We start from the raw sequence: 57,671 nt of genomic DNA, 5'->3' as shown, positions 1-57,671 counted from the left end.
AATCATCCAGTGAAGATGCTACTGCGGAATCGATTGGGAATGTGATCGTTGTTACGGCCCGGAAAAGAGCCGAATCAATTCAAGATACACCAATAGCTGTGACGGCATTCGACAACGCAGAAATTGAAAGTGCGGGTTACGAGAGTGTTCTTGACATAGCACAGGCGACCCCAGGTCTTAATATTGAATCGTTCAACTCTGCGCCGGGGCGGCTTGATACGCAACCAAGGTTTAGAGGTGTCGTTTTTGATGCTGCCGGAGAGCCTTTATCTCGAACTGGCCTCACCTTGATAGATGGTATTGTGGTCACAGGCGGCATTCAAGGCATTGGTGTCGGCGAATTGGAACGCGTTGAGGTCATCAAGGGGCCGCAATCAGCGCAGTTTGGGCGTAACTCTTTCTCCGGCGCGATAAACTATATCACAAAAGACCCTGCCGATGAGTTTGGGGTAAATGCTACTTTCTTAGCAGCAACACGAGATGAATATCGTGCGTCCGTTAGCGTGGAGGGGCCAATCATTCCAGAAATTTTGAATTTCAGACTTAACGGAAGCTATAACTATAATGGAGGCCACTTCACCAACACAGCCGTACCGGGTCAAGAATTGGGAACCGAGGAGACGTGGGCCATTAGCGGTGCGTTGCTTTTCCAACCCACCGACAAATTGAAATTTAAGATCAGAAGCCGCTATTATCAGGATAATGACGGCCCAGCTGCTATTCAAGCAACGGCCGGTGTAATTCAACATAATTTTGGTGGATTTCCAGTTGCCAATGGCGTGACTGATCGAACGGCGCCATTTGCCGGAGTCCCAACTTCTGGGGAGCTTGCAGCGAATACTAGGACCGAAACCGCTTTTCGTGGACGGGTTTCACAGCCCGCGTTGGCGAGCATCGGCTTAAACACCAGTCAGGCCGTATTTGATACCATTGTAAGCAATACCGGCAATATGGGGCAAACCGATTTCTTGAGTGACCTTGGCATTTCATTGAACGAATTGGGCGGCTTCGGGATCCGACGTGAAGCATTCCGCATTGGTGGTGCAATGGAGTATGAGTTCGGTGATAACTTGCGGTTTGATGCGCTATTTGGCTACAATGATGAAGCGGTACTTGGTGTTTTCGATTTCGACGGTACGACGGATGCTTCCTTTGTTTCAGCTTCTGGAACGAGCATAGAAGATATCAGTGCAGAGATTCGCGTGTCGGGCTCCTTGTGGGATGAACGTGTGAATTGGTCTTTGGGAGGCAACTACTATAAAGCAGATGTCATCTCCGATGGCGGCTTTGGCTTTGGATCAGGTGGCTTGTTCGGTGGCTTTCTGGATTCGCCAAGTGAAAACAGCGCTCGTACTCTAGGTGTTTTTGGCACATTAGATGTTGAAATCATAGACGGTCTAACCGTATCCTTGGAAGGCCGGTATCAAGGAGATAGAATTAGTGAACCGGGCGCGAACTCGACTGTCGCAGGTGCCGCACCGATTTCCCCGTCTACCTTTAACAAGTTTTTGCCTCGTGTGGTGGTCAGTTATGAGCCTACCGATAATACGCTCCTATACGCCAACTACAGCATCGGAAATTTACCTGGTGGATTTAATGATACCATTGCGGAATTGGATGCAACAGAGCTTGCCGCAGTTCGAGCCTTAGCACCTGGTGCAGATGTGGTTTTCGATGAGGAAGAACTTGAGAATTACGAGATAGGTTGGAAACAGACGACAAGTGACGGTAACTTTTCATTCAATGTTGCTGCTTTCTATATGAAACGCTCGGACGAGATTTTTACCAATGTCGTCCAGATTCTGGATAATTCAACCATGCCGCCTGGTGTTCAGACGATTACCTTCACCGACAATGGGGCATCTACACGCATTTACGGCTTCGAATTGGATTGGACAGCCAGACCGATTGAAAATCTAACGTTCCAAGGCTCGTTCGCCTATGTAAACTCTGAGATTGAATCTTTTCCAGCGACAAGTGACGCCGGTGATTTTAATGATATCTTTGGTGACGAGGCAAATGTTGCAGGACAAGAAGCACCACGCTTCCCACCTATAACTGCGTCATTAAGTGCTATTTATACACAGCCAGTGGATATGGGCTTCTTCGACGAGATCTTCGTCCGTGCGGACGGCTTCTTCACCAGCAGCTATTTTGATAGCAATGCAAACTTGACGGAAATCGATGATCGCCTTGACGTCAACCTTCGGGCTGGATTGGGCGGTGAAAACTATCGCATCGAGTTTTTTGTCACGAATTTGCTCGGCGAAGATACACCTACTAGCATCAACAATATTGCTGACACGTCTAGTAATACCGGGTTGTTTGATTTCCGCCGCGAAGGTTCGCAGATTGCTTTGCATCCGCGCCGGCAATTTGGTGTCAGAACCTCGTTTAACTTTTGAGTTTGATAATATAATAGATGGCAAAGGGGCGGGAAACCCACATCACTTCCCGCCCCCTTTTTGTAGATGTAACTGGCAGGAGTCATGAAATGGCTGCTTATATGCTTATTACGGCTCATGTGTCAGACTGGCCGAAGTTTCGAGAAGGTTATAGTCTCGCAACTGCAGAGCTTGTGCGTAAATATGGTGGAAAATACATTCTTATTGCTCGTGACGCCAAACTACTCGAAGGCGCGTTTGGCGAGAATGCAGCTTTTGTCATTTCACAATGGCCTGATCTTGAAGCCGCGAAAAAATTTTGGGATAGTCCGGAATATCAGATGCTGAAGAAAAAGCGCGAGCAGATTTCAGATTGTCAAGTTCTGCTGGTTGAAGGTGAATTGTCGGGCGCGAGATAACGATGTTCGAAAAGAGAATCGCTTAAAACTGTTTTTTTACTCCATATTGCTTGGCAAGCTTTTTCAATGATTTGACATGATCCTTGGCGCTGACACGTATCCGTTCTGTCGGACCAACGATACTCACAACAAGTCTTTTACGTGAAACTTCGGATAAAATCGGCATACAAACAGCGCTGATTCCTCCGATCTGTACATCATAGTCTATAATGTAGCCGTCCGTTTTCAGAGATTCGACCCGTTCTTTCATTGAGGGAGAGTTAAGTATTTCGTATTGATCGGGGTCCTTTTTTTCGAGTTTAGCTTTGAGGCCGTGCATTTCATCGTCGGATAATCCAGCCAAAAGACACGTTCCGGCGACGGTATGTGTGATGGGAAGCATTAACCCTTCTTGCATGCGCACGCCAATGGGATAGATTGATTCATGACCGTAAATGATCTTAGCATGAATATCTAAGCGGCGAACGAGACTGATTGTCTCTTGTGTTTCTTCATTGAGCCGTTTCAAAAATTCTATAAGCCGTCCTTCATCTTCCACTCTATCCAACAACCAGCCAAACAATTCTGTCAAGTTTCGAGATGGCAAGAAAGACCTATTGGCTCCATCATATTCCATATAATTCAAGGCTCGCATGCTGTTTAAGAGCGCGTGGGTACTGGTAGGTGGCAAGTCCAACTCACGGGCCACTTCAACGGCCTGTAGGGGTTTGGCTTCTCTACGGAATAACTCGAAAATTTCGAATACTCGTTTTACAGATTTTACGACTGCTTCTGCCATGCAAATTCCTATTTTTCATGCGGGATCAATTCATATAAAACAATCTGATGCCCATCATAGTCAGAAAAACCCTGTTCTTTTACACTATAGCCGTCATAATCTGCCGCGTAAAACTCTGATGTTTTGAGGCCAAGTTTTTTGATGTTGGTAATGCTCTCATTTATGTCAAGTACTTCTATTACATGAACGGCGGAATATGGGGAGGGGGGTGTCCGGGTCGGTGTCAGCTCAACCCCTTTGACTTCACTCAATGCAAGAGTGCGCATTTCCTGTTTGGAATTGAGCGACACAAAGCGCATCTCTGCATTGTCGGGTGCACCGAAAATATGATGACCGAAAGATGCCAGCGGGGAGCTACTAATTGTGTTTGGTTCAAAGCCGAGGGCATCGCGATAGATTTTGAGTGACCGGTCAATGTCTGAAACTACAAGAGCGACGCGTTTGAAATGAACTCCTTCTTTTTTTGTAACCATGGCTTCCTCTATCGTTAGACCTGCAATTGTGGGGGTTTTTTTTTCAGGTTGGCTGGTCTCGCTACAAGCTGTTACAATGGCCAACATCCATAGGGTCATGATTTTTTTGCTCATACTAAGTCCTCTCCAATTCAATCCGTAAGTCGATGGCATAGCTGTCACTTAATCCAGAAATTTTTTTGTTACTTCAGCCAGTTTTTCAGGTGAGATTATAAATCCACTATCTTTCACTTCCGATAAGTAGACATGCTGGGCATCAGAAAACAGATCTTTGGCTGCTCTGGTTTCTTCATTGAGACTGCCGTCTATCGAAATCAGCAGAACCTTTTGCTTAACCATGGGAAAGCGTTCTTCAGCCTTATAGGTAAAAACGCCATGATAAGCGTGCCAGCATTGCGGATAACATTGCATTAAGTCGGCTAAATTTGTCTGAGCTTCTTCTAGCGTCAAGCCGTGCTTCATGGCCCGGGTTGTGAATTCCCATTGATCGTCCAGGTGAGAGCCGTCTGTGGAGATATGGCTCTCTTTAACACTTTCTACGTAAAAATTTTCTCGTGTGGTTGCAGCGAAATAGGCGAGGCCGGGAAGTACCAGTCGCCGGGCTAGATCTGGTCTTTGGATTGCAACTTCTGCGGCAATAAGAGTACCGGTGTGATAGCCCAACATATCGACCGCCCCATTGCCGGATTCACCATAACCGAGTTCATCTAGGGCTTTGATCGCAGCGCTAGCCAAACCGGTTATCGATTGCGGCTTTCTCGGCGCTGTTGAATCCCCATAACCGGGGGTATCAAATGCAATGACCACACGATCTTTTGCAAGCAGGGGTATGAAATCACGATAATAAACACTCGAATATGGTGTTGGGTGGAATAAGAATATCGGAGTTTTTGCGACCCCATTTACCGGCTTTGCTATGCGGATATGAATTTGGCCAAAAGGTCCGTCGACAAAGCTCCTTTTGATGCTGATCCCCGAAGAGGTCGCTAGAGCTTGCTCAGAGTTTAGCAGCAACCCAATTGATATGAAAACACATATACCAACGGTTCGGTTTATGACGATATTAAGCATGTTTCGTCTTCCGAAAAAACGCGACACCAGAACAGAAAATCTTTGTAAAGTTGTTTCTGCACGATTTCTGCGAAGCTTTAGAAGGGCATAGAGAATATGTCGTATCAATAGCATCGCAACGATCCAGATTGCGGACTGACCGCATTGCTCAAATTATTTTGTTTCATTATCTTGCTGATTTAAAGGTAGCGCGGCAGCGCTTCCATCTTGGGGTTGTTCATAATACGAACCAAGCGGCTTAGTGTATGAACACGCTCTCGAATCGATCGAATTGCAAGCGCGGTTGCCAATGCGTTCTCATGCCGGCCGTAGCGGAACAGCCCCCAAGCCAGATCGCGCTGGGTTGCACTCTTCAGTGATGTGGCTGATCCAAAGGGGGTGTTGGGAATATCGTCAATTAGCTGTCTCGATATTTCAAAATTGCCGCTCATGGCAGCGGCTCCGGCTATTTCGTAGAGAGAGTAATGTCGCATAGCCTCATTCTCTTCCTGCCGCGCCAGTGATATCGATTCATTGATTATGGACAGAGAAGTTCTTTCTCTCCCTACGTCGCCAAGACGTGTAGCGATCCGGCTCATAGAACGCGCGCGCTCATGAAAGCTTCTCGCTTTACGAGCGCTTTCACGCGCTTCCTTGAAATATTGATCCGCCTTATCAACATGACCTGCACGAACATAAGCCTGGCCAATATCGCGAAGCGCTGCAGCGATGAAATAGCCGTTGTCTTGCTCTCGCGCCATTTGCGCGGCTTCTGCCAGCATTTTTTCAAATACTGTTTTGTCCCCCTTTTTATCAGCCATAACGGCGATATCAGAGCGCACCATGGACCTGTAGTAAGCAATGCTCATCGTCAGATCTTGAGCAACTGAATAGGCTGCATCAAATTCTCCCGACTTGGCTAACCTTGCTGACAGTTTTCGAAAGGTAATTGCTTTGTTGCCCGCTTGCGATCCGGTTTGTTCTGGCATTGCTTTGGCAAGCTCTATTGCAATTACAATTTCACCGTGTGTACCCACACCCACTATCCGTTTTCCGTTAATATCGGCACGCTTATCCTCGTTCGTGACAGAAGATGATAATGATCTGACGTTTTCGAGCAACATCAATGCCTTACCATTTCTGCGTATAGAATATATGGAAATTGCGACGTCGCCTAATGCACTATCTCGCGCAGTGCCTTTGGGCAGGGTGGATATTTTCTCCAGCGACCTCGTCAACAGAGCAATTGATTTTTCAGGATTGCTGTTACTGTCATAAGCAACAGCAAGCTCCGCCGCACTCGTTGCCCAGGCTGAGCCATCCTCTATTTCGGTCAAAGATTTTTCAGCGGTTTGGAGAATACAATAAGCTGAAACAGTTGTGGGGGCGCAAGTTATTTTTTTTCCTTCGGCTTTTGCATCGATGGCAATACCGCAACCTGCAAGAAAAAACGCTAAGACAGTGCTAGCCACCTGAATCCCAATTTTCATTACTGAATCATCCTATGTTATTGAGGCTTTGATCAACTGTTCGCATTCTGGGTGAACCAAACATTGATCAAGCTCCTTTTCTGTGCCCTGCTTTGGTTGCGTTAAATTTCAAAATATTCGATTTACACAATCAAGTTCAATACATATATGTGCATAATCTACCCCATTTATGGTAGAACGCAAGGAAAATCTAGGTGACTTTTCAGACGCACATCAGCGGGAAAGAGGTATTTTTTGCAACCAGATAAACCCAATCTAAAAAATCGACTTCAGCAACAGGATATCTTATTGCTTCCGGGTATTTATGACGCTTTGTCTGCTGTTTTGGCTGAGACAGAAGGATTGGAAGCTGCTTTCTTGTCAGGATCTGCTGTAGCTTTCACCCAATTGGGCCGGCCTGACGTAGGCCTTTTGACGCTAACGGAGATGAGTGCAATATGCGCGCGGATAACAGACCGTGTTAATCTTCCAATTGTTGTTGATGTTGATAGCGGTTTTGGAAATGCCTTACATACCAGTCGTACGGTCAGAGAATTTGAAAGAGCAGGCGCGGCCGCTATTCAAATAGAAGATCAGATTCCCATAAAGCCAGCAAATGCGCTAACCACTAGAACATTGATCAGCATTGATGCGATGAGAGACAAGATCAAGACTGCTGTTGATGCTCGTAAAAAAGAAAATATGTTGGTAAGCGCCCGATCAGACAGTCCTTTCGTCGAAGATTTGAGCCAAACACTTGAACGGGCTGCCGCATATCGTGATTCAGGTGCAGATATTATATTCATTGAGGGGTTAAAAACGATAGAAGCCGTTGAAAAAGTTGTGGCAGTAGCAGAAGGCTTGCCAGTTTTTTATAACCTCATTCAAAAAGATAGTGAAATTCAAACAATTCAACAGCTATCCAACATCGCTGTTTCTGGGGTCATTTTGCCAACAGCGGTGAGCTTGCCCGTGGCGAATACATTGCGGAATTGTTTCAAAGCATTAGTGGCTGAACCAAATTCTAACGATAGCTCCCGGCCAATGACATTATCGGACCTTAATTCCGTTTTAGGACTTCCCGAGATGTTGGAATATTACAATGACATTTCTGCATAATCCATCATATCGACTTTGAAACCAAAATTTTGATCGATCGATAATTTGTATAACAGATGGCCCACTGCCAAATCTTGGGCGGCTAAACCGAGAGATTTATAGACAGTAATTTCACCATCATTCTGCCGACCACAATTCGGATTTTGAACCACCTCTCCAATTTCTGCAGAAATATGATCTTTGTCGATCGCACCACCTTCAATCGCACGCAATAACTCTCCTGCAGCGGCCATTGCTGCTGGTCGGTAATCGACGAAGAAGCGCGAACGTTTGACAACTTCTTGATCGGCTTCGGCTGATGAGGCAGTAGCGGCGCCTACAAGATTAATGTGAGTGCCAGGCTTGAGCCAAGCACCCAGTAAGATCGGTTCGCTGGATGAAGTTGTAGTGCAAATCAAATCAGCCCTGCTAACGGCTTCTTCAGCATGCCTAAGTGCATGAACTGAACAGTTGGTTTCTCGCGCCATGGATGATGCAAAAAATTTTGTTTTGTCCTGATCTCTACCCCAAATAAGAATAGTGCTTGGATTGCGTACTGCGAGCATAGCACGAATATGACGTTTTGCTTGTTCACCGTTGCCCATGATCGTCAATGTAGAGCAATTTCGATTTGCTAGGAGGTCAGTCGCCAACGCACTAGCTGCAGCTGTGCGAATAGCTGTAAGTGACGCGCCTTCAATCATCGCCAAGGGAATGCCTAGTTTCGAATCGAACACCAGCACCATACCAACATGTGTTCCATATTTGCTGCCCTCGGCCCGCGGATATTTGCAGACTAGTTTTATTCCAAAGCAATCAGGATCGTTCATAGCGCCGGGCATGAGAGCCATTTTTCCTTCGCGGCCCATTATTGGTATGAACTGCCGGATTGGGAGATGTGTTTTTTCTCGCGAAACAGCCGTCATGGCATTTCTTACTGCTTCCAAACAAATCTTTGTGGTCAAATACTTTTCTACCATAGATGAGGTTATTATCTTCATTATTCTTCCCGCTTTATGACCGGCGGTTCGAGTATCCGAAAAAGTGATTGTTCATATCCCAAAATGAACAACCGCCCATTTGTAGCACCGACCCGTCAGGTAACTGCGCATCCCATTGAACATATTCAGATTGGATCTGCGAGCCCGTTTTCCTGACCCGTTCTAGTATAAGTGCAGCATCATCTGCTTGAACGAGATGAACAACCGGACTAGGTTTTCCTTGTGTGTCGCTTCCCTGTTTCATCCATTGTAAGAGCGCGAGCGGTTCGTGCCCCCGTTGATTATTTGCTAGAGTTACAAGACGCAATACATCTCCTTCTTTGCCGTTAGGCAGTAGGGAGCTTGGCAACACCATGGTGGTATCAAGTTGAGAGGTCATATCGAATATATCACCATACCATTTGATGGCGTAATCGATATCATCGACAAATATCGATGTTCTTAAATATTGGCACGCCATGGCTTATCATCCGGTTTTCAGATGTTGTGATTAGGAATCAAATCCTGCTATATGAATTAGCGCTACATGTATATGTGTTTCACTTCGTGCGATCAACAATTTGATAACAGGTATATGTCCTGTTGGACGAAATGCACAACGGAACACAAGCAGTCAGGATTGGATACCATTGTGACGGTCAGAGATAGTCTAAAAGCAGCCCAAGATTTTGCTGCAAGAAATAACAAACTGTTCGTGAACGGTGAATTTGTGGACAGCACATCTGAAGATATTATCTCGTCCATTAATCCCTCAACGGGAGAAAAATGGGGCGATGTGCAGGCAGCAAGTTCGGTCGATGTGAATAATGTAGCCCAAGCTGCAGAACAATGCTTTCATAAAATATGGTCCAAAGTTTCTCCGCGAGAGCGGGAGACAATGTTGCACCGTTTTGCAGATATACTGGAGAAAAATGGCGACGTGATTTGTGCCATTGATGCCTGCGATAGTGGGCGGCTCTTCGGAGCCGCTGCGCAAAACTCGGATTTGGTGAAGGTAGGTGCCGCACGAATTGAAACATTGATTGATACGATACGGTATTTTGCGGGCTGGCCGACAAAAATTGCTGGTCAGTCTTTCCCCTTGATTCCACAGCCTGGCACGACATCTGTGTGTTCTATGCAAACGATTTTGGAACCGATTGGTGTAGTAGCGTGCGTTTTACCGTGGAATGCGCCAGCCCTATTTATGATAAACAAAGTTATACCTGCCCTAGCGGCAGGATGTACAACCATAGTCAAGCCCGCGGAACAAACCCCGATGAGCGCGTTGTTTATTGCATCGCTGTTTCGAGAAGCCGGATTTCCTGCTGGTGCGGTCAACGTGATTAATGGAAATGGCCCTATTGGTGCAGATTTGTGCCAAAATCCATTGGTAAAGAAAATTACTTTCACAGGCTCTACAGAGGTTGGACGAAAAATATCTCAGGCAGCGAGCTCCACGTTTAAGAGATTGACGCTCGAATTGGGCGGGAAGTCTGCTTTCATAGTAATGCATGATGCCGATATTGATGCGGCGGCAATTCACGCACGGGTTTCCGGTTATGGAAACGCTGGCCAGTTTTGTATGTGCCCGTCGCGACTATTTGTTGAAAAGTCGGTCCTATCTTCCTTTGTCGAAAAACTGGCGGCATTGGCAAATAACATAGTGGTTGGTGACGCACTGGCGCCTGAAACCACTATGGGACCAGTCATTACAAGACAAGACCGTGATCGTATTGACGAGACGGTTTCAGACGCGCGCGCAGAGGGAGCAGAACTTATATTTGGAGGCGAGATATTGGACCAACCGGGACATTTCTTTCAACCAACTCTCCTCAGTGTGGCCAATCCTGAAAGTCTCATTGCCCAAAAAGAAGTATTCGGACCAGTGTTGACATTGATTCCGTTTGACAGGCAGAACTTGGATTGGTTGGTGACTATGGCCAATGATACCGAATTTGGTCTTGCCGCAAGTCTTTGGACCAAAGATCTGTCAGTAGCGCATCGTTTGGCAAGCCAACTAGAAGCAGGCATCATAACGGTCAACACACATCCGGGAATTGATCCGATGATACCCTTTGGCGGTGTTAAGAATTCAGGAACGGGCCGCGAATTTGGACACGAAGGGTTTGCAAGTTTTCTGGAAACGAAAAGCTTACACATTATGGTTTGACTGATGTCGACCGCTGGGCAGCGACATATACCGGAGAATTAGCCACCCAGCAATTTCTATCCCAGCTGCTCCGCAACCGCAAAGGCGGCGCGCTCACCCGATTCCATTGCACTTTCCATACCACGATTATTGAATTCCGTGTGCTCTCCGGCGAAGTGAATTCGGCCGGCTGGTGTTGCTACATGTTGCCCAAATTTAGTGATCTGACCGGGACGCCAAGCAGCATAGGCGCCGCCTGCGAACGGATCTAGTTGCCATGACCAATATTTAGCAAATTTTAGGGCTCCTTTGGTGCTTGGTCTAATTTGCTCCAAATAGTTCAGCATAAATTGCGCCGAAGCTTCGGGCCCCAAGCGGTCATGATGATTAGCTAAAGCGTCGTTGGTAAAAGCGATAAAACTGGTGATCTCCTCAGGGTTGCTTGGATCATTCCGAAGGGCCATGAAACGCCCGATCGGTCCATCACACCACATGGATGGCGCAAGGCCATCGTCTTCCCAAAACTTGCGCGTAGGGATAAAGTGCAAATGCGTGACATTTGTATATCCCATGGTTGCAATCGCTTGCCGTTTTAAAGGATGCATAGGCGCATCCAAACCAATTAGCCGCAATGCTGAAAATGGAGCCGTTACGATAACTTGTTTTGCCTTCAGAATCTGACCATTTTCCAAATGAATCTCGGCATGGCTGTTTTCATGCCGAATACCAATGACTTTTGTATCTAAATGAATATCGGTTTTGACATTATTGGCCATGCCTTCTGGAATTCGTTGATTACCGCCTGCTCCGGCCTGGGTTTCGCCGCCTCCAGAGGCCATGCGGCCGAAAGCGATGACATGATACATCAACAGTGCGGAGAGACCGAATTTGCCATTGACGTCGCTGTAGCTCATATTTGTGCCAGCAGCCAGCTGGGTGGCTTTCTCACTAAAACCTTTCTTTTTGAAATGTTCGTAAACGGAAATGTCAAACGATTCCAGATTCAGATTGGAATCCAGAATATCACCTGGTGCAGAAAGTGGATTGTCATCTCCATAAAGCCCATATTGCATGGAACCTGGCAGTTTCTCTTTATATTCTTTCGGAAAGGGATTGAGGGGGTGATCAGCCCATTTATCAAAGGGGATATGCGTACCGTTGATAGTCAGCATGGAAATTTCTGGAACTGGAATGGTCCGAGCCCGCTCGAGCCCCATCGGAATATCGTATCGGCGGATTGTCCCGAGCAGCCTTCCATAAATGCTACCAATGCCGGCACCGCCTGCTTCGGGTGCTCCAGGAACATCATCTAACGTGTATAGTCTCCCGCCAACCCGGTCGCGCCCCTCGACCAAAGTTACGTTATAGCCCATTTCTTCAAGTAGAAGTGTTGCATTCAATCCTGAAAGTCCGGCACCGATGACCACAACGTCTGGATCTTTGGCAAAGGGCTTTTTTACCTTTCCCTTGGCTGTTTCTTGTTTGTCACCTTTACAACTGCTCAAACCGATTGCCGCGGCAGACCCGGCCAATGCAACCGAGCCAGCTTTTAGTAAGGTTCGCCTTCTTATCTCCACCTTATTCCTCTTTCCCTTAGCAGCAGATTTATCTGAACGAGCAGAGTATATGCTGAAGTTAGCTTTGATCTATTTACATCATTGGGTAATTGTTTTACACATATGTGGATATCGGTCAAGCGAGCGTAAGGAGATTTATGAGTGTTCAGTCTTAACATTATTACCAGATCAATGGTGTTGGTTGCGGCGTTTTCTATTGGTGTTGTCCCATATGCAACCGACTCTTTCGCTATTGCAGGAAAATCGCAATTATCAGGAAATGATGCAAATGCGATTGCCATGAAAATAATGAACTGGTGGAGTGGTGATTATGACAATGATGCTCAAATAGATGCTCTGCGCGCAGATGGAGCGCCAATCTGGATAGAAGGGCAAGCTGAGAAGGGGCAAAATATGGGTGGGCATTTGCCCATGCGGTCCCATTATCGACCTGTCGATCTGCCTCTATTTGGAGAACGAGTTCTCTACGTCGAGGAATTCTCGTTTGGCGACAAGCCCTATAGACAACGTATATATACAATTAACGTCGACGAAATAACGAACGAAGTACGCGTTAAACTATGGTATTTTAGTGACGAAGGCAAAAAGAAATATGCCAACGCATATATTGATACTACTCGGCTTTCAGATCTCAAACCCGAGGAAATGTCACCACTGCCAGACAATTGCGATATGATTGTCAAACGAGCAGACGACGGAAAGCTGCATATGGTTATGCCCGATTGCACCTTCGGAAAAAAGGTATTCGACTATCAGGTCAAACTTTCTAAAGATGAATTTTGGTTTCGCGACCGCATAGCTGATGCAGAAACTAAAATTGTCACTATGACCGCAGGCTCTTTTACCTATCACAAACTCAAGCGTTCCAAATAAATTGCAAAAAAAACCAAAATATCGTGAATTCCTTAATGTCCAAAATTTTGATACCCTTATTATTCGGTAGCGCGCTCCTTGTATCCTGTTCACAGTCTGGAACATCCGAGTCTGATCAACAATCTGCAAAAAAAACAGAATCCGTTGAACCTGCTTCTCCGGCTGAGCCGATGAACGAATCAAATACGCCCAAGGCGAATTCCAAAGGTATGGTCGCATTTTTGAAGTGTCGTAGTTGTCATACAATCAACAGCGGAGAACCAAATCTTACTGGTCCCAACCTGCACGGCTTGTTTGATTCAAAGGCTGGCTCAAAAAATGGTTTCGCATATTCCGAGGCCTTGGCTTCTTCTGGAATAATATGGAGTCCAGAAAAGCTGGACGCCTGGCTTAGTAATCCGAGAACATTTTTGCCGGGAAACAAGATGGCCTTTGCAGGCGTTCCAAATCCTGACGAACGTAAGGCGTTAATCGAATATCTTGCTCAGGAAACTCAATAGATCATTCTCAACGTCAAAGTAAGCGTTATGAAGCCGAGACATCATTCTATATTTGCAGACCTGTTCGATAATCATCACCTGAATGTGGAAACTAGTGGCAGCACATGTTGCCTCGGTATTGTTTTCAGATTTCATACAAACCTTAAAATATGTTAACTGGATGGCCCGCTTCCGAGTAACTGCTGGGATTAGAGATCTTGATGAAACTAAGGACCAATTCTCCCTACTCGCTAACACAATGCCTGTATTTGCGTCGTTCGAAGGGAGCTGGGCAGGTGAACATCAACATTTCAGTAATAAAGGACAGCTGCTCAATGCTCATCGCGGGATAGTACAGCACCAATTTCCTCAAACTGGCACCTATGCACACATCCAGCGAAGCCAGTTTTATTGGGAAGATGGTCAAGAACAGATGATTGAACAACGAAGCATCTTTCACGATGATCAACTGATTTGGGAAAAAGGCCCGTTTCAGGGATGTATAAGGGAAACCAGCTACGGAAACGTGCTCGTTAACATCACCCAAAGGACTGCACCACAGCTATGTTTGAATGAGTTTGTGAATGTGGAGTCTAACGGAAACGCACGATTGCGTACTAGAATTTGGCTGAAAGATGGGAGGTTGTTCAAACGCACGCTGTGTTATGAACATCGAATGGACAACCACTGTTCAGAGGCGCTGTGTCCACTTGCCCCAGATTGTCCCCCGTCAGCATTCGATAGACAGATGTAAGTTATGTAGGATGTGAGTATTTTGGTATCATCGTAGTGACGTAAGGAACGAAGATGAGATCAAAACAGAAAAATTCTAAAGCCCGTGCAGAGCGTGTGGTGAAGGACATCCGCCGTCAGACCCGCAAACAATATAGCGCAGAAGAGAAGATACGGATCGTGCTGGAGGGTCTGCGCGGAGACGATACAATCGCCAAGATATGCCGCCGTGAAGGTATTGCACAGGGTGTATATTACAAATGGTCGAAAGACTTCATGGAAGCAGGTAAGAAGAGGCTTGCCGGTGATACGGCTCGTGCGGCTAACAATGAAGAAGTGACAACGCTTCGCCGTGAAGGTCGCGATCTGAAAGAAGTGGTGGCCGAACTCACGCTGGACAACCGCCTGCTCAAAAAAAGCATGACCGGGGATGGGGGCGAAGACGAATGAGATACCCTGCCACTGAGAAGCTTGAGATTATCAAGTTGGTGGAGCGTTCGCATCTGCCGGCCAAACAAACGCTGGACCGGCCCGGCCTACCTTCTACCGCTGGTATGATCTGTATCAGCGATTCGGCGAAGACGCACTGGAAGACAAGCGCCCTGGTCCTCGGCGGGCATGGAATCGGATACCGGATGAGATCCACGATCAGATACTGGAGATGGCACTGGAACGCTCCGAGCTAAGCCCACGCGAGCTGGCGGTAACGTTCACGGACATCAAGGGCTACTTCGTATAGGAAGCCAGCGTTGTCGGCTCCTCAAGGCCCATGACCTGATCACCGGCCCCGCCTTTATCGTGATGAAGGCGGCCAGTGATTTTAAGGACAAGACCACTGCACCCAATCAGCTATGGCAGACTGATTTTACGTACTTGAAGATCATCGGCTGGGGCTGGTATTATCTCTCCACCATCCTCGACGATTTCTCCCGCTACATCGTCTCGTGGAAGCTGTGCACGACCATGCGGGCTCAGGATGTCATCGATACCTTGGAGCTCGCGCTGACAGCCTCTGGCTGCAATCAGGCCCATGTTCTGCATAAGCCGAGACTACTGTCTGAAAACGGTCCCAGCTAGAAGATAAAGTCTATTATCGATACAAACGCAATGAAGTCAAACAGCGGACGTGAATGGCTGCTTATGAGGACCTTTAATTTGGGGGCTTACGACTGAGATTGGGGCGGGAGCGTAAGTTCGCTTTGGCATGCGCGATCAGCAATTAATCTCTATTCTCTGACGGAAAGTCGACGCACTCCGACCAGAGAAAACACGTATTGCTCACTTGGCATGCACATGTTTATGGTAGGTCTCGTCAACGAGATCGCCCAACGCGTCGGAATGCTTGATCCCGCTCAACTTCACAGACGCGCTGGGCCTGTTGGTTGCGGACCTGAACGACCGCAATTTTGTCTCCTTTGGCGATACGGGTCGCGACTTCCTGCCGCCTGGCTTCGACTTCTTTTGACGCTTTGGCCGCATCATCGGGAAATTTTGCGTGCCCGATTGATATGGTCTGGGCGACCAGACTTTGCGCACGCCGGAGCTCTGGATCGCGCGCGTTTTCGGCGTGAGATTGTATCAGAAATCTTTCTGACAGAGCTTTCAACTTGCTCGGTTCCTTTTCGGGCTCCGCTTTCTCAGAGCCTGATTTTCGAGCTTCGCGGCGTTTTTCCCGTTCCGCAATCCTTGCGCTGAGACGGTCGGCTTCGGCCTGCGCGACTTTTGACGGCCGATAGTTCTCGACGGCCAACCCTTGCGAAGCAGCGGCAAGAAATGCTGCCTTTTTGAACTTGTCGCCGCCGTTGATCTGGATTGAATTCCAGCCATTGGCCTTAGCGATGCGAATAATATCCGGAAGAGCGTCGATATTGCGGGTTTTGAGGCGGTCAGTTTCGAGCCGGACAATTGGCGATTTGTCGTCCGATGTCCGGTAGAGTTTGTTACCGACACGTAGAAATTTGCCTGTGAGGTCGTCGGTGATCGTGGGCTTCGCCGTTTTGCGCATCGGCTTGGTTGGTGCGGGCTTTTCCTTGGCAGGCCTCGCTTTACCATCAAGGCTTCGTGCGCGATTTGCTGCGCCTTCGAATTCGTCAGTCATGCTCATCACCTTCCTCTAAAATGCCCTGCACCTCGCCGTCGCGATCAATGGCCAGCAGATCGGCGAACTGACTTGGATAATCTTCAGTTCGAATGTCGCTGCGGTTCAGTGGGTGGGCCGGATTACCTTCTGCTTCTTCATCGCTCATGTCCCGGAATGGCGCTGGGTGCGTGGTAACACGCGCTTGCCTTTCGATCGGCGGCACCACGGGTGCGGGCAGGGCCCGTCGTTTGAAGAAGCGGTTCTTGAAATAGGCTAACTTCGTGCCAATGATCGGCGGAATACCGCCGCGCAGCAAGATTAGTCTGTTTGCTGGAAACTGCATCAGTTCCTGCGGTAACATCAAGGCGCGGCGCTGCTCGGAAATGGACTTGGAGCGGTTGGCAAGCAGGCCGTGGATGGTCAGCGATTTGGTAATGCTTGCTTGTCCGACATAGCCAATGCGCTCCGACAGTTCGTTCGCACCGCGCAGTTCCTTGGGAGTGAAGGCGACCTCTACGCCGCAATTGGCGACGATTTCATCGGCAACATGCTCACCGTAAACACCGCGCAGCTGCGAGCGAGACTGGATTACGGGCAGAAGCCTGATTCCATATCCTGCGACATAGGAAAATGCGCTGGCAAGCACCGATGCGCGGCCAAGCCGTGCAAATTCATCGAGGATCACCAGTACCGGAACCTGCGTGTTTTCATCGGGCAGTTCGCGCACATTGAGATCGATGAGTTGCTGCAACAGGAGGTTGTAGAGTGGCGCAATGCGGTCAAGTTCATCGGGAGACACACCCAGGTAGATCGACAAAGGTCGTTTGCGAAGATCACGCAGATCGAAGTCACTTGCCGAAGTCGCGGCATCGACCAGTGGATTGAGCCAAAGGCCGAGAACGCTGGTGATGGTCTTTTTGATGTCCGCAAAGCTGTTGTCAGAACCACCGGCAAAATCGGCCAGCGCCGTCCGGCATCCGGCAGATAAGTCGAGTTCTGGCTTGGCCAGCTCCTTTTTGAAGAAACTGCGCGCGTCGCCTTCGGTAAGGTGGCGATAGATCGCGCCCATCGTCAGCGGTTCATTGCTGGTTTCGGCCAGCCAGGCACCGACACCTGCAAATCCGGTTCGTGCGCCGTTGGCCCAAAAAGCCTCGCCTCGTTCGGGCGTGATAAACAGCATCGTGGCGATCTTTTGCAATTCGATGATGACATCATCTGAGTCGTTTCGGTTGATATAGGCCAGCGGATTGTAATGGGCCGTGCGACCTTCACGGTTGGTTGGATTGAAGAGATAGACGTCCTGACCATAACGAGCGCGAAACCCTGCGCTGGCGTCGTAATTTTCGCGTTTTACGTCAAGGACAACAACTGAGCCTTGCCATGTCAGCAGGTTTGGAATGACAATACCGGTGCCTTTACCCGAGCGGGTTGGAGCTTCGACGATGACATGCTCGCTGCCACCAAAGGTCAGGAAACGGCCCCCCTTGCGGCCGAGGACGATACCGGAGCGGGCGCGAAAGCCCTGGCGCTTTATCTCGCTTTCACGGGCAAAGCGCGCTGCTCCATGCAGCGGCGCACCGCGCGCCCAAAGCACATAGATTAGGCCAATCAGGAGCAAGCCTCCGCCGATCAAACCACCCGTCATCGCCCGGACAACTTGTGGATCGCCGCGATAATACCAGACGAACTGGGGAATTTTGAGCGGATCATAGGCAGTGACGGGCAGACCTAGAATAAGCCACCCAATCATACTGGCTATGGTGAATGCAATGAGCAGCCCAAACGGAATTCCGATGAGTAATCTTAACGCCCCGCCGTCAGGCGGCGTGCCTGCCTTCTGGGTCATAATAGATCTCCGTTACCCGAAATTTACCGTCAGTCTTTTTGATTTGCACGACGCAATCCACGAGCATTTTTAGCAACGCCCGAATATCATCGCGCGCAAGATCGGAGCCACCTTCGCTTTCCTTGACCAGCAAAGTCAGCTGCTCGAACGCCAGTTCAGCGGAATCGGCGTGGATCGTCGTGATTGATCCGGGATGGCCGGAATTGACATTGCGCAGGTAAAAAAACGCCGTCCCATCACGTAATTCCTGGAGCAAGATACGGTCAGGGCGCATCCTGAGCGCGCTTTCTAGCAAATGTTTGGCGGTAACATTGGCTGTACCTTGTCCGTCCTTTGCATACAGCATGTGCACGACATTCTTCTGGCGAACGATCAATTCGCGCGTGTCTTCGATGGTTAAGAGCCGTTCTTCGGAAGGGATCAGCTGAATCAATCCCTTGGAAAATGTGGTCTTGCCCGAGCCGGTTGCACCCGAGATGAGAATGTTGAGCTTTGCTTTAACAGCGGCATCGAAGAACTCGACATGATGACCCCCGCGAAGCAGTGTGAGTAGGTCTAACTCATGCTGGCTCACCTTCTTTTCAGCAATCCGAGTGTTTTTGAACAAGCCCGCTGCCTCGAAATCATCCAATGTCATGGACACGCTTGATGGCTTGCGAATGGTGATTGAGACCGTTTCATCGGGGACAACCGGCGGGACAATGATTTGCACCCGCTCACCGCTTGGAAAGATGGTTGAAACGATAGGATTTTCGCGAGTAATATCCTGCGCGGTATAGGCGGCTGCGGCAGTCGCCAGCGCCATAAGCGTTTTGAAATCAAGCGAAGGCTCGCTTTCCCATGTCCAGTGCCCACGCCGTTCAATACCGACCTCACCGGGAAGGTTGATAACCAGTTCGGTGACGCTCTCATCAATCAGATATTTAGCTAAAGGCTGGGTCACGCTGTCCAGAACAGCGGTGTTTTTACCCGGCGCGGCCATTATTTAAGCGCAAGGCCGTAAACGGTCGAGAAATCGAAGTCCTGTGCGACGGTTATTCCAACGTCCTCACCCTGATTTTTGCGCAGGACCGGCTTGATGTCGCCATTCTGCTGCAAGACGGTGGAGGCTGCGTCAGATGGAACACGGGTTGTGTTCGAACCATTGTTTCCCAGGGCCTCGGCACCAATGGTTGCGGCATCTTCGACCAGGCTGAAAAGCAAAGCGGTGCCAAATCGTTTCCAGAAAAAATTCTCTACTTTACCGTCTACGCCGCCACGACCAAGTGCGTCGGTTGCCGGCGAGCCCACATCAATCGCGATGCCGCGGGGTGTCACTGCGCGCGTCCAGAGGACAAACAGGCGGTATTGACCCCGATTGAGGCCGCCTTGATATTCGCCAAAAATTTTCGTGCCTTTTTCCAGAAGCACGACGCGGCCATTGTCGGAATATACATTGCGCGGGACAATGCAGCTTACATAGCCGGGCTGACTGGAATCCATCGCCGTTTGCAACACGCACGGGATGAAGCTTCCCGCCGTAATCAAAAAATTGCGATCTGGAAGCGACCGGGCCTGAGCCTGCCCGATGACCGATGCGCGGCGGAGCGTATCAAGATTTGTGGTTTGCTGCGGTGAAGCTTCTCCGGTGCTCATTCCACTAACAGCCGCGTTAAGGTTAGCTGCACTGCCTCCATCGGCGCGCTCACCGCTATAGGCAATAAGTGTTGACCGCCGCGAAGCTTCTCGCAGTGCTTCAGCTGGCGATTGCTGACGCGGCTGCACGGTAGTCGTCGCTTGACCCTGTGGGGACAAGGCCTGCTTGCCAATCGCAGGAACGACGGGTTCTCCCAATGGAATAGGCGCATTGGGGTCTGTTCCAGCTTCTGCAAGCGTCGGTGCAATAACCGTTGCTGGATCATAGTCTGCCGCTTCGAGCGCCGGTTTGGGTTTTACGGGCGGCAATTCTGAATTGCCAGTGAGCCCGGTTCCAAGTGCAAGCACAGTAAACATAAGCGCCCCAGCGGCGGCGGCAAAGCCAATCATCTTTTTTGGGTCCATCGTTGTCCCTGGAATAGACGGCATTTTACTGCCGCGTTCGCCCGCCGGGCTGCGGTCAATTTCGTCTGGGTCAGGGGTTTGATCGACTTTAGCGCGTTCAGCGGCTCCGACGTCATTGGCTGTATCGGCCATCATCGTGTCTCCCCGTCATCTGTGCGTTCAACGATGCTTGATGCCGTGCCGGTTTTGGGATCGCGCCCATAAAAATTCGGAGCTTCATTGAAAATGCACAGCACCTTCTTGCCGCGCCTCAAACGAAGCTGCGCAAACACGCCATGCACCACCACAAATTCATCGCGAACATCAAACGGGACAATGCTCTCAGTGCCATCCGGATTGATTGCAAATATTGCGGGTAGTTCGCGCTGGTTCGGAAAGCGCAGAGCGGTAAATTGCCCATTGTCAGTAATTTCGGAAGGCTGGATTTTCGACGACCCCTGAACACTATATTTGAGATTACGGGTGCCTTCGAGAACGCCCAGATCAAGCGCCGAGCGGATTGCGCCTGATTGCAGCGTGACGGCCTGTGTGTATGCCGCTCGGGTAGCAGCAGCTTGCGCCGCCGCTGCCTCTTCGCGCGGATAGCGGAAGGCTACCTTAAAGAAGGTATCCGGTGATTTTTCTCGAATCGCGCCCCGGCGTGCGCTCAGCTCAAACGTATATGTACGGCTACCTGCATTTGAGCGAGTTATGACGATAAGGTTAGTTGGCCCCGCACGCTCGCGTGGTTTGATGAATAGCGAGTTTTCAGCCGGAGCAACTTCCCAGGATATCGTGTCGCCGAGCGCGACATGCTCGACACGTTCGCCCGGAGAAAATACTATCTGCGTTGCCGACCGAAAAACTCCAACAATACGGAAGACCTGATTTTCGTTATAGAAGACTTCGCGAATTCGGCTATCTTGCGCTGTTGGCTGAGGGGTTTCACCAGCCATTATTGGCGATCCGCTAAACAGCAGCGTCAATAGGGTGAAGTTTCTTAGATTTTTCATGGTGTGACCTCCAGATCGGCGCGATAGGTTTGCACTTCCAGCCCCAGTGGATTTTTGAACCGTTGCTGTTCGGTAGTTGGTGTGTCTGTGGTATCGTAGGTCACGGTTGCGATCGCCTGCGTGTCAGTGACGCGCGAACCTTGCTGGAGCGATTTGGTGAAGCGTATTTGCGCCACGTTTTTGGAGACGAATGTGACCGATTTGACCGCGATGAATATTGTATCGAGATCGGTAAAGACGTTCTGCGGCGAGCTTGCATTGTTTTTGCTATAGAAGGCGGTCCAGCGTGCCTGTTCCTCGCGTGACGACATTGCTAGCACGCCCTCAAAAAACTCTTTGCGCGCTTGTGGTATCCAGCCCTCGCGGTTGCGGACATAATCGGCGAGAAAGTATTTGGCGACAGCTTCATTGTAGGTGATCTGGTTATCGCCCGACATCTGCGCGGTAATCTCACTCGCGCCGGTCGCCTTATCGACAGTGATGACATAGGGCGCGACGGTTTTAAGCGGCGTCAGCATTGCAACAGCGGCAACGCCGGTAATCGCAAGACCGCTGGCAACCGCAGCAACTATCCACGCGAGCCGTTTTGAACGCCGCGATGCAACAAAGCGATCGTGATCCCAGCTTGCGCTTTCCGCAAAATAGGCCTTGAGATCATCTCTATCGGTGACGCCGCATACCATCACTCAGCAGCTCTGATAAACGCGCTTTGGCTGCGCGCTGGTAATTGGCGGGACTATGTTTTGGGTTTTGTCGCCGCGTCTTTTCTTGGGTTTTAACAATGCTGATGATTTGCTCGGGAATACTTCAACACCTTCACGTTTCGGCTCTTCGCCCGGTTCATCACTGGACGGTTGCCCTGCAGGCGTTGAGGTTCCAGTCTCGGGATCGACGGTCGGCAATATAGAGCCGTAAGGATTGGCTGGCCTGCGCTTCTTACCGTCGCACTTTGAGAGCTTGGGCGACTTTGGCGCAGCTACAATAGGGCTGGCAGGTATCGAGATTGCCAAGGCGGCAATCAGAGCCATGATTTGTTTGCGCATAATTTGCTCCTCAATTTGTTCCGCGACTGACCGAACCTGATGTTCGCATTCTTGCTATGCCGCCTGCAAAACCGCGTTCGATGGCGCGGCTTGTTGCCTGCGCACCGGTTGCTCCGCGTCCGACAACAAACCCGCCTGCTGCTGCGATTGCCGAGGCAAACTGGTTGGCGAGGGCGGGGCCGCCGCCGCCAAGTGAAGCCGCCAGCATCGGGATCTGTAGGAAGAAGAAAAAGCCGAGTGCGTAGAAGGCCAGAGCTTTGATCGCAGCCATACCGATTTCGTCATTTTCAGAAATAGTGGCGATGATTGCTTCGCCGGTCTGGGTAAGAAACAGCGTCAATACCAGCGCGAAGACGATCAGCATCAAATAGTTGATGCACGCGCCCAGCCAGGCAAAAAAATAGCCGCGCGCGGACTCAAATAGAAGTGCCGCGACAAAGAGCGGACCGACCACCGACAACAAAGCCAGTGCGAACAAGCCAAACGCGCTGATGACGAAACCGATGGCAGCACATAGCAAGGTGGCTATAAGGACCATCACCACCAGAAAACCCGAAAAAACGGCATAGCCAATATCAGGAAGCGTGCCTTGAGTTTCCTGATAATTCGCCGCGATCTTGCGCATAGTGTTGGCGGTTTCAAAGCCAGTGCCTGCCAACTTGTCATAAAAGCCGCCAAGGCCGCCAACATCCGCGCCGCCAAGAGCTGTGGCGAACTGGCTTGGCAGGCCGCCAAGTGCGAACATGCCGATCTGGGTTCCGTAAAGCGAGGTTACGGCAAAATAGAGGAATGCGAGCTGGCAGCCGCGATAGGCATATTCGCGGAATGGATATTGTACAGCGCCGCGCATGATCGCGTAGCCGAGCAGCGAAATATAAATCACGATGCCGATGCGCAGCGCGGGCGATACAATGCCGATTATAGCAGCATATTTACCAACGATCGCGCCCAAGGCGGAGTTAAGCGCCTCGAACATCGTGGTAAAAACATGATCGCTAAAATTCATTTCGGCATCTGGTCCTTTTGGTTTGTTTCTATTGGGTCAGTTGAAGCTGTGACTTGGCGAATGCTGCTGCACGGCAGTTGGTCGTAATCACGGCAGGCTGTTCGCTCACCGGGGCATTCGAACCTGCCCATCGGCGACAAATTTCCTGCATTGGCTCGATCTCGGCAGGGTGGGCAGCATAATATTTCCAACTTCTGGCTGGCATATCGCTGTCCGTCCCGTTCGAAGTCTCAGACACGCCGCACCCCGCGAGCAATAGTAGGATCGTTAGGCGTGCAGCCCGCATGGTCATTGCCCCCGGTAGTAGAGGCTTGCTTCATCAAGCTTTTGTGCCAAGGCAGCTTGGCCCTCGGCAGCGCGAGCGCGTTCCTGTGCTTTTTGTTGTAGGGCGATGGCTTGCAAGCGCAGCTGGTCGTTCTGCATGGCGGCAGATTCCAATTGCAACCGCGCGGTCAGATCAGCTACTTCCTTGGCCGTGGATGCGGTAGCCAATCTGCTGCGTAATTGGTCCAGTCCCTGCGACCGTGATGTAACAGCAGCGCCGACATTTTCTGCAAGGCCGGCATTGATACCAATGTTACGCGCACCCAGATCAAAGGCCGCGCGCGACTGCTCCGAGCCTGCAAGGCCAAGCCGGTCCAGAAGTCCGCGATAGACTTCATCAGCCTTTGCGCGCCCTGCGCCAACAACATTGAGATCGCCAGTTCCGAACCCTTCGAGGGAACCGTTTGATGTGTCGAGTTCGCGTAGCGCATCGGTTTTGAGCTGCTGGGCCAATGCCGGAATATCGGTGAGCTTGTTTAAATCCTCATAGAGCTTTTTAGCTTCGGCAATTTGCTCCTTGCCTTGCTGGACCATTTGTATGGTTTGCCTGACCGTGTTGATTTGCTGGATCAGGCTGGCGCTGTCATGGACCGCTATGCCTTGGGCAAATGCGGGCACGGGGGCTGCGAAAAGCAGTGTTGCACATAGTATCTGTGTCAATTTCTTCATGATTTTACCTTTCTTCGTGGTTCAGCGCCGTTGTTGGACTCAGCTGGGACGCCTCCGGCTATGGAAGAGGGGAAGCCAGGTGGCAGGGTCGCTGCCTACCTCGGCAATGATTTCATCGACTTGGGCTGTGGTTTCGGCGCGGCCCGACAGGACCGCCAGCGCGTCATCAAGACCGCTCAGATCGAGTTCGACCACCACGCTGTCATGGCCCTGCTTGACCAGAAACTTGTGGCTTTCAGGCGAGAGGTCTTCGCGCACGAGTTTGAATTCGGCTTCGGACAGCGCAAACCCGTCGACATAATCGCGGCGAGCACCAAAGGGATTGGGCAGCATGATCTTGGTTGCGACCTGTTCGAGGATCGAATGGCTTATATCGCTTTTAAGCGCGTCTGCTGGTGACTGTGTCGCGAACACCATAAGGGCATTGCGCTTCCGGTAAGTTTTTAGGCCATCCTGGGCGAAGCGCCGGAAGGCTTCATCGCCCAGCGCTTTCCAGAATTCATCAATGCAGATAATCATCCGCTCGCCGGTTAGGAGCTGGTCGATCCGGTGAAAGAGATACAGCATGACGGGCGTACGGATATCGGCGTTGTCGAGGAAGTCGGTCATGTCGAAACCGATGAACCTGGAGTCGAGCGTCATGCTGTCATCGGGATTGTCGAACACCCAGCCTAGCGAGCCTTCCGACGTCCATTTTTCTAACCTCGCGCCAACGCCGCTAGCATCCTTCATGCCGAGCATCGAGCGAAGTGCGCTTAGCGAGCGGTCAGCGACGGGCAGCTTCATGACCGCATTTATGCCGTCCTCAATACGTCGTTCTTCCTGTACCGAGATAGGCTTGCCGTCAGCGCGGACCAATTGGCGGATGAATAGCGAGAGAAAGTTCTTATCCGGGGCGCAGTCAGTCAGTGCCTTCAGCGGGGAGAAGCCGGTGGAGATGCCATTATGCAATGCGAGATAAGTGCCACCGCTTGCTTGCACGAAAATCTGTGCGCCGCGATCTTTGTCGATGAAAATCTGCCGCGCGCCGGTCTTTTCCGCTTGTGCCATCAGAAAGTTGAGCAGCACGGTCTTGCCGCCGCCGGAAGGACCAATGATCAGCGTGTGACCCAGATCGCCTTTATGGAAATTGAAGAAATAGGGGCTGCGCGCGCTGGTTTTGAGAAGCGCTATTGCATCACCCCAATGATTGCCGCTCGCTTGTCCCGCCGGAAAAGTATGAAAGGGTGAGAAGGCAGCGAAATTGAGTGATGTGATAGGCGCAGGCCGGGCGCGCCACGCGAAATTGCCGACAAGCTGCGACCAATAGGCGGCTTCAAGCGCAGCACCTTCTCGTGCTGCGACCATCCCAGTATCGGCAAGCGCCGCTCGCGCCACAGACATATGATCGCGTAAGGCGCGTATGTTTGTCCCATAAACGGCGAGCGTGAAATGGTGATCGCCCAAAACAAAACGATTTGACATCAGATCGTCGCTTGCATCAATCAGCGCATCAGCCTGGCTGACCGCGCGGTCGCCTGAATTTTCCATTTGCGTCATGCGCAGGCGGAATTTCTCGGTTGCTGCGGCCCGCCCAAGGAATGTGAAAGACTGTGTCAGCACGAACCCGAAATCGACTGACAGCAAGGCTTCAAACTGGCGCGGGGTGGTTTGTGCGGGATATTCTCGGATTCCGAAAATTCCGCCAAAGGCAGATGTGTCGGCACCGCGAACCTCGATAGTTTCCGCGCCGAAAATCGTCCGCGCGCGGTAAAGCGCGCCGCCCAGATGGCCGCGAACCACGGGAACACGGACATGGCGTCCGGTCATTACCATATCAGCGACTTCCATCGCTTCGGAAAACATCAATCCGCGGTGTGTGTATATCCCGCAGCGGCGCGGCTGACAGCGCGCCATGAGCTTTTCAAAGTCACGAGCCTTGTCGTCGAGCAATTCGACCAGTGCCTCGTCAATCAGCGGATCTTTTTCTGCTTGCTTTGAAACCTTCCGTTTGAAGATCTGGATGATTTTGTCGCTTCCAGTTGCAGCAGGGCGAATGACAAGGCCGACAAAGAAGCGATTGATGAACATCCGCTCCCGGTTGATGCGGCCAAAATAGGCGCGGTCCAGATCGGCGGCGAAACCAGATTGGAATGCCCCACCGGGATATTGATCCACGCGCATCCTGATAAGATGGGTCCACACCGATAACCGCTCATCATGCAAGTTCCGCAGCAGCCCGTTCAATTTCGTATGCCAGTCGTTGAGATCACGAACATCGGACGTCTCGAAGGCACGGCCCGTTAGTTCGAAAGTCAACATGATGTCGCCAGAATCGAGCGCCACCATTTCCTCGTTTATATGGCGAGCATAGGGCAGATACTTTTCAGGGGTTGCCTCGCGCTGCGCTATTTTGAGCGGCACAGTATTATTGGAGGCGAGCAATCTACCCATGACGGCCAAAGCCTTTGCGGCGCAAGCCCGTCAGAGGCAGCGGCGAATAGCTGCTGCCGCCCCAGAAACTGCGGTTCCGATTGCCAGCTTTCGTCCGGCCCCAAAGGAACAGCAGGCGAAACGCGTTGACATCATGCCGCACGATCAGTCGCGAAATTGAATAGCCAAAAGCCGCGATCAATCCAGCATAGAGCGGGCTATTGCTTTGAATCAGTACCGATGCGCTGGCGATTAACAGCAACACCGCCGCTTCAATTGGAATCCCCGCCCAGAGCGCTGGGCGCGTCACCGCGAGGAATAGCGTGTTCTTTGTCAGAATTTCGGTTTCATCGTTCATCGCCTTCAACCCGCAATGAGGCCAACTATGGAATCCGCCGAAAAGACTATGGCGATGCCAATAATAACCGTCACCAGAACAGCAGTAGAAGCGCGCCCTGTAAACCAGAGTAGGCCGGTTACAATTACGGCGATCACTGCCAGCGTGCGAAGAAGCGTCGATGATAAAAGGCCACGCACATTGCTTGCAAAGCTTTCCAAATTTTGTGCGTAGGCAGGCTCAGGCAGCGTAATCGAAATTAGCAGTGCGGATATCAGTGCTATGCTCCACATAATCCCGCTTTGCCGATTGCTTCGATACAAATTGAATTTTGATGCGCAAAATGTCCGCCTTGCGCGAACGCTCTGCGCCATCTTAAGTATGATGCTCATCTGCTGCCCCTTTCATTCTCTGCGAGTTTTCTGGTTTCGTGATCGTAAGCTGCACGCTCAAAGAGGTTCCAGCGCGGGGGCGGAGCAGGGCGAGCCTTCGGTTGACGCACCGCATTTTCAGCGAAGATATCCGCACGAAGAGCACTGCTTGTTTCCGCGATTGGCTGCGATGCCGGCGTAGTGTAAGACACTTGCAAATCGGTGATTCCAGCGTTGCCGACGACCTTTGCAACATATCCGTTGCGAAACCCGCGAGACTGGCTTCCGGTGTTATACATCGAGAGGGCGACGCGAAGGGCAGTTTGTGGATCGCGTCCGGTTTTTGCCGCATTGTAATTACTGGTCATGACTTTGCCCAACGCTGCGATATTGATGCAGGGATCAAAGACCGTCTCCCAGGTCAAACCAAGCCAACGCATATTGCGCGAGTTGATTTGGCCAAGACCGAGATCAACTGAATATCCTGCGGCTACATAGCGTTTCGCGGTGGCTGCTGCTTCTGCTGCGCTGGACTGGCGGCGCGGTTGCCGTCCGCCATTGACGTTCAGGGCGAAGACGTGACCCCGGCTTTCGGTATGAACAATCGCCAGAACCGTATCGGGTGCTACTGAGGGCGCGCATTGTAATGCCAGTGTCGCGATGGCAGCAGCAGAATAGGACATTATAAAACGAGGTTTTCTGTTCTATAATGGAATATGAAATACTTTAGGGGTTTCATTGTATAGATTCCAAACTGCTATTTTGAACAAGAACAAAAATTTGCAATTGTTGAATGAAATATAGTTCATTCTGCAATATTTCAGATATAGGTTTAGAAACAAATTTTAGTCGATTTGACTTACTTGTCGAAAACTGCGGGGAGTTTTGCCCTCCGATTCTAATCTGCTAACTACTTTGAACGATTCACGTCAGAATAGGATGCCTTACAATCGGGGAAGGCGTCTAACGATCGTGGTCGATTGAACAATCGCTGTGTCAGTTGATGAGAATGGCAAAAACTGATCAACAACAGATTGGAGCTCTTGTACGTCACTGACGATCACTTTTGCCATAAAGCAATCTTCTCCAGTTACACGATCTGCCTCGACTACCTCGGGAAGGTCGATGAGCATCTGCGCCACTCTCTTGACTTCGCCTGGCATGGCCCGCATTCGTATGTGTGCAGCCACACAGAGCCCGAATACCGTCGGGTCGACTACGATTGTGAAACCCTGTATCGCGCCCGCATCTTCCATTTTGTGGATGCGTTCTTTGATACTTGGGCTTGAGAGGCCGATTTTTGCTGCAAGTTCTCGTATGGTCATTCGACCGTTTTCGGTCAAAGCGGCTATTATTGCTCGATCAATTTTGTCGAGGGGCCGGATAACATAGCGGCTTCGGTTCATATTGGACTTCTATTTGGAATTACCCAGCTAGGCCTTAGGATTACTAAGGCGACTGTTTGATTTTGCCTTATTTATCTCCATTTAAATTGGAAATTGTAATGAATATGAACTCATTCAATAGCAAAGATTCAATTGCTTATGAGCTCACGGAAGTATTTGGTTGACCAAAACTGTCATTTTTGACGAATTGAAAAATTCTACGAAGGTATAATTAACTTTCTTGTGTTGAAGGTTTCTGCAACGTCTTGAATATTGCCGAGAGGGGGTGAAATTCACTTTCCGATTTCAAAGAACGTTAAATTGTTTTTGCCATAACACTACATGTGATTTCATTATTTTTGTAGGAAGCCTTAATTTGCTAGCGCGGCAATGAGATAACTTACCTGGCGAGTGAATTTTCAGAGTCAAACCCTGTCAAATCACAATCAAGGCATTGATTTACATGCGACCCGGCCGTTAGGGAGGAGGAGAGGGCCGGGCCGCATATTAAAACGCAAACGGTTGTAGGCGCTGAAAACGGTTTACCGATAGGCGCTTTGAATGGCCGTGACGGTATTTTCGGTATTGTCGATATGACTTGCTATGAAGCGGAAGTTGACGAGTGAGGCTTCATATCCGTTATAATGTTCGGTTATTGCACCGGCTGTTGCGTCGGTGACAACTTGCACTTCAAAGCCTTGCTCAACTAGTTCGCGCATGTGCGATTCTGTACACAGGTTGGAGGACATTCCAGCGAGGATAATTTTTGAGATACCGGCTTTACGCAGCTGCAGCACGAGATCATTGGTTTCCGGTCCATAGACTTTATGCGGGCTGGTGACGACGGTTTTACCATTGTTGATATATGGCTTATATTGAGGCAGCCAATCCGCTCCAGATCCTTCAAACCCTTCCAGCGACAGCTGACCTTTACGATCGAACATGCCAATGGAGTGCATAAGCTGCTCGAGTGCACCTTCAAACTTCCATTTGTGATCATGTTTGAAATAATAATGCGGGGAGACAAATACTGGCATGTCAACTGTTTGAGCCACTTTGAAGAGCTTCTCCAAATTCTCAACAGTGCCATTATCGGTAACACTTTTCCCTACAACACCCCAGGTCACACCTTGCGGTGAAAGAAAATCAACCTGAGGATCGGTGATGACGATTGCAGTTGTTGCAGTATCAATCGTGAAACCAGGATCAGGTAGACCATCATTCACTGGAGGTGTCGTAGCCGTTGCCACTTGAATGTCTTGTGCGAGGACGGAGCTTATACTGGTCGACAGCGAAAACACCGTAACTATCGACGCTACCAGCAGTTTCTTTGTCAGTTTGCGGTTGTTCAAATTCATCATGATATTTCCTTTTCAGATACCTTGATTAGGAGGAATGTGATTTGTTAATGGCATCGCATGCCAATAGATTTCAAATAACCAGACTTATCGAAATTTTGTTATCTCGGCGTTTCTTCCATAGCCTCCGCGAGGCTTTGATCATCTATTGCTCTGCAATGAAATTCGATTAAGTTTCAATTTGTCATTTTCTTCCTGAAACACAGAGATTTTTTGACTATCTCTCTATACTTTCGGCGTGATGCCAAAATGTTTCTCAAAGGCGGTTGTCATATGAGATTGTGAAGAGAAGAGGTATTCAAAAGAAATTTGACAAATTTGCAACATTGTTTCGCGCAACAGACGTTGAGATTTCGTTAGTCTACGTTCTTGAACATATTGATGCGGAGAACGACCGAAAAGTTCTTTAAATTGACGAAGATAATGCCACTCTGAAAGACCGGTAATTGATGACGGTCCTTTCAATGATATATGCTCTCCCAAATTATCTTCAATCCGACCAACCGTTTTGCGTAATTTTTCTTGTTTCGTTGAATTTGTAATCGGGATGGAAGATTCAGCGCGTTGGCTTATCACTCGTAATGCATTGAAAATAAGTAGCGCTGCAGCTTCCACCAATACAGATTCTATCGATGCTGTTGAAAATGCTGTTGATGCCAATTGTTCACCGCAAAATCGCACGCTGGTTTCGAATATTAGAAAGTCTCTAAATATTTGAACACCTATCTTATCCCAAACCGGAATATCGGAAAAATTCGAAACTCACTTGAAGCTGAGCACAACGAGCCTGCAAGAACGATCCAGATCAACGCAAAAGAGTTTGTCGGGGCTGGTTAAAAAAGTGCCTCTCTCGTTAGCGTTCCGATGGTTCTCTGCCACCAACCCGGTCTCGTGCTTCGACTATTGTAACAGCAGAGCCAATTTACGATAATTCTTTGACTGCGGCCAAACCGCTCAAACCGGCGCCAACGATGACTATATTTCTAGAATCCACATCTTGCATCAGATTGCCGGAGGCGTAGCAAAGCGAAGATTACCGTATTTTACCCAGAGAGTGGCTCCACTCAGGCCCGCTGTCAGTTTACCTTCATACCCATCGGGCAAACGAAGCCAGTCATGTACGCCAAATTTTTCTTCGTTTTCCGTCACCGAACCCGATAGAATCAAGATTTCTGCACCGCCATTGGTATCGACCATTGCCTCAATATCAGGCTGCCATATTTCGCGAACAACCGTTTCACGGTCATCTTTGTGCAGCATACCGCTGGAAACGCCATTTCTGCTAACATCGTCAATCGATACGATGTCATCCATATGAAGTTTCACAGAGTTCCTGTCCTCCATGTCAAATTGCCATAGCTTAACAAAAATTGTGCAGCCCGGTTTTGATCCGGGTCTGTGCGAAGAGGTTGGCGGGTTTCGAATATAGGAACCGGCCGGGAAATCGCCATGTTCATCCTGAAAAACACCATCAAGCACAATAAACTCTTCTCCGCCTGTATGGGTATGCCTTGGAAAATGGCTATTTGGAGCGTATCGAACAATGGTTGTCGCACGCGCTACTTCATCCCCGATACGATCCAACATTTTACGATCAACACCTGCTGACGGAGAGCTTTGCCACGCATTGCTTCGATTGAATACACGCGCACGGGCTGTAAAATCTGCATTGAGCTCCATTATTCTCTCCTTTATCTCATCGGTTATTTGATGCCGCGTTTGTCTAGGAACGCGCGAATTTTCGATGCTATCAATTTGCTGTCCTCTTCAAGAGCAAAATGTCCGGTATCCAAGATATTGTAATCAAGATCTTTGACATCGCGCTTGAAACCTTCGGCGCCAGGAACCGGGAAAAACGCATCATTTTTTGCCCAAACAATTAGAACAGAAGGCTGATGCTTTCTCAAATAAGCCTGCCATTCAGGATATTTGGCTACGTTGTTGCGATAGTCATAGAACAATCCCAACTGAATATCGTGTTGGCCCGGACGTGAGAGGCTTTGAAAATCAAGTAACCAGTTATCGGGCAAAATATTATCAGGATTGCGGGTGCCGTGTGTGTACTGCCACTTCAGACCATCAAGGCCGAACACTTGTGAAGCAATAGCCGTTTCCAATTCCGTATTGCCGCGGCCTACCTCCCACAATTTCATGATTGGACCCCATGCTTCCTTTGCCAATCCTTCTTCATATATATTGCCGTTTTGTACGATTAGTGCCTGTACGCGTTCAGGGTGTTTTGTGGCTATACGCATACCAACAGGGGAGCCATAATCTTGAATGAACAGCGAATATTTTGCGATACCTTTCTGTTCCAAAAAGCTATTAATAGTTTTAGCAAAATTATCGAAATTATACTTGTATTCGCTAGCGGATGGATAATCACTGGCCCCAAAACCCGGGTAATCCGGGGCAATAAGATAATATTTGTCACTCAATTCGCGGATCAGATTGCGATATTGATGCGATGAGCTTGGGAAACCGTGCAACAAGACAATCGCTGGATTGGACGGATCGCCTGCCTCGCGGAAAAACACTCGCGTGCCTTCTATATCCTCATAACCATAGTTTACATCGGCTGCTTGGGCTGGTTGAACTGCGCTGATTGTCGCTAGCAATATTGCGGCGGTCATACTGCGCAAATTTATCAATGTTTTATAAAAATTCATCATCTTCCTTTCAAAATTTATGATCGATTGATTGAGTGACAGTTGGTCCCTTCCGACAGCCATTGCTTCGGAAACAAGAACAGATTCTGAATATCTAATAGCGAAGTCTCCAAGGTGCCAGTTAATGATAACCGCAGGAGCTTCAAAGCAGTCAATATGGAAGCCGTCGCTGACAGAAGGCAGTGCTTCGATATTGTGAAATTGCTTTTTACTTTCAACTCCATCAATTTTACCTTTCTGGCGTAGTTTAGAATTGTTCAGTGATAACTGCGGAATTGATGGGATTATTCCAATAAATGGAAATTCCAGATTCTTGCGATAGTGGTGAGGTTCGCCTTGAATGGGAATGGCCGTACGGAAGCGTGAGTAAGCCGAAACTTTGGATCTGCGCATCCCTTGCGTTTCAGATTACATAGTAATTATTCGGTCGCGTTGGCTTCTTCCTAGAGAGTGGAAATGGGCAGATGTACGGGGGTGGGGGACATCTGCCCATATTGGACGACCAAGAAGCATCGGAGGGAGATATTTTGGTCGCCTATAGAGAGATTTCAAAATCTGGACTGTGCAATCAAGTTGTCCTTTTTCAATTATCTGCTCTGAAGGGTTATATGATCGATAATCTTTTATTTTTATTCTGGATTATATGAATTTCAGATTGTTGCCATTCACATTTCTTGAACGCGTAAAACGTTGGATGCCAAGTTCAGACTGCCGCGCAATACATCGACAAAGGCTTAATCTGCTGGTTTGAGAATGATCTTGTTCTATCTCCAATTTGTTTTCGGATCATTTGTGGATACCTTCATAATCACTTGAGGGTTGCTGATAATACTGGCTTGTGAACATCGATGCCGTAGCAAAGGCTTAGAATCACAACATTATCGAAAGGCTATTGATGCTTGGCGCGAACCGTCAATTCTTGGTAGGCTTGAAATCGAATGAATGATCACCGTACATGTAAAACTCGCATGGCGTATCGGATACGCAGGCAGTTGTATGGACGCTTCCTGCAGGTACTTCCCAATATGAACCGGGGTTCAGTATCGGAGCATTTTTATCCCCTTGAAAAGGGTTCGTCATCTGACCTTTCAACACAATCGCACGATAATCATGGGTGTGGGTATGTTCAGGCGTTTCAAAATTGGCTGGAAAACTCCCATAAGTACCATGAGCACCAGTGGAACGATCACCATAAGCAACAGCAAATGTAATAGCATCATTGCCTGGAAAGCCTGGGTCAAATTGTCGCTGTTCTTCGGGTATAACTCGGTCCGTTACCTTGATTTCTGATGGCTTAACTGATTTAGCCAACAAACTGGCTCCACTTGCCGTAAGAAGACAGATGGCGGTAGCGGCGATGGCGATTTTTTGCATTTTCATTCTACGATCCTTTTTACTGGGCTGTTATGGAACTCGCGTGCTTAGACTCAGTTTTGCTGGTTATGGGCTTCGACAAACCATAAAGATTTATCTATCCCGCGAGAAATTTCGGTAAATATATCGGACGAATTCTGGTCGTCCATATCGGCGGCTACATCAATCGCATGACGGATCTTGTCTCCAAAGACTGCCAAAGCATTAGACAAGCTTTCGACATGATCTACTTGCTCCTGTGAGCCGAGAGGATATTCGGGCAATGACGAAAATTCAGCAGCACTGCGGACAGTGCCATTTGCTTGACCACCGAGCGCCACGATACGTTCCGCAATGAGGTCAACATAACCGTCTACTTGAGAGTGTATTCGATCAAATAGCTCGTGCAAAGCAATGAAGTTCGGGCCTTTGACATTCCAATGCGCTTGTTTTGTTTGTGTCATCAGATCGCATCCGTCAAATAACCGTTCCTGCAAAAGTTCGATCGAAGCCGTTCTGATATTATGAGAAAGAGTGTTATTTGTTTTGTACATCCGATATCTCCACTTTGACAAAGTCATTTTTGAAAGCACTTTTTGTTTGATTGCGTTTTGTTTACGCTTCCTGCTTAATGATGCTTTTAGAATGCCGTGGTTATTGTAATCTTGCCATGCTCTGAAAGACAGTTGCGCACTCGTTTCCGGGTGTCATTTTAGGTACAACTCTTCTTGAGTATTAGCGGTATTTTGATGGCGTTGTGCCCAAAATCTCTCGAAACAAATCCGTCATGTGAGATTGAGAGGAAAAACCCGCATCATAGCGGAAATCAGATCAGTTTGTTCAAATGCTCATGTGTTGGTTTTAAAATCTAGAGAAGCAGATTCAATTTTGCAGCAGATATCGAGTTGAGAGAAAGACAATGCCTGCTATTTTGTCGATAGCAGGCATTGCCGATGGCTCATTTTGGAATTGGTTTTGCGTTTCCTTTGTGAGCTTTCAAAGTCCCGCCTTTGGCTACGCAGCTACCCTTGTTTGTGTAAGTCCAAGCGTTACCCTGATAATTTATCGTAGAGGTGCCAGCGCAACTCGTACCAGGTCCAGCAGCACAGTCATTTTTTCCGGCGAGCGAGATACCGAAGCATTTTTCTTTTGCGCCGGCAGCATGAGCCACATTTGAAGTTAGCGACAAGGCCGCCGTAGCAGCAAGTGTGGCAGCAAGTGCGGTGATAGTCTTGGAGTTGTTCATCTATATTTCCTTAAATTAGAATTGAATGAAGCTAGGCTTAGTCAATGGACCGATGTCCATTGACATCATTTGTAGTTAGCTTGTTTCCAGAACGCTTTATTCCAAAATTCAACGGCTTTATTAGATTACGGAGAGCGGATTACAAAAAGTTCACTTTTTGAATTCCAGTGAGTTTCAGATTTGAACTGAAGGAGATAGTATCTAAGTTTTCGTAAGGCGTCAGTTCTGAATGGTTGATGATAGTGAATTTCTAATCTGGATTGACTGTATGATCGGAGGATGCCGAGTTTCTGGACTAAATCCGCACAGCTAACCTCTCAGTTGGTAGTTTGCTAATTTGTTAGTTATGTTAACTTAGCGCAGAAGAATGGGATATCAAACTGAGGACCTGATAATATTTGAGGGTTGAGAAGTCTGCAATGAAGAAAGAGACGGCCAATCAATCATCCTCTAGGCGATGGGAAGGTGATGGTTTCTTGTTCGGTTGGTGGTCGGAGCAGAGAGATGTCGAAGTTGAAATGGTAACAACATATGATGCCATTTTTATCAATCTTACTCCGTCTCGAGGTCATGGAAGAACCTGAGATTAAAACCTCATTCTTTTAGTGTTGACGAAAAAGCTGTGGTTTTTATGCCTGAAGGGGTTGATGTAACTTACCAAGCGGAGCGTATCGGTGAAATGCTATACGTGGGCTTCGATCCGCCATTTAAGGATCGATTCGTTGACTAACTTTCTCCAAAAATTTTATTGGATGGTCCAATACATAATAATGGACCATTTAACGGATATAATGAAATGTCCCTATTAGTGACGGATTTTCTGTTGTCGGATGGCTTTGGCGGTGTTCTGCGCTGTGAGGCGCTGGCAGCATTGATGTTGACTGGCGCAATTGGCGAATTCGATCAAACATTGTCCTTGACCAATAGGCACCATTTACGCCCGACCAATATTGACGTGAGAGATTGAGGTAGGTCCTTTCAATATAAGGATGGCAATGGGTCGATCGAATAAAGTACAATATAATTTTCCAATTGAAATCCTAGAATTGTGGCGTTGGCAGAGAGTGTGCTGTTAGTGAAGGTCGACGAAGTAATTTTATTCTGCGGAAGCAAAATATGGAACATGGGACTTTGGACTCTAGATCGTTATCGACATTCCGACGGCTGTCGGGACGACCTTGTCTCCAAATTCCTGCTCCAGACTATTGACGGCGCGCCAACCCGTGCAATGTCCAGGCAAGATTAGGTCTACATCAAATTGACCAAAATCGTCGACGGTTTGTTCAATGATCTTTTCGTTTCCGCCTGACAAATGAAAGCCGCCCATTAACGCATGAAGACTAGAATCTGGAAAATCATTCCGTGCAGCATGCATGACGTTTACGATGCCCGCGTGGGAGCATGCCGAAAATACCACTAATCCTTTCCCGCGCACATTTACCGCAAAATAGCGCTCGTCCATAATCAAAGGGTCAGGTTCCCATTCGGTACCATCCACTGATCTGCGCATGTGCCCTGGGAATCCTTGTTCATAGGATGTAATCCTAGGGATTTCTCCACTGACATAAAACATGTTGTCTAGAAAGGCTGCGGATTGATCAGTAATAACCGGCGTTCCGTGATGGTGTTCAATATCTTGTGGATTCGGGATATCTTTGATTGGAAGGAGCCCTTCATTTGGCATAGGCAGAGCTCTTTGACGAAACATTTCAGGATGCAAATATACCGGCAGTTCAGGTTTTTCTTCAGCAGCCTGTATAAGATCGAGAGCTTGTAACAAACCGCCAGCATGGTCCCAATGGCCATGCGAAAGTACAACGGCTTCAACCTCTTCCAATCGCGCACCTAAACGAGTAGAATTATACTCCACTGCAAAGTCAACTGGACCTGCATCAAATAGCACTGTGTGGGCTTTATCGCCTGAATAAGCCTTTACCAAAAGTGCAAGCCCGTGATTAGCGCAACATTGGCAGCTGCCACTTAACTGACTCATTCCTGCCTTATGTAGGTTGCTCCACTCTGACCGGAAATTATCCGGCGTGCTCGAAAGGCTGTCTGTTTGATTGTCAATCAAAACCAAAATTTCGATATGGTCAACTTCAATCAAGCTTTGCTCTGCTGTTAATTTCATGAGATGCTCTTTCTTATCTGTTGATTGGTGATTTGAGAAATCTACCAACCTTCTCATGCTTTAGAGATTTCGAATCCGCATGCGGTAATACGGAATGGGTATTGCTATCGTCGCCGGATGTCATTTCAAAGATCCGGCGCTAACAGTATTTTTCTAACTGAGGCGTTTAGAAAGTGCCTGCGCAAGAGGTACTGCAGATGCCGGGCTTTGACCGGTCAAAAGTGGCCCATCCTCAACAACATGCGGTTCCCAATTGGTAATACTAACATAGTTGGCGCCGCGCGCTTTTAACTCATCTTCCAACGAAAAGAGAAGATGATGCAAAAGTTCAATTTCACTGTCTTCGTCATTTTTGAAGCCCGTGAGATTGAGGCCTTTAACCAGATATTCACCGTCAGACTTTTTAACATCTCTTAGAATAGCCGGCCCGTGACAGACCATTGCAATTGGCCTTTCGGATTCGTAAAATTCACGAATCATTTTAATGGCATGAGAACTTGATACCAGATCCCACAACAACCCATATCCGCCGGGGAAGAACAGAGCATCGAATGTGTCATGATCAACATTGGAAAGCTTGCGGGTTTTTTGTGCAGCATATAGGGCGACAGGGTCGTTTGAGAAGCGTTCGGTATATTCTGTGGTATATGGAGCTTTCATACTAAGGAGGTCAATGGGTACATTTCCGCCGTCGTGAGAAGCAAATACTACTTCGTAACCGGCTTCGGTTAAAATATAATATGGCGCAGCTAATTCGGTAAACCAGGTTCCCGTCTGCTTACCGCTAATACCCATTTCGTCTACAGAGGACATTACTAACAAAATTCGTTTCTGATCGTTTCCTGTTGTCATGGCGTTTCTTCTTTCTTTAATGTTCCGACATCTATTGGGGGATTCCGTAGATGCTGAATACCATGATAAAGCTTCTCCAATTAGAGGTATTTCAAGGTGTTGTTAGTTGTATCAAATACTTGCTCTTGAATAATATTGTTCGGAGTGCGTTAATTGTGTCACCTAAACACCCTTTGAGAAATTTTGATTACAAGGTCCGCTATGATGGCGATAATCATTGCGCTGGAACTAGAAGTGTTTTGGAATGTTATTTTCGCTATTTCGATCTCGTCGTGCATTATCGATATTACGGTTGGGAGCATTGGATCTCTCAGTTCGGTTTTGTTGGGGGCTAATAGGAGCAACCTGATGTCCATCCACGAGAGGCGGAGGCATAACGCGGTATTCACGTATAGGAGCGTGAAATTGGATTAAGGCGCTTAAGATAAGCCCCAGCAAACCCGATAGATATACGGTGTGATTTCGCTTCATTTTCAAGACTTTATCTTTGTTTAAAACTTTGAAATACGCACGAGCTGTACTATTCCTAATTTGGCTAAATGCTTAATGGATAGAAACAATCCAGCAGTGATTATTAACCGACCCGTTTCAGCCACTTTTACTTGACGAGGCTTAGCCTGATTGGAAACTTGCTGGGTCCAATTTGTTAGTCTTACTATCGTTGATCAAACGGGGAAAAATGGTTGTAACTGACAACGCAGAAATTGCTGCCGCCAATGTGACCTTTCTTGGTTTTCTTTTTCTATTTTGCGTCGCCATGAGAGTATTCCTCTTTCGCATTCTGTTCACTGCCTACCAGCAATAACTCCTGAGTTAGATGCTTTAACCCTGCTCAACGGAAACATCTTGCATGTAATTTGAAGTATCAAGTTATTGTCATGAGCGAATGACCTGCGCCGATCTGGTGACGTTTCTCTGGCTGAAAGTCCCATAATTCAGTCCGCGAATTAGAGCTGCAGCCATAGAAATTGGCGATCATCACATTGATGGTTCAAGCCAATATGCACAGTCACTTTGAACTCAATATTTTTGCCTTTTCGTTGTCAATTTCTGCCGCCTAAAGCCGGCATATGCTGTACTCGCTGGGCATGAGCCACTCAACGATCAGTTGGCAAATGATCTGATCGATATACTGTTTGGTGGGGTTTCGGCGAATTAGACGGACAGATGTATAGCGATTTCGAATTCGAAAAGTGGGCATCAGGAAAAACCAATAATGACAATATTGGATTCAGAGTTACGGAAAATAGCACTATCGATGGACGGTGTGACGGAGAAACCTCATTTTGATCGAGCAGCCTTTAAGGTAAAACGAAATTTTGCAACCTTAGCACCAGAAAAAACCACGGTGAATCTGCTATTCCTTCCAGAAGAGCAGGAGCTACGATGCGAAATGTATCCCAGTTGTTTTGAGCCGGTTCCCAACAAATGGGGCGAACGTGGTTGGACAATCATGTATCTGAATCGCGTCGATATAGATATCGCAAGATCAGCAGAACATGCGGCTTGGTTGAACGGCAAATAAAAACCTCGCCACCTCAATCGGATCGCCGAGCGCACAAGCTAGTGTCCGCTTCATCCCGAAAGCGGATACTAGCTATTGGACTTCTAGTTGCCACGCGGTCGGTAAATCAGGAAAATGCCCCCAATGCTGCCAAGGCAACTCATTCTGAACAGGGAGACGAGATACTAAGCCCCATCTCGGAGGATCAGGGAACCCAAACCAGGTATTGTCTATCAAGAACAAGTCTTCACCGTTTAGAGTTGTGAAATGGCTTATATCCTTTGACTGTAACCAGTCCTTTTGATGTCCAAATATCCCGCCTTCAGGTAAATCTTCCCAACGAATTTTTTGCCAAGCAATTTGTTTGAGAGCACGTTCGTGGAATCCTTCTTCCTGCCGATCAGCGGCGCTCCAAACCTTAGTCCATGGAACCGGTTCCCAATCTGGAAATACGGCATTTCGTTTGTAAATGGCCATTTGGAGAGCTTACTACGTTTTTCTATGTCTGCAACATCCCGAAAGCGGACATTGGTTTGTCAGTGCCATCGCTTTTGTCAGCACTTCGGGAAACCAGCCTGCCTAAAGCTAGTTCGAAAGCTTGCCTCGTAAATAGACCAAAGCACGTGCCAATGCCTTGTCTGACGAAACTTCCACATCGGGGACAACGCCTTCATCTTCCCAATTTGTACCGGTGATGCGGTTAACCGGTCGCGTTTCGGGAATACCTATTTTCCATCCGCCAGTTACCGATACTCCATCACCCAGCATGTGCGCGCCGCCGCCGCTGCGCTCTCCTATAATGATGGCTCTCCCCTCAGCCTGCAATCCATATGCAACGGCTTCAGATGCGGAGAAGCTAGATTTGTTCATCAGAATGACCAACGGTCGTTTGGCACCGTATCTTGGCCAGCTCAAACTGGGTTCTTCCAATTTTTCTGGCTCACTGACTCGGGTTTCCATTTTACGCTGAATAGGGTTGTTGGCCTCTTTGAATGTCCATTCGATTGGCCAAGCAGTCTCCGGAGATCCCCCACCATTTCCTCGCAAGTCAACAATTGCTGCATCGCTGGTCGACAAAAGCTCGAACGCGCTCGCCAATGCTCGTTCGGCGGGCTCATATTCGTAAAAACTCGAGAGAGCCAAATAGGCAATATTACCCTCGAACCGTTCAACATGTTTTACCCCAAATGCATTTGATGCGGCTTCTTTGCGCCATTCGGCAACCCAATCTTCGCCGTCCGAGTTGTTTGGGCCAGCTGTAAATTCCACATAGAAATGCTTGTCACCGGTTACTTCCCGGAGATGTCGTGTCAGAAAATCTGCGAAAGCTACGCCATCTTCACAATGCTCATCATATGTTCCGAGCAAGTTTTTCCTTCGCAAAGTTTCGGCGCTTATTTTTGCGTTCGATTCCAGAACGTACCTTGTTTCAATTGCGTCGGCAATCTCAACGACGGCTATGCGTTCTTCCGCGCATACGCCCATGGCGGCAGCGCTAATGATCAGTGTTTGCATAATCATTGCTGATCGTCCTTCCTTTCAACGTATCTTCTATCCGTAACGCAAAATCGCGTTTTTCCAAGGCATCATCCAATGCATCAACCATGTTCATAAAACCCGGTGCTGCTTCATCAAGCAAGCTTTCGGCAGCCAACTGCACTTGGTCGGATATTGCATCGGCTTTTGCTAATTGTGAGGAACCGAACGGCGTTAAATGCAGCATTTTGCGTCGTCGATCGCTAGAATGAGATTTCCTCTCAATCAGGTCAGCTTTCTCCATTGCTTTGACAACTTGCACGACTGCCACGTGACTCTGTCCAAGCATTGAGGCAGCTGTTCCGCTGTCGATGGCCCCTTGCTCGCGCAGAAGCATGCCAAGAGCAAACCAGCGCTGCTCAAACCCCAGTTCCTCACGATACAATGCCGTAACATTGCCATTGAGCCTTTCAAACAAGCGCCGGAGCCGAGTACCCAGCACCTTCACTCCTGCATCTCGGAGATAGTCTTTTCCCATATGAGTAACTACTTACATAAATATCTTTGAGTCAAGCCTAATTAGTAATACGGGCTATTTGGTTTCATCCGATGCCTACTTTTACAAGCACAGCAATCGCCAATTCAAAGGAGTGCGAATTCCATAATTGATATTGCGCCGTATGAGTATCACTGTATTAGTACACAGATACATCTATCCTTAATCTGAATAATGGGTGCTCCGCGATGATTCAATATACTGCATTCTTACTGGCTCCGGTTCTAACTTTGATTTCTAACAATCAAGCTTCGGCAGAAACGGCGTTTTCTTCGACTACCAACAATACCAGCGCTGTCACGGATGCAAAGAAAGTACGCATCGACCTTCTTGCACCGCAATGGTTGGCGAAAACGAACGTACCAAGCGTGGCGATTGCCTGGATGGAAGACGGCAAAGTGGCTTGGACCGCTGTTTATGGCAATCAATCCAAAGGAAAATCTGCAAGCCAGGATACACTTTATAATATCGCCTCGCTGACCAAACCGCTGGTCACCGAAACTATTCTGCGTCTGGCAGATCAAGGGACGATTGATCTTGATGAGAGCATGGCCACGGCATGGGTTGATCCTGATATAATCGACGATCCACGCCACCAGTTGCTTACGCCCCGCATGGTTTTGCAGCATCGGACCGGTTTTCCAAACTGGCGTTATCAGACCGATAACAAGTTATCGTTTAAAGCTGCCCCAGATACGCATTTTGGATATTCGGGAGAAGGTTTCAACTATGTAGGTCGCTTCGTTCAGAGCAAGTTGAAAAAGCCTTTCGAGGACTTGGTGGCGGAAACGATCTTTCGTCCTTTTGGAATGGAAAGCACGAGTTTTACAGAAAAGCCTTGGTTTGCTGGGCGCGTTGCTGTCCCGCATGGGCAAGATGGAAAACCGGTAAGTTTATCAGTGCGCAAGGAATGGAATGCAGCTGATGACGTACATACCACCATCGGGGACTATGCCCGATTCATGGTGTTAGCACTGGACAAAAGTGGATTGGAATCCGGTCTTTCTGTCTCACGCTTTAACGTTCGTGACAATCAAGCTGATGGGCTATGTGCATCCGGGCGAATTGAAAAAGAAGTCTGCCCTACCATTCTCGGATTCGGACTAGGCTGGACGATTTTTGGAGATGAAGCAGGGCCAATTGTAATGCACGGCGGCGGTGACGTTGGAGAACATACTTTGGCCTTTTATTCCCCAACAAAAAGGCAAGGAGCGGTAATTTTTACCAATGGTGCCAATGGAAGAAAAGTCATCCGGGACGCCGTGAAAGAATTGTTCCCTAACCCTGGCTTTGTTGCGTTTTTAACAATGCAGGCCGGAGGGTCATGAGCAAAATATAGGGCGACGACTGGCTACGAAAGGTTAATGTCTGCTTTTGCGCCCATAGCGGTCGCTGGCTGCTTCATCCCGAAAGCGGACGTTTCGGATCAATATCCCAATATCTTCCGCACCAGCCAAACCAAAAACCAAAGGGGAAACGCCAATACTATTAGGCCAATCAAGCCCAACTTCGAAGGACTTGGGTCCTGATCGACATCCTGTTTCCCTGCATAGATCATCACATAAATCATCATGCCAACAAACAAGAAAGGGATGAAAATCGCTGACATCAGAAATTGAAAGGGTCTTAAAATTCGTTCAAGAGTGGTGAGTTGCGGCGGTGCATGGCTGAGGCGCTTAAACACCCCATAGCTGTCGAGATAAGCTTGGACCGATAGCTTGCTGGCGGCTGTATGCTTCCTAGCTTCTGCGCGAGTGGGCTTAGCGTCACTGTAATTGTATAGGTTCAACTCAGATTCGCCGTACACTTCGTCAATAGCTTTTTGCGCAACACCATAAGCATCATCGGCAGGTTCACGGTCAATCGAGAAGCCAATCTCAGATGTGTAGACAACTTCAACCGCTCCTTTATCTTCCGGTGATTCCTTGAGCATTGTTTTGAAGCGCAAATATGTGACTGCACCGTTCCCCACACCGACTGCCATACCATATTCGTCATCAGTATCTTCAGCCGCCAAAACATGCATTTGAAGCTGCTTCGACAATGTCGCTGCGCATTGAATAAGGTCGAAGTTTACTTCATGATTCTTAACGTCTACCGCACCACTTTCTCCGGACAAAAAGCGTTCCAGAAAAGATGCATCGATCTTTTGCAAGATTTTCCGATCCAGAAATTGCCCGAAGTCCGGACGCCGCGCCAGCGGCTTACTGTGTGCGGCTAGATAGTATAGGCTGGTGCGAGTCTCGCGAAAAAGCTGATACCCGTCTTTAACCCGTGCAAGATTATTCTCGGAAGGTTCCTCACCCAGTACAACAAAATGCGATCGCCACATGGCTATCGATCATAGTTTATTGTTTGGTGTTCGCAACTTGCTTCATTATTGGAGGGATTGTGCATAATTCAATAGGAAACGGACAGTGACTTCGGTGACAATGAACTGATTTCTAACATCTGCTTCTGCACCCTTAGTAGACTTTAGCGTTGTGTCCGCTTTATCCCGAAAGCGGACATTGTGAGGCGCCATAATCGGCCTTTTCGATTCGACTAGTTCCCAGCCATCTACAAAAGTTATCTTATATCGAGCCTAAATAACGGGACCTTATTCGGAATCGGCAATCCAGCTGCCGTGAAAGCCGGCGGGAACTCTCGCTGGTAAGTGAATTACCGCGATAGGATCGTTTTCTATGTTTTTTGCATCCAAGATTATCAGATCACTTTTGTCTGCAGCCGGATCGTAAACATAGCTCATCAAATATCCGTCATCCTCTGATGTGCCGTTCGCTGCAGGGACGAAAACAGCTTCGCTCCCGGTGCGTCCGTTTTTCAGATGGTGTGAAGTTTTATTTCCCGTCGGCATGTCATATTTATGAAAGGCAACTACCGTCGGTGTATCCTGACCGAATTCGGCCGTATATCCATAGCGATAGGGCTGTCCGACCTTGCTGTCCGGAACTCTAGGAAAATCCACTCCCAAATCGTCTATCTGCCGTTCGGTAACCGCCCCGGTTTTCAGGTTCATTCGCCACTGATAAAGCTTAGGCAACGGCGGCTTGACCATACCTTCAGTCATATACCCAACCAACCGGCAGCCATCCAGAACAACCTCATCACCATCCTCATAAGCGTTCATGGTGTGATAAATGTAGCAAGGGTCGATCTCGAACCAGATCACATCTTCGCTGTTGCCATTGCGCGGCATGATACCTAGTCGAGCGCCATATTCATCGTCAAACCTGATACCAAGACCGCCTTCCATTCTTAGCTTCATGTCAAAGACAATGGGTAGGTCCATGAATATCACATAGTTTTCTGTGATATTGAAATCATGGGCCATGGTGCCGCCTTTGACGTCAATCACCTCGGTTTGAATAAGCTCTCCAGAAGCTGATGCCCGGTGGTAGGTCAGAAAAGGCGGCATGAAGCTATATCCAAAGAATAACATCTCGCCGGTTATCGGACATATTTTGGGATGGGCCGTCATATTGGCATTAAGCTTGCCGCCGAACGTATAGGGCCCGCGTGTCTCGAGATCTTTTGAGACCTCAATGGGTAGGCTTAACTCGGCGAGAGCCAAAATTTTACCCGCATGTCCCACGATATGCGTATTGGCGATGGAGTTTTCTAGTTTCATCCGCGATTCCTGACTCGGTGTCTCTTCTTCGAGCAAAGGGGTCTGGATATAGCGATTACGATACCATGTAGCTTTTCCGCCATTGAGTTCGACACCGTGAATCATGCCGCAAGCAAGGAACCAGTCTTCACTTTTTCCAGATGGAGGATTGGCACCATTACGGAAATATCGACCCTTCAGTTCGGTTGGAATGGTGCGGGTAACTGACAATTCATGCTCCGTCGTTTCTGAAAAAACCGGAGCAAAATTATCGCTGAGCCAGAACGGTTTCGGGTCTGCCGCAGTTTCGGAAATCGTCATCTGTTCATCCTATATTATTTCAAATACTGGCATCACTTGTGTTGCTGGCCAACAGAATCATGATCGCACCAGATCCAAAGATTGCCAAACCGTCACAATCTATGGCCTGCGCAAGAATCTGAAATATCAAACTCCCGCATACGACTAATATGAATGTAATCTCGGCAACTCGATAAATACAGGATAACTTATCTTACTGAGATTTTCACTTGTCCTGTAGGGTTCAATAACTAGGATTGCTAATGCAGAACCTAAATTCCGTACATATTCAGAGGTACCATGAAAATCAAATTTGATGCTATTATCATTGGTGGTGGTCAAGCGGGTCCATCGCTCGCCGCACGCCTTGCTTCCGATGGATATAAAACAGCGCTCATCGAACGAAAATTGCTTGGCGGCACCTGCGTTAACACAGGTTGCATACCAACGAAGACGCTCGTTGCCAGCGCGCGAGTTGCCTATGATGCACGACGTGCTGGCGATTATGGCGTGATGATCGAAGATGAGATATCGGTTGATATGAAGCGAGTGAAAGCGCGGATGGATGGTATTGTAAACCAGTCTCAACAAGGTTTGACAACTTGGTTGCAGGCAACGGATAACCTGACAGTCATTCGCGGCCATGCACGTCTAAAAGGTCCTGATGCGGTAGAGGTCGAAGGCGATATTTTGCAGGCACCTCGAATTTTTCTGAATGTGGGAGCCAGAGCCTCAACATCAAACATAGAGGGGCTCGAAACGGTCGATTATCATAGTAACGCGACGATATTGGGTATTGATGAACTACCCGAACATCTCGTGATCATAGGGGGTAGTTATATTGGTCTCGAATTTGCCCAGATTTACCGGCGTTTTGGCAGTAAGGTAACGGTAATCGAGCGGTCAGAACGACTGATTCGGCGGGAAGACCCAGATATATCCGCTGCCGTAAGAGACATATTGGCGCGAGAAGGAATAGAATTTCGTTTGAACGCAAATTGCACCGCAGTTCGATCCAAACATGATGAAATCGTTGCTGATGTCCTGTGTGATGAGGGCTCACCTGCCATACACGGCAGTCATTTGTTCGTTGCAACGGGTAGGACACCCAATACCGATGATTTGGGTTTGGACGAGGCGAATATCCATCATGACGAGCATGGCTATATCACGGTCGATGACCAACTTTCCACCAATGTGCCGGGAATATGGGCAATAGGTGAATGCAATGGTCGCGGATCCTTTACCCATACATCCTACAATGATTATGAAATTGTTGCGGCCAATCTTCTGGATGGTGAAAAACGATCAGTAACCGATCGTATCCCCTGTTATGCCCTATATGTCGATCCACCGTTGGGACGCGCCGGAATGACCGAGGAACAGGCACGCGCATCGGGACGCAGCATGCTCACGGGAACGATAATGATGGATCAGATCGGACGTGCGCGGGAGCGCGGTGAAACACAAGGCTTTATGAAAATCCTAGTAGATGACGACACACAAAAAATTGTCGGCGCCTCTATCCTTGGTGTGAATGGAGACGAAGCTATCCACAGCGTCCTTACTAATATGTACGCCGATGCGCCCTATACAACGCTGCAGCGTGCCGTTCACATTCATCCGACCGTTAGTGAATTTATTCCGACTCTTTTGGGTTCGCTCAAGCCGTTAAAGGAATGAAAACGGCAATGGCCTCGTGTTAAGAATTTTCTTGGTGTCTCATAAATTCTCGGATCGGAAGAATGGGAGGAACCGCAGAGTATGGCGTTACGATAGTCGGCTATCCGCTCCTCCCCCAAACACCTGCTCAGCTGTTCACAGCACAGCCGAGCAGGCGCGAAACCGTCAAGAAACCACAGGATAATCTGCTTCTATCCAGGCTGTAATGCCGCCATCTACATTAGTGATTTTGGAGAACCCAAGTTCATCCATTATTTGAGTCGCTTGGGCGCTACGTACACCGGAACGACAATAAACAATATAATGTTCATTCTTGTCGAGCTTATCAATTTTATTGACAAAATCCGGGTTTCTAAGGTCGAAATTTTGCGCGCCTTCAATGTGGCCGGCAGCAAATTCATCTGGGGTGCGGACGTCTATCAGTATCGCATCTTTTTCCTGCGCCAATAATGCTTTTGCAGTGCTTACGTTTACCATAGTTACCGAAGATTGACTTGCAGTAGCCTGAGGGGTTTGCGTTTGAGAATCCGCAGAACCGCAAGACATCAACGCGAATATAGAGCCAATTCCTGCTGCTGTTTTTAAATGATGCATTTTCTTTTCCTTTTTCAAGATCATATGGTGGTGCACAACAGCACTCTCGATCATCAAATCGCGTTGAAGAATGAACTGTCACATTCACGATTACCGCAAATTGATGTCCTCGATTGGCAGATTATCTACAAAATTCTTCCAAATTTTGATATGTTTCAAGATTCTCGGCATCCGACGGATCTTTGAATCGGGTCTATTGAGCAGGGTTTTCAATATCAAAGACAGATCTGAACCAGAGCTTATGTTCATTTGGCTCATACCAAATCGCCGCTTAACCCAAGTGACATCCGCTGCACGAATTATGGCCTAGATGGGAGTATTCGAAAAAGTCACGCATCAAATGCTCATGCAAGATTCTAAAAGCTAGATAATTCTAGAATATTCTGGGCCGAATATGGAGCATCACCCATTTTGTAGACCGTGTCCGGGTTCTAAGAATCCAAATTGGCGGGCTGTAGCAAGAAAGGAACAGGTCATGAAAATGTGCGCCGACAACGTATTTAATAACCGGCAATTTATGGGAACGTACGGGTTCTGTTGGTACGCCCTTATAATCTATGGTATTTTTGCATTTTCATACGAGCATCAAAGACTTGCTTGGTGGTTGCAATTGGCATTCTTTATCATAGCGTTTGCTATGGTATTTGTCCTGATATTTGCAAGTTTACAGCCAGCTAAATCCCCGAAATCAAGTAAAATATAAACAGTGGATCAATCCGATAAAAATGAAAATCGGAAAACCGCGGCTTTTGTGATTGCCGGGTTTATTTTGTCGGCAATCTTCCAATTCTACATATTGGATAAAAAGCAAAACTCGACGGAATCGGCAGAAGCCGGGTCAGAGAATCCCATCAACCTGTCCACAAACGACCACCCCACTTAGCCGCGGCGCCCAATAGGGTGGCTTTTAGTAACATGCAAGCCGCGCTCGAAAGGGTTCAAGAGTTTTCATCCGATTCAAAATGTCATCAATCCCAATTATTAGCCATAGTTTTAGCCGATTAATGTGAAAGAAAAAAGGAATTCGTCCAATGTCATGCTGTTGCTCGTTCGACCCACAACTCGCGAATCTAGTGAGCCCTTCGCCATATGGAATACAACTGGAATTGCTATCGGCCTGGGATGCCAATTGTACTTTAGATAGTGCCACTTCCAAGTCGTATATGCCAGTTTGGACGCTGTTAATCCCCACGTCCTTTTCTATAACAGCGCTCGGAACCTTCGGTTTTTGATCGGACGAAAACGAGGTGAGTTAAAAAAATGATGAGGAAAGTTTCTCTATTATTTTGCGCCGCCATGGCAGCCCCGATGGCTGCATATGCAATCACCGGAAACATTGATGAGAGTGCGATCCAGATAAACTCGCTAGCTGATATGCGTTTGCGTTACGAAGGGGTTAGTCAGAATATTGGCTTGAAGACATCGCTCCTTGCATTACCATCAACGTCGCTTGCATAAGTGCTTCTTCTTACAATCTATCGAATGAGCTAAATGGTTTCTGTTTTTTTATGTCAGAATTATTCGAGCAGCTCTTAGTCTCGAATAGTGCCAAGGGCATTCTGATACAAATTTCGACTCTTCTCACTAACTGATTTGGTCTCATAGGTTGGCAAAAACCTCTAAAGCAATTCCAATTGTTTCGGGATTGAATTCCATTTCAATATCTCGCGCTTTTCGAAGAAAAAGTCGCCAAAACTAAACACGACTAGCCTTGAGAATTAGCTTTCGAAATGTCCCCAAAAACAAAGACACTGAATCAATATTCTCAACCATCTCGGCTCGAGCTTTGAACAACACTACCCCCGTCCGACTGGCGTCAAATCAATACAAATTCTAGTAAATTTCCATAGTGATTCAATATTCTTGCTCGTAAATCGCAAGGACTTAAAATTTGTAGGATTCCAGAATCAAATTTCCTGTTTTCCTGCCATCTATCACTCAGAGCAGATTATGATGAAAACCAGTTGTTCCAAGTCGATCAACCCGGTTTCCGAAATCTCTCTGACGGAGCGTCCCGAACCCTCCCTCCGATCCTCCCCGGACGTTCCCTATGGGCAGGTGTTTTCCCCAACACCTGCTCATTTTTTTCATCATAGGCCCAGTCAATCGATACAGGAATTTTTCGACCTCAACCGTAGCATTTCTCGTTACTGATTTACGAGACTGAAGGCTAGCTTCTCAGAGTTTTCTGATATTTTCGGCTCAGAGCCCGGCGGCTCCGAAATATCTATTGAACTATCAAATCGCAGGAATCCAAAATTCTCATTGTCCGGTATATTGAAATTATCCCTCAACTTACAGTCATAAAACCAAAGGTATTAATCCAAATCGCATGGAGTCCGGTGTGAACAACAAACTGCAATTATCGAAACTGGGAATTCCATCAGGAACGATTGTGGCATTGGTATTCATGGGGGGCTATATCCGTAATCCGCCAACTTCTTCGCATAGTCCGGGATCAAAACTCGTCTGCACCATCTTTGTAACGCTTTGGCAGTTCAACATGGATGACAGGAAACCTGAAAATTTGCGCATAGAAGGGCCGCAATTCACCGAAGACTCCAATAGAGCCGGTGTCTCCACCGCAACACTCTATAAAGATCAGCGTGAAGTAATTTCCAATGAAAAATGGCTTCCTAATATCAAAACTACCGTCAACACGGAAGGTGGTGCCGAAATTCTAATATTATCACGCGCGATATTGGAAAATGGTGAAACATTTGAAAAATCTGAATGGCTTAGATTGCCGGATGGATATGATGCAAATTTCAATTCGGGCGAAGACGGAGCCGATATCTGGGTGAAATCTGGGCATCTTCGTTATGCTGTTCCACCGGCAGTTTGATGGGCGACTCTAACTCTAAACATATACTCATAATTGGAGCAGGGTTAAGCGGCTTAATGGCAGCTAGGGAGCTCTCGAAAACTGGCGTTGACATAACAATTCTTGAAGCTCGAGACCGTATTGGTGGGCGAGCGCTCAGTCATGTTGTTAACAAAGGTGCATTCGATCTTGGGCCAGCCTGGTTTTGGCCTATTTTTCAACCCAGAATGAGTGGTTTGGTGGATAAGCTAGGCATTGAAATGCTAGAACAGTTTGAAGAAGGAGATTTCTTGTTCGAAACCAAGTCGGATGTCAAAAGAGGAAGCTTTCCCAAACGATATGGTGATGCGCGACGTCTAAAGACCGGGGCTCAAGGACTTGCTCATGCAATGGCCAATGAACTACCTGAGGGAACCATCCAATTCTCAGCAGAGGTGGTAGTACTGAATTGTAAGGCGAAGCCATTTGTTATAACCGAAGCAGGTCAAAAGATATCGGCAGACATAATCGTTGTTGCAGCCCCTGGCCCATTGGTTGTTCAGTGGGACGTCTTTCCACCTCTTCCACAGGAACTCGAACGAGCACTAACAAGATGGCCGACTTGGATGGCCGGGCATGCGAAAATCGTTGCAACATATAAAACTGCATTTTGGCGTGAGAACGGACTATCGGGCTCAGCAACAAGTCACGCCGGCCCCTTGGTGGAAGTTGCGGATCAAAGTGATGCGAGCGAGGGTTTGTTCTCTTTGTTTGGGTTTGTTGGATGGCCCATTGCTTATCGCAAAGAAAACCAAAAAAAGCTAAAACAAGCAGCTTTGACTCAGCTGTCACGTCTCTTTGGGGAACAGGCAGGGAAACCCATTGCTTTCGAATATCAAGATTGGTCCGAAGAACCATTTACAGCAAACGATATCGACAAAATAGCCTTGCGCAAGCATCCATCGTATGGAGAGCGAGCACTGGCAGTGGATTGGTTCGAAGGAAGACTTTTTCTAGCGAGCGCCGAAAGTTCGACGGAACATGGAGGGTTAATGGAAGGAGCTATTGAAGCGGGAACGCGTGTGGCTCGTCAAATTAAGGACCAGATTCTTCGGTAGGCGGGCACTTCGTCTAGATTATGGTGAGAGCAAAGACGGCTGCATTCGATATTTACCCACATACATGTCACAATCAGTGCTCCTAAATCGGGAAATGACTCGGGTTTTGAATAGCAACTTTCTGGAATTTCTGGATTTTCGAAAGACCGTCTCTGATAATAAGCTATCTGTAAACGCAACTGCGACATAGATTAGCGAGGAAGAGAATGTTGAACGGACCCTCTTGTTTTGAAAGCCTATGGCTGTCGGAACATATCTAGTTCCTGGTAAGCGTACTCCCTTTGTCGGGTCTGGGGCTCAGTATTCAGGCTTCTCGTCGAGCCTGCTCGCTAGACAAGTTGTAAGCGAAATGGTGGGTTTTGCGCATCCCGACATAGTTTTTTGGGATCAAGTCATCCCAGATATCAATCCACACGGGTTACAAGAAGAAATACAACAGACAATTAGTCGAATTTCGAACCAAAAAAACGGACCATATGTGTCTGGATCTACGAATGGTTTGATGTCTGCGATCAATGCCATTCAAATGTTAGGATCAAACGAGCTGCATCTAGCCCTCATTGGAGGTTCCGAAACTGGCAGCCATATTCCGATCGGTCTAAAACCTCCCATTGCACAAAAAATCCAAAATGCCGTATTGGAAGATGACGCTATCTCACAATCAGTATTCAAAAGCTTCAACATCTCTTGTTTTGAAACAACAGATGTATCAAAGTTAAGGTCAAGCGTTGGAGGGGTAATACAAGAACGCTTGGAACATGAAATCGACGAATCCAGCATTGAGCAACAAATTTTAACTGCATCAAGCCATGCAAATGCAATCGGCGCGCAATCTTCGGGTTTTTTTGATGATTTGATTGTCCCATTTGCTGGCGTAACCTGCGATAAAATTCCCAACGTTAATATTGCATTAGATCAATCCGCAGTATTCGCGTCAAGTTCTCAGAAGCTAGGCGTTAGGAACTTGTCAGAGTATAATTCTGCTTCTCTTGCTGATGGTGCTGCAGGAGTATGGATAGCCGATAAGTGCGGGCTAGCCCGACTAAAGGCCAAACCTGGAATCAAAATTATTGACTGGCAAATGTCTACCGATTTAACCGATTTCAATAACCGAATACCGTCGCAAATTAGAGCAATTAGCAGAGTACTATTGAGGCAAAAGATAGGCGTCGAAGATATTGCATTGTGGGAAATTCAAGAGAACTCATCTCAACAATTGCTGGCAACAATTCGTTGCATTTTTGGTCCCTCCAATTCTGGTGAATATACCCCATCGTCCGTCGAGTTCGAAGATATCGCATGGAATAAACTAAACCCCAATGGCGGCTCCTTAGCCTTGGGCAATCCGTTCGGTGCTACTGGCGCAAGAATATTAAGCCAAGCTGCGAAGGAACTATCGATAATGCCTATTGGAAGTAATGGCATCGCGCTGTTCAGCACAGGTGACCATGAGATAGCGATGATTCTAAGGCATGTAGAAGAATGATCCAATTTTTGAACCGAATTCTATCATAGCACGGATGACAATCGAATATCGTCGTCTGAACAGCAAAAAATCGATTTATGCATTTTTGAGCACGAATATAGAAAATGCGCATGAATTGCGAAGATCGCTCGTTATTCTTTGCGTAAACCCAGAATCATGAACTGAGAGTGCCATTATCCATTTGGCATCACCACAAATGTTTCAATTTTGGGAATTTTACTGTGAATATACATATTCAAAAGAAGCTTGAAATACCAAGTTGGACAATCGCGCAAATTCCAAACGACATCAGCTTTCCGCTTCCGAATTCAATAACAACAACGCAGATTGATCTCCCAGCCGGAACAAACGAATTGGGAAGTAGCAATGGCCTCTTACTGGTAGCAATCGTTGCTGGCTGCGCCGAAGCCCGAATCTGGAACAAAACAAACCGAACGACCGGAACACTCACTCGAGGAGCATTGTTTTTAACCAGCCCCAACGAATTTTCTTGCGTCGAACTGGATCGCTCTTGCCGAGCGGTTACACTTAGTTTCGATTGGGGTTCACAAACCTCAGACATCCCTAATTGGGAAAAAATTGGAACTCAAATATTCAGAGATATTCTAATTTTCGAAACGTGCTCACGATTTTACGAAGAGCATATCTCCTCAATTGACATTTCGATATCATTGATGGAATCTGCAGCGTTTCTAATCTTCAATGCACTTCAGATCCAGGATCAACGCGCAAAATTTGCTTTTCCTGTCGCAAATGCAACCAAACAAGAAAAACTTCGTAAATCTGTTACATGGATAGAAGATAACCTCGGCGAGCGCATAACTCTAAAACAACTGTCTTTGATCGCTGGTATCTCTGAATGGTATTTTGTTCGTGAGTTTAAATCGTGTTTTGCCCGTTCTCCCTATCAATTTGTCCTTGAGCGAAGGCTTGCAAAAGCGCAACGTCTACTGCGTGAGTCAACGTTAACAATTTGTCAAATTGCATATGATTGCGGATTCTCCTCGCAGTCTCACATGACCACTACGTTCAAGCAACGTTTGGGGGTGACCCCTAAGGTGTACAGAAATTGCCAAGAAGCCATGTCCTAACGTACGTATTGATGGGCCCCTGTCGGTTTGTCATAATCATACGCCAATCCGCTTGAACGAAGAAGCAATACATTGGAAATTCAACAAACATAATATGTTTGTTGAATGTGTGTTAGGAAACATTCTGCAGCGAATAGTCGAGACGAGAATTGATCTGATTTCCCGAGGTGATCCAATATGCTGGTTTATACCGATCAACCTACAGGCATACCCACTTATGATAGGTTGAAATTGAACGAGTCGTTGTCAGGAGAACCTTTGTTTTCCGGTCAAATAAAAAAACGTTGGCAAAGTGATGATTTAGTCATCGGTTGGATGGCGCCAAAAACAGCTAGATTCACCGCAGATTGGGATACGATTACCTTACATTCGTCGCCGTTTTCGGCGACGGGGCGCACGGGCTCTCAAAAGTTGTATAGTTTTAGTCGAGACCGGGGAGACTTCTCATTTACTCCAAAGGGATTCGAGCAATCTTTCGAAGTCGATTGCGAAGCAGATCTTTTTTATATCGCTTTTGGTTCTAGACTTAAAGATCAGTACCTGACTCAGCTTAACCCGAAAATATCATTCGATGAGCACCGAGACTATGGCCGATCTCTGCGCAAATTTAATGAGCTTTCTGGATTGTTGATGGATTTTTTGGTTTCCGACGGGTTCGGCGGAACCTTGAGGGCAGAAGCGCTTGCATCTCTTTTGCTCGCTGACACGTTTCAGCAACTTGAGAACAAGGATGAACAGGAAAACAGGCATCATCTATCTCCTCAAAAGCTAAACTTGATAACTGCTTTTATCGACGAACACAGCGACCAACAAATTACTGTAGATATGTTGGCTAATCTAGCTGGAATTAGCAAATTTCATTTTACACGGATGTTTAAAGCCGAAACGTCATTGTCTCCTTATCAATATGTTCTCAGGCATCGAATCAGAAAAGCCCAAAATTTATTGGCAAACAGCCAACGTAGTCTCGCAGAAATTGCTCTAGATGCCGGGTTTTCATCACAAAGTCATTTAACGGACGCTTTTATTCGCGTGATTGGAGTTCCCCCAGGACAATTCCGCAACGATATTCGAGAATAATACCGCGTGTTATGTTTCATTCAGTTTGTATGTGTGATCCACTGACGTACTCAACTTTTGAATCGTATTAATTCGTCGATTCCAATATAATGGCAATTGCTTAAGCTTTTTATCGCTGAGCAACAATAACTCGATAAGCTCCGCTATTAAAATCTCCGGTAATCCGCCAATGTTATCAGTCTATTTTACTAAGTAAGGGCACCAAGAACAGACGAACCAACGCTCGCCTGCTCTTAGTGCCTTTCAGCTTTTGCCCCCGGACAGTTATTCAATTGCTCGTTTGACCAAGAAAGTCCGGATTTTCTCTGCGATCAAAGGCGCGTCTTCCTCGAGAGCAAAGTGCCCAGTGTCGAGAAGGTTATAGTCGAGGTCTTTAACATCGCGCTTATAACCGTCTGCTCCAGGGGTCGGGAAAAAGGCATCATTTTTTGCCCAGACAAGCAACACTGGAGGCTGGTGCTTGCGTAAATATGCCTGCCACTCAGGATATTTCGCTACGTTGTTTCGATAGTCGTAAAACAATCCAAGTTGGACATCATGTTGGCCAGCGCGCGATAAGCTTTGATAATCGAGCAACCAGTTGTCAGGCAAAATTGCGTCCGGATTGCGCGTTCCGTGGGTATATTGCCATTTCAGGCCTTCCAAACCAAACACCGAGGATGCAATTGCAGTTTCGAGTTCCTTGTTCCCGCGACCTTGCTCCCATAGTTTCATGATGGGAGCCCAAGCTTCCTTATTGAGCCCTTCGTCATAAGTGTTTCCATTTTGAACAATCAATGATTGCACGCGCTCAGGATGTGCTGTTGCGATACGGTATCCAATCGGTGCACCATAATCTTGGAGAAAGAGAGAATATTTTTCAATTCCGCGCTGCTCCAAAAACTTATCGATGGTGTTTGCTATGTTATCGAATGAGTATTCATAAGTATCAGCGCTTGGAAAATCACTCGCTCCGAACCCGGGATAATCCGGTGCAATCAAATAGTAATCGTCACTGAGCTCTCTGATAAGGTTCCGATATTGGTGGGTGTCAGTCGTCAGATAAAATGAGACAGATGTGTCATTCACTTTGGTGAGAGTTTGGCACCATCTGGTTGGTCGATATTAAGCTGCCAGCTTGCTGTGAAGCAAGCGTCGTTTTCTAAATGTGAGTTGTTTGATCCTTTCTCTTTGTTTGATGATGGATTGAGCTCTGCCGAAGTAGGCATCTGCAGGTGTTACGTTATTGAGGCTCTCATGATAACGCTCGTGATTGTAATGCTCGACGAACGCCTCGACCTGCTTTTCCAGATCACCGGGTAGATAATAGTTTTCCAGCAGGATGCGGTTCTTCAAGGTCTGGTGCCAGCGCTCGATCTTGCCCTGTGTCTGGGGATGGAACGGTGCACCGCGAACATGGCGCATCTTTCGATCCTTGAGCCAGTCGGCCAGTTCTCCTGCAACATAGCTGGGACCATTGTCGCTGAGCAGACGCGGTTTATGCAGCACATGTGCTTGATCGCAGCCAGATGCCGTCAATGCCATCTCCAGTGTATCCGTTACATCTTCTGCTTTCATCGTTGCGCACAGTTTCCAGCTGATAATGTAGCGGGAGAAGTCATCGAGGATGGTGGAGAGATAATACCAGCCCCAGCCTATGATCTTGAGGTATGTAAAGTCGGTCTGCCAGAGCTGGTTAGGTGCAGTCGTCCTGTCCTTAAACTCGCTCGCTGCTTTCATTACGATAAAGGCCGGACTGGTGATCAGATCATGGGCCTTGAGGAGCCGGTAAACACTGGCCTCAGATACGAAG

The 57,671-nt window shown here is 47.8% G+C and carries 56 protein-coding genes and 2 pseudogenes (1 of these 58 running past the window's edge); 18 read left to right on the top strand and 40 right to left on the bottom strand.

The genetic code is table 11. The features are described from left to right. Both DK507_RS00300 and DK507_RS00295 read left to right on the top strand, forming a co-directional pair. Nucleotides 1–2,405, top strand: partial view of a TonB-dependent receptor gene (locus DK507_RS00300; protein WP_162558819.1) — the 3' portion only. It extends 100 nt beyond the left edge of the window; 2,405 of the gene's 2,505 nt are visible here — the last part of the coding sequence; its start codon lies beyond the left edge, outside the window; the stop codon is at nucleotides 2,403–2,405. 89 nt (nucleotides 2,406–2,494) lie between these two features. After that, nucleotides 2,495–2,803, top strand: a complete 309-nt coding sequence (locus tag DK507_RS00295; RefSeq protein WP_162558818.1) for a DUF1330 domain-containing protein — start codon at nucleotides 2,495–2,497, stop codon at nucleotides 2,801–2,803. 22 nt (nucleotides 2,804–2,825) lie between these two features. Here DK507_RS00295 and DK507_RS00290 read toward each other — a convergent pair whose 3' ends face one another. The 4 genes from DK507_RS00290 to DK507_RS00275 all read right to left on the bottom strand — a co-directional run bounded on the left by DK507_RS00290 (nucleotide 2,826) and on the right by DK507_RS00275 (nucleotide 6,594). Next, nucleotides 2,826–3,581, bottom strand: coding sequence for an IclR family transcriptional regulator (locus DK507_RS00290; RefSeq protein WP_109354013.1), 756 nt, complete (start codon nucleotides 3,579–3,581; stop codon nucleotides 2,826–2,828). A gap of 8 nt (nucleotides 3,582–3,589) precedes the next feature. Next, nucleotides 3,590–4,168: a VOC family protein gene (locus DK507_RS00285; RefSeq protein ID WP_109354012.1), complete on the bottom strand. Its 579-nt coding sequence runs from the start codon at nucleotides 4,166–4,168 to the stop codon at nucleotides 3,590–3,592. A gap of 48 nt (nucleotides 4,169–4,216) precedes the next feature. Next, the gene (locus DK507_RS00280; protein WP_162558817.1) at nucleotides 4,217–5,125 is read right to left on the bottom strand and encodes an alpha/beta fold hydrolase; all 909 of its coding nucleotides are present in this window, start codon (nucleotides 5,123–5,125) and stop codon (nucleotides 4,217–4,219) included. A gap of 179 nt (nucleotides 5,126–5,304) precedes the next feature. After that, nucleotides 5,305–6,594: a hypothetical protein gene (locus DK507_RS00275; RefSeq protein ID WP_109354009.1), complete on the bottom strand. Its 1,290-nt coding sequence runs from the start codon at nucleotides 6,592–6,594 to the stop codon at nucleotides 5,305–5,307. A 234-nt stretch (nucleotides 6,595–6,828) separates the two neighbouring features. Between DK507_RS00275 and DK507_RS00270 the strand changes: the two genes are divergently transcribed. Further along, nucleotides 6,829–7,692, top strand: a complete 864-nt coding sequence (locus tag DK507_RS00270; RefSeq protein ID WP_109354008.1) for an oxaloacetate decarboxylase — start codon at nucleotides 6,829–6,831, stop codon at nucleotides 7,690–7,692. On the opposite strand, the gene DK507_RS00265 is transcribed toward DK507_RS00270, so the two are convergent. Both DK507_RS00265 and DK507_RS00260 read right to left on the bottom strand, forming a co-directional pair. Beyond that, on the bottom strand, nucleotides 7,671–8,672 hold the full coding sequence (locus DK507_RS00265; protein ID WP_109354007.1) for an ornithine cyclodeaminase family protein: 1,002 nt from the start codon (nucleotides 8,670–8,672) through the stop codon (nucleotides 7,671–7,673). The two genes, DK507_RS00270 and DK507_RS00265, sit on opposite strands and share 22 nt — an antisense overlap. Before the next feature lie 13 nt (nucleotides 8,673–8,685). Continuing rightward, nucleotides 8,686–9,132 (bottom strand): VOC family protein, encoded by a 447-nt coding sequence (locus DK507_RS00260; protein ID WP_109354006.1) that lies wholly within the window; start codon nucleotides 9,130–9,132, stop codon nucleotides 8,686–8,688. Between the two features lie 159 nt (nucleotides 9,133–9,291). On the opposite strand from DK507_RS00260, the gene DK507_RS00255 reads away from it, so the two are divergent. After that, nucleotides 9,292–10,824, top strand: coding sequence for an aldehyde dehydrogenase (locus tag DK507_RS00255; protein ID WP_162558816.1), 1,533 nt, complete (start codon nucleotides 9,292–9,294; stop codon nucleotides 10,822–10,824). 56 nt (nucleotides 10,825–10,880) lie between these two features. Here the strand turns inward: DK507_RS00255 and DK507_RS00250 are convergent, their stop codons facing one another. Further along, nucleotides 10,881–12,380, bottom strand: a complete 1,500-nt coding sequence (locus DK507_RS00250) for an NAD(P)/FAD-dependent oxidoreductase (RefSeq protein ID WP_162558815.1) — start codon at nucleotides 12,378–12,380, stop codon at nucleotides 10,881–10,883. Nucleotides 12,381–12,521: 141 nt separating this feature from the next. Between DK507_RS00250 and DK507_RS00245 the strand changes: the two genes are divergently transcribed. From DK507_RS00245 to DK507_RS00230, 4 genes and pseudogenes are all read left to right on the top strand, one after another. Next, nucleotides 12,522–13,253, top strand: a complete 732-nt coding sequence (locus tag DK507_RS00245) for a chromophore lyase CpcT/CpeT (RefSeq protein WP_109354003.1) — start codon at nucleotides 12,522–12,524, stop codon at nucleotides 13,251–13,253. Nucleotides 13,254–13,288: 35 nt separating this feature from the next. After that, on the top strand, nucleotides 13,289–13,753 hold the full coding sequence (locus DK507_RS00240; protein ID WP_109354002.1) for a cytochrome c family protein: 465 nt from the start codon (nucleotides 13,289–13,291) through the stop codon (nucleotides 13,751–13,753). Between the two features lie 94 nt (nucleotides 13,754–13,847). After that, complete coding sequence (locus tag DK507_RS00235; protein WP_162558814.1) at nucleotides 13,848–14,486, top strand: hypothetical protein; 639 nt, start codon at nucleotides 13,848–13,850, stop codon at nucleotides 14,484–14,486. A 53-nt stretch (nucleotides 14,487–14,539) separates the two neighbouring features. Beyond that, nucleotides 14,540–15,538 (top strand): annotated as a pseudogene (locus tag DK507_RS00230) (DDE-type integrase/transposase/recombinase); the annotation flags it as partial. Between the two features lie 238 nt (nucleotides 15,539–15,776). Here DK507_RS00230 and DK507_RS00225 read toward each other — a convergent pair. From DK507_RS00225 to DK507_RS00110, 23 genes and pseudogenes are all read right to left on the bottom strand, one after another. Further along, a complete protein-coding gene (locus DK507_RS00225) occupies nucleotides 15,777–16,562 on the bottom strand; it encodes an LPD7 domain-containing protein (protein WP_109354000.1) in 786 nt (261 codons plus the stop codon). Further along, nucleotides 16,555–18,390 (bottom strand): type IV secretory system conjugative DNA transfer family protein, encoded by a 1,836-nt coding sequence (locus tag DK507_RS00220; protein WP_109353999.1) that lies wholly within the window; start codon nucleotides 18,388–18,390, stop codon nucleotides 16,555–16,557. Before DK507_RS00220 ends, DK507_RS00225 begins: the two co-directional genes overlap by 8 nt. Beyond that, on the bottom strand, nucleotides 18,362–19,372 hold the full coding sequence (virB11, locus tag DK507_RS00215; protein WP_109353998.1) for a P-type DNA transfer ATPase VirB11: 1,011 nt from the start codon (nucleotides 19,370–19,372) through the stop codon (nucleotides 18,362–18,364). The genes DK507_RS00220 and virB11 overlap by 29 nt, the downstream gene beginning before the upstream one ends. Beyond that, a complete protein-coding gene (gene virB10 / locus DK507_RS00210; protein WP_254054209.1) occupies nucleotides 19,372–20,565 on the bottom strand; it encodes a type IV secretion system protein VirB10 in 1,194 nt (397 codons plus the stop codon). The genes virB11 and virB10 overlap by 1 nt, the downstream gene beginning before the upstream one ends. After that, nucleotides 20,562–21,422: a P-type conjugative transfer protein VirB9 gene (gene virB9 / locus DK507_RS00205; RefSeq protein WP_109353997.1), complete on the bottom strand. Its 861-nt coding sequence runs from the start codon at nucleotides 21,420–21,422 to the stop codon at nucleotides 20,562–20,564. The genes virB10 and virB9 overlap by 4 nt, the downstream gene beginning before the upstream one ends. Next, nucleotides 21,419–22,105 (bottom strand): virB8 family protein, encoded by a 687-nt coding sequence (locus tag DK507_RS00200; RefSeq protein ID WP_109353996.1) that lies wholly within the window; start codon nucleotides 22,103–22,105, stop codon nucleotides 21,419–21,421. The genes virB9 and DK507_RS00200 overlap by 4 nt, the downstream gene beginning before the upstream one ends. A gap of 3 nt (nucleotides 22,106–22,108) precedes the next feature. Continuing rightward, nucleotides 22,109–22,465, bottom strand: a complete 357-nt coding sequence (locus DK507_RS00195) for a hypothetical protein (protein WP_109353995.1) — start codon at nucleotides 22,463–22,465, stop codon at nucleotides 22,109–22,111. Between the two features lie 10 nt (nucleotides 22,466–22,475). Beyond that, nucleotides 22,476–23,471, bottom strand: a complete 996-nt coding sequence (locus DK507_RS00190; protein WP_109353994.1) for a type IV secretion system protein — start codon at nucleotides 23,469–23,471, stop codon at nucleotides 22,476–22,478. Nucleotides 23,472–23,499: 28 nt separating this feature from the next. Next, nucleotides 23,500–23,709 (bottom strand): hypothetical protein, encoded by a 210-nt coding sequence (locus DK507_RS00185; protein ID WP_162558813.1) that lies wholly within the window; start codon nucleotides 23,707–23,709, stop codon nucleotides 23,500–23,502. 50 nt (nucleotides 23,710–23,759) lie between these two features. Next, entirely contained in the window at nucleotides 23,760–24,464 is a 705-nt protein-coding gene (locus DK507_RS00180) for a type IV secretion system protein (protein ID WP_109353992.1), read from the bottom strand. Nucleotides 24,465–24,503: 39 nt separating this feature from the next. After that, nucleotides 24,504–26,897: a VirB4 family type IV secretion/conjugal transfer ATPase gene (locus DK507_RS00175; protein ID WP_109353991.1), complete on the bottom strand. Its 2,394-nt coding sequence runs from the start codon at nucleotides 26,895–26,897 to the stop codon at nucleotides 24,504–24,506. Beyond that, a complete protein-coding gene (locus DK507_RS00170; RefSeq protein ID WP_109353990.1) occupies nucleotides 26,890–27,234 on the bottom strand; it encodes a type IV secretion system protein VirB3 in 345 nt (114 codons plus the stop codon). The genes DK507_RS00175 and DK507_RS00170 overlap by 8 nt, the downstream gene beginning before the upstream one ends. Nucleotides 27,235–27,239: 5 nt before the next feature. Then, entirely contained in the window at nucleotides 27,240–27,587 is a 348-nt protein-coding gene (locus DK507_RS00165) for a TrbC/VirB2 family protein (protein ID WP_254054208.1), read from the bottom strand. 14 nt (nucleotides 27,588–27,601) lie between these two features. After that, entirely contained in the window at nucleotides 27,602–28,267 is a 666-nt protein-coding gene (locus DK507_RS00160; protein WP_109353989.1) for a lytic transglycosylase domain-containing protein, read from the bottom strand. A gap of 261 nt (nucleotides 28,268–28,528) precedes the next feature. Then, entirely contained in the window at nucleotides 28,529–28,990 is a 462-nt protein-coding gene (locus tag DK507_RS00155) for an Lrp/AsnC family transcriptional regulator (protein WP_109353988.1), read from the bottom strand. A 521-nt stretch (nucleotides 28,991–29,511) separates the two neighbouring features. Further along, the gene (locus DK507_RS00150) at nucleotides 29,512–30,330 is read right to left on the bottom strand and encodes a cysteine hydrolase (protein WP_216822305.1); all 819 of its coding nucleotides are present in this window, start codon (nucleotides 30,328–30,330) and stop codon (nucleotides 29,512–29,514) included. A 222-nt stretch (nucleotides 30,331–30,552) separates the two neighbouring features. Further along, nucleotides 30,553–30,987 carry a helix-turn-helix domain-containing protein gene (locus DK507_RS00145; protein ID WP_162558812.1) on the bottom strand — a complete coding sequence of 145 codons (435 nt, stop codon included), beginning with the start codon at nucleotides 30,985–30,987 and terminating at the stop codon, nucleotides 30,553–30,555. A gap of 342 nt (nucleotides 30,988–31,329) precedes the next feature. Next, nucleotides 31,330–32,007: a cupin domain-containing protein gene (locus DK507_RS00140; protein WP_109353984.1), complete on the bottom strand. Its 678-nt coding sequence runs from the start codon at nucleotides 32,005–32,007 to the stop codon at nucleotides 31,330–31,332. 23 nt (nucleotides 32,008–32,030) lie between these two features. Further along, a complete protein-coding gene (locus DK507_RS00135) occupies nucleotides 32,031–33,389 on the bottom strand; it encodes an alpha/beta fold hydrolase (protein WP_216822304.1) in 1,359 nt (452 codons plus the stop codon). 519 nt (nucleotides 33,390–33,908) lie between these two features. Next, the gene (locus DK507_RS00125; protein WP_109353979.1) at nucleotides 33,909–34,376 is read right to left on the bottom strand and encodes a DUF4437 domain-containing protein; all 468 of its coding nucleotides are present in this window, start codon (nucleotides 34,374–34,376) and stop codon (nucleotides 33,909–33,911) included. 47 nt (nucleotides 34,377–34,423) lie between these two features. Further along, nucleotides 34,424–34,903: a DNA starvation/stationary phase protection protein Dps gene (dps, locus tag DK507_RS00120; protein ID WP_109353978.1), complete on the bottom strand. Its 480-nt coding sequence runs from the start codon at nucleotides 34,901–34,903 to the stop codon at nucleotides 34,424–34,426. A 181-nt stretch (nucleotides 34,904–35,084) separates the two neighbouring features. Continuing rightward, nucleotides 35,085–35,156, bottom strand: a pseudogene (locus DK507_RS18175) (hypothetical protein); the annotation flags it as partial. Between the two features lie 151 nt (nucleotides 35,157–35,307). Continuing rightward, nucleotides 35,308–35,595, bottom strand: coding sequence for a DUF2282 domain-containing protein (locus DK507_RS00110; RefSeq protein WP_109353977.1), 288 nt, complete (start codon nucleotides 35,593–35,595; stop codon nucleotides 35,308–35,310). Between the two features lie 796 nt (nucleotides 35,596–36,391). Here DK507_RS00110 and DK507_RS17725 point away from each other — a divergent pair. Further along, nucleotides 36,392–36,562, top strand: coding sequence for a hypothetical protein (locus DK507_RS17725; protein WP_162558811.1), 171 nt, complete (start codon nucleotides 36,392–36,394; stop codon nucleotides 36,560–36,562). Between the two features lie 171 nt (nucleotides 36,563–36,733). On the opposite strand, the gene DK507_RS00105 is transcribed toward DK507_RS17725, so the two are convergent. Beyond that, nucleotides 36,734–37,726, bottom strand: a complete 993-nt coding sequence (locus DK507_RS00105; protein ID WP_109353976.1) for an MBL fold metallo-hydrolase — start codon at nucleotides 37,724–37,726, stop codon at nucleotides 36,734–36,736. 153 nt (nucleotides 37,727–37,879) lie between these two features. Further along, nucleotides 37,880–38,578: a type 1 glutamine amidotransferase domain-containing protein gene (locus tag DK507_RS00100; RefSeq protein WP_109353974.1), complete on the bottom strand. Its 699-nt coding sequence runs from the start codon at nucleotides 38,576–38,578 to the stop codon at nucleotides 37,880–37,882. Between the two features lie 1,216 nt (nucleotides 38,579–39,794). On the opposite strand from DK507_RS00100, the gene DK507_RS00090 reads away from it, so the two are divergent. Then, complete coding sequence (locus DK507_RS00090; protein WP_109353972.1) at nucleotides 39,795–40,103, top strand: MmcQ/YjbR family DNA-binding protein; 309 nt, start codon at nucleotides 39,795–39,797, stop codon at nucleotides 40,101–40,103. 72 nt (nucleotides 40,104–40,175) lie between these two features. On the opposite strand, the gene DK507_RS00085 is transcribed toward DK507_RS00090, so the two are convergent. From DK507_RS00085 to DK507_RS00075, 3 genes are all read right to left on the bottom strand, one after another. Then, on the bottom strand, nucleotides 40,176–40,559 hold the full coding sequence (locus DK507_RS00085; RefSeq protein WP_109353971.1) for a hypothetical protein: 384 nt from the start codon (nucleotides 40,557–40,559) through the stop codon (nucleotides 40,176–40,178). Between the two features lie 108 nt (nucleotides 40,560–40,667). Next, on the bottom strand, nucleotides 40,668–41,603 hold the full coding sequence (locus DK507_RS00080; protein ID WP_109353969.1) for a S41 family peptidase: 936 nt from the start codon (nucleotides 41,601–41,603) through the stop codon (nucleotides 40,668–40,670). Then, nucleotides 41,578–42,096, bottom strand: coding sequence for a MarR family winged helix-turn-helix transcriptional regulator (locus DK507_RS00075; protein ID WP_109353968.1), 519 nt, complete (start codon nucleotides 42,094–42,096; stop codon nucleotides 41,578–41,580). The genes DK507_RS00080 and DK507_RS00075 overlap by 26 nt, the downstream gene beginning before the upstream one ends. A gap of 206 nt (nucleotides 42,097–42,302) precedes the next feature. On the opposite strand from DK507_RS00075, the gene DK507_RS00070 reads away from it, so the two are divergent. Next, nucleotides 42,303–43,442, top strand: coding sequence for a serine hydrolase (locus tag DK507_RS00070; RefSeq protein WP_109353967.1), 1,140 nt, complete (start codon nucleotides 42,303–42,305; stop codon nucleotides 43,440–43,442). 98 nt (nucleotides 43,443–43,540) lie between these two features. On the opposite strand, the gene DK507_RS00065 is transcribed toward DK507_RS00070, so the two are convergent. Beyond that, nucleotides 43,541–44,446: a hypothetical protein gene (locus DK507_RS00065; RefSeq protein WP_109353966.1), complete on the bottom strand. Its 906-nt coding sequence runs from the start codon at nucleotides 44,444–44,446 to the stop codon at nucleotides 43,541–43,543. Between the two features lie 267 nt (nucleotides 44,447–44,713). Beyond that, nucleotides 44,714–46,045 (bottom strand): carotenoid oxygenase family protein, encoded by a 1,332-nt coding sequence (locus tag DK507_RS00060; RefSeq protein WP_109353965.1) that lies wholly within the window; start codon nucleotides 46,043–46,045, stop codon nucleotides 44,714–44,716. Between the two features lie 279 nt (nucleotides 46,046–46,324). On the opposite strand from DK507_RS00060, the gene DK507_RS00055 reads away from it, so the two are divergent. Continuing rightward, nucleotides 46,325–47,707, top strand: coding sequence for an FAD-containing oxidoreductase (locus DK507_RS00055; protein ID WP_109353964.1), 1,383 nt, complete (start codon nucleotides 46,325–46,327; stop codon nucleotides 47,705–47,707). A gap of 165 nt (nucleotides 47,708–47,872) precedes the next feature. On the opposite strand, the gene DK507_RS00050 is transcribed toward DK507_RS00055, so the two are convergent. After that, nucleotides 47,873–48,355 carry a rhodanese-like domain-containing protein gene (locus tag DK507_RS00050; protein WP_216822303.1) on the bottom strand — a complete coding sequence of 161 codons (483 nt, stop codon included), beginning with the start codon at nucleotides 48,353–48,355 and terminating at the stop codon, nucleotides 47,873–47,875. Between the two features lie 1,254 nt (nucleotides 48,356–49,609). Between DK507_RS00050 and DK507_RS17720 the strand changes: the two genes are divergently transcribed. The 6 genes from DK507_RS17720 to DK507_RS00015 all read left to right on the top strand — a co-directional run bounded on the left by DK507_RS17720 (nucleotide 49,610) and on the right by DK507_RS00015 (nucleotide 55,879). Next, the gene (locus DK507_RS17720) at nucleotides 49,610–49,759 is read left to right on the top strand and encodes a hypothetical protein (RefSeq protein ID WP_162558810.1); all 150 of its coding nucleotides are present in this window, start codon (nucleotides 49,610–49,612) and stop codon (nucleotides 49,757–49,759) included. A gap of 886 nt (nucleotides 49,760–50,645) precedes the next feature. After that, complete coding sequence (locus DK507_RS00035) at nucleotides 50,646–51,146, top strand: hypothetical protein (RefSeq protein ID WP_109353961.1); 501 nt, start codon at nucleotides 50,646–50,648, stop codon at nucleotides 51,144–51,146. Next, complete coding sequence (locus DK507_RS00030) at nucleotides 51,146–52,222, top strand: NAD(P)/FAD-dependent oxidoreductase (RefSeq protein WP_109353960.1); 1,077 nt, start codon at nucleotides 51,146–51,148, stop codon at nucleotides 52,220–52,222. Before DK507_RS00035 ends, DK507_RS00030 begins: the two co-directional genes overlap by 1 nt. A gap of 238 nt (nucleotides 52,223–52,460) precedes the next feature. Then, nucleotides 52,461–53,708 carry a hypothetical protein gene (locus DK507_RS00025; protein ID WP_109353959.1) on the top strand — a complete coding sequence of 416 codons (1,248 nt, stop codon included), beginning with the start codon at nucleotides 52,461–52,463 and terminating at the stop codon, nucleotides 53,706–53,708. Between the two features lie 221 nt (nucleotides 53,709–53,929). Further along, nucleotides 53,930–54,799, top strand: coding sequence for a helix-turn-helix domain-containing protein (locus DK507_RS00020; RefSeq protein ID WP_109353958.1), 870 nt, complete (start codon nucleotides 53,930–53,932; stop codon nucleotides 54,797–54,799). Between the two features lie 177 nt (nucleotides 54,800–54,976). Further along, entirely contained in the window at nucleotides 54,977–55,879 is a 903-nt protein-coding gene (locus tag DK507_RS00015; protein ID WP_109353957.1) for a helix-turn-helix domain-containing protein, read from the top strand. Between the two features lie 264 nt (nucleotides 55,880–56,143). On the opposite strand, the gene DK507_RS00010 is transcribed toward DK507_RS00015, so the two are convergent. After that, a complete protein-coding gene (locus tag DK507_RS00010) occupies nucleotides 56,144–56,947 on the bottom strand; it encodes an alpha/beta fold hydrolase (RefSeq protein WP_109353956.1) in 804 nt (267 codons plus the stop codon). Nucleotides 56,948–56,983: 36 nt separating this feature from the next. Further along, nucleotides 56,984–57,671: DDE-type integrase/transposase/recombinase (locus tag DK507_RS00005; RefSeq protein ID WP_162558809.1), on the bottom strand; the 688-nt coding region annotated here is incomplete at its 5' end.

This window comes from Sphingorhabdus sp. EL138, assembly GCF_900258045.1.
GTDB lineage: Bacteria > Pseudomonadota > Alphaproteobacteria > Sphingomonadales > Sphingomonadaceae > Parasphingorhabdus.
Note: the sequence above shows the minus strand (reverse complement) of the source record. Positions and strands in the feature narration are given on the sequence as shown.

Coding starts and splice junctions, on each gene's coding strand:
- DK507_RS00015 (WP_109353957.1), top strand. CDS start 54,977: ATGCTGGTTTATACCGATCAACCTACAGGCATACCCACTTATGATAGG.
- DK507_RS00070 (WP_109353967.1), top strand. CDS start 42,303: ATGATTCAATATACTGCATTCTTACTGGCTCCGGTTCTAACTTTGATT.
- dps (WP_109353978.1), bottom strand. CDS start 34,903: ATGTACAAAACAAATAACACTCTTTCTCATAATATCAGAACGGCTTCG.
- DK507_RS17725 (WP_162558811.1), top strand. CDS start 36,392: ATGTCCCTATTAGTGACGGATTTTCTGTTGTCGGATGGCTTTGGCGGT.
- DK507_RS00065 (WP_109353966.1), bottom strand. CDS start 44,446: ATGTGGCGATCGCATTTTGTTGTACTGGGTGAGGAACCTTCCGAGAAT.
- DK507_RS00225 (WP_109354000.1), bottom strand. CDS start 16,562: ATGACTGACGAATTCGAAGGCGCAGCAAATCGCGCACGAAGCCTTGAT.
- DK507_RS00220 (WP_109353999.1), bottom strand. CDS start 18,390: ATGACCCAGAAGGCAGGCACGCCGCCTGACGGCGGGGCGTTAAGATTA.
- DK507_RS00180 (WP_109353992.1), bottom strand. CDS start 24,464: ATGAAGAAATTGACACAGATACTATGTGCAACACTGCTTTTCGCAGCC.
- DK507_RS00105 (WP_109353976.1), bottom strand. CDS start 37,726: ATGAAATTAACAGCAGAGCAAAGCTTGATTGAAGTTGACCATATCGAA.
- DK507_RS00175 (WP_109353991.1), bottom strand. CDS start 26,897: ATGGGTAGATTGCTCGCCTCCAATAATACTGTGCCGCTCAAAATAGCG.
- DK507_RS00100 (WP_109353974.1), bottom strand. CDS start 38,578: ATGACAACAGGAAACGATCAGAAACGAATTTTGTTAGTAATGTCCTCT.
- DK507_RS00165 (WP_254054208.1), bottom strand. CDS start 27,587: ATGGCGCAGAGCGTTCGCGCAAGGCGGACATTTTGCGCATCAAAATTC.
- DK507_RS00125 (WP_109353979.1), bottom strand. CDS start 34,376: ATGAAAATGCAAAAAATCGCCATCGCCGCTACCGCCATCTGTCTTCTT.
- DK507_RS00240 (WP_109354002.1), top strand. CDS start 13,289: ATGTCCAAAATTTTGATACCCTTATTATTCGGTAGCGCGCTCCTTGTA.
- virB9 (WP_109353997.1), bottom strand. CDS start 21,422: ATGAAAAATCTAAGAAACTTCACCCTATTGACGCTGCTGTTTAGCGGA.
- DK507_RS00140 (WP_109353984.1), bottom strand. CDS start 32,007: ATGGAGCTCAATGCAGATTTTACAGCCCGTGCGCGTGTATTCAATCGA.
- DK507_RS00265 (WP_109354007.1), bottom strand. CDS start 8,672: ATGAAGATAATAACCTCATCTATGGTAGAAAAGTATTTGACCACAAAG.
- DK507_RS00285 (WP_109354012.1), bottom strand. CDS start 4,168: ATGAGCAAAAAAATCATGACCCTATGGATGTTGGCCATTGTAACAGCT.
- DK507_RS00280 (WP_162558817.1), bottom strand. CDS start 5,125: ATGCTTAATATCGTCATAAACCGAACCGTTGGTATATGTGTTTTCATA.
- DK507_RS00080 (WP_109353969.1), bottom strand. CDS start 41,603: ATGATTATGCAAACACTGATCATTAGCGCTGCCGCCATGGGCGTATGC.
- DK507_RS00085 (WP_109353971.1), bottom strand. CDS start 40,559: ATGGCCATTTACAAACGAAATGCCGTATTTCCAGATTGGGAACCGGTT.
- virB11 (WP_109353998.1), bottom strand. CDS start 19,372: ATGGCCGCGCCGGGTAAAAACACCGCTGTTCTGGACAGCGTGACCCAG.
- virB10 (WP_254054209.1), bottom strand. CDS start 20,565: ATGATGGCCGATACAGCCAATGACGTCGGAGCCGCTGAACGCGCTAAA.
- DK507_RS00170 (WP_109353990.1), bottom strand. CDS start 27,234: ATGAACGATGAAACCGAAATTCTGACAAAGAACACGCTATTCCTCGCG.
- DK507_RS17720 (WP_162558810.1), top strand. CDS start 49,610: ATGGCTGCATATGCAATCACCGGAAACATTGATGAGAGTGCGATCCAG.
- DK507_RS00160 (WP_109353989.1), bottom strand. CDS start 28,267: ATGTCCTATTCTGCTGCTGCCATCGCGACACTGGCATTACAATGCGCG.
- DK507_RS00025 (WP_109353959.1), top strand. CDS start 52,461: ATGGCTGTCGGAACATATCTAGTTCCTGGTAAGCGTACTCCCTTTGTC.
- DK507_RS00195 (WP_109353995.1), bottom strand. CDS start 22,465: ATGCGCAAACAAATCATGGCTCTGATTGCCGCCTTGGCAATCTCGATA.
- DK507_RS00290 (WP_109354013.1), bottom strand. CDS start 3,581: ATGGCAGAAGCAGTCGTAAAATCTGTAAAACGAGTATTCGAAATTTTC.
- DK507_RS00190 (WP_109353994.1), bottom strand. CDS start 23,471: ATGAATTTTAGCGATCATGTTTTTACCACGATGTTCGAGGCGCTTAAC.
- DK507_RS00055 (WP_109353964.1), top strand. CDS start 46,325: ATGAAAATCAAATTTGATGCTATTATCATTGGTGGTGGTCAAGCGGGT.
- DK507_RS00295 (WP_162558818.1), top strand. CDS start 2,495: ATGGCTGCTTATATGCTTATTACGGCTCATGTGTCAGACTGGCCGAAG.
- DK507_RS00075 (WP_109353968.1), bottom strand. CDS start 42,096: ATGGGAAAAGACTATCTCCGAGATGCAGGAGTGAAGGTGCTGGGTACT.
- DK507_RS00090 (WP_109353972.1), top strand. CDS start 39,795: ATGACAATATTGGATTCAGAGTTACGGAAAATAGCACTATCGATGGAC.
- DK507_RS00150 (WP_216822305.1), bottom strand. CDS start 30,330: ATGATGAATTTGAACAACCGCAAACTGACAAAGAAACTGCTGGTAGCG.
- DK507_RS00275 (WP_109354009.1), bottom strand. CDS start 6,594: ATGAAAATTGGGATTCAGGTGGCTAGCACTGTCTTAGCGTTTTTTCTT.
- DK507_RS00050 (WP_216822303.1), bottom strand. CDS start 48,355: ATGATCGAGAGTGCTGTTGTGCACCACCATATGATCTTGAAAAAGGAA.
- DK507_RS00155 (WP_109353988.1), bottom strand. CDS start 28,990: ATGAACCGAAGCCGCTATGTTATCCGGCCCCTCGACAAAATTGATCGA.
- DK507_RS00135 (WP_216822304.1), bottom strand. CDS start 33,389: ATGCGCAGATCCAAAGTTTCGGCTTACTCACGCTTCCGTACGGCCATT.
- DK507_RS00030 (WP_109353960.1), top strand. CDS start 51,146: ATGGGCGACTCTAACTCTAAACATATACTCATAATTGGAGCAGGGTTA.
- DK507_RS00110 (WP_109353977.1), bottom strand. CDS start 35,595: ATGAACAACTCCAAGACTATCACCGCACTTGCTGCCACACTTGCTGCT.
- DK507_RS00200 (WP_109353996.1), bottom strand. CDS start 22,105: ATGGTATGCGGCGTCACCGATAGAGATGATCTCAAGGCCTATTTTGCG.
- DK507_RS00260 (WP_109354006.1), bottom strand. CDS start 9,132: ATGGCGTGCCAATATTTAAGAACATCGATATTTGTCGATGATATCGAT.
- DK507_RS00060 (WP_109353965.1), bottom strand. CDS start 46,045: ATGACGATTTCCGAAACTGCGGCAGACCCGAAACCGTTCTGGCTCAGC.